The organism is Serratia sp. Tan611 (assembly GCF_905188235.1).
GTDB lineage: Bacteria > Pseudomonadota > Gammaproteobacteria > Enterobacterales > Enterobacteriaceae > Serratia_B > Serratia_B rhizosphaerae.
This window is the reverse complement of record NZ_LR994655.1, coordinates 1,260,508-1,318,178: the sequence shown is the minus strand read 5'-3', so window position 1 is coordinate 1,318,178 and position 57,671 is coordinate 1,260,508. Positions and strand designations below refer to the sequence as shown.

53 protein-coding genes (2 of these 53 only partly in view) are annotated in these 57,671 nt (G+C 58.4%); 15 read left to right on the top strand and 38 right to left on the bottom strand.

Features of this window, described 5'->3' with window-relative positions; translation table 11 throughout:
- From pal to sdhC, 18 genes are all read right to left on the bottom strand, one after another.
- Positions 1 to 120: the beginning of a peptidoglycan-associated lipoprotein Pal gene (gene pal, locus TAN611_RS06200; protein WP_105230165.1), read on the bottom strand. The gene continues 396 nt to the left of window position 1, outside the view; 120 of the gene's 516 nt are visible here — the first part of the coding sequence; it begins with the start codon at positions 118 to 120; its stop codon lies beyond the left edge, outside the window.
- Positions 121 to 164: 44 nt separating this feature from the next.
- Complete coding sequence (gene tolB, locus TAN611_RS06195) at positions 165 to 1,457, bottom strand: Tol-Pal system beta propeller repeat protein TolB (protein WP_015671368.1); 1,293 nt, start codon at positions 1,455 to 1,457, stop codon at positions 165 to 167.
- Between the two features lie 132 nt (positions 1,458 to 1,589).
- Positions 1,590 to 2,708: a cell envelope integrity protein TolA gene (gene tolA / locus TAN611_RS06190; RefSeq protein WP_105230164.1), complete on the bottom strand. Its 1,119-nt coding sequence runs from the start codon at positions 2,706 to 2,708 to the stop codon at positions 1,590 to 1,592.
- 78 nt (positions 2,709 to 2,786) lie between these two features.
- Complete coding sequence (gene tolR, locus TAN611_RS06185) at positions 2,787 to 3,215, bottom strand: colicin uptake protein TolR (protein ID WP_015671366.1); 429 nt, start codon at positions 3,213 to 3,215, stop codon at positions 2,787 to 2,789.
- A gap of 12 nt (positions 3,216 to 3,227) precedes the next feature.
- On the bottom strand, positions 3,228 to 3,911 hold the full coding sequence (gene tolQ / locus TAN611_RS06180) for a Tol-Pal system protein TolQ (protein ID WP_015671365.1): 684 nt from the start codon (positions 3,909 to 3,911) through the stop codon (positions 3,228 to 3,230).
- Entirely contained in the window at positions 3,908 to 4,312 is a 405-nt protein-coding gene (gene ybgC, locus TAN611_RS06175) for a tol-pal system-associated acyl-CoA thioesterase (protein WP_041412013.1), read from the bottom strand. The genes tolQ and ybgC overlap by 4 nt, the downstream gene beginning before the upstream one ends.
- Positions 4,313 to 4,442: 130 nt before the next feature.
- Positions 4,443 to 4,736 (bottom strand): cyd operon protein YbgE, encoded by a 294-nt coding sequence (gene ybgE / locus TAN611_RS06170; RefSeq protein ID WP_105230163.1) that lies wholly within the window; start codon positions 4,734 to 4,736, stop codon positions 4,443 to 4,445.
- Entirely contained in the window at positions 4,736 to 4,849 is a 114-nt protein-coding gene (gene cydX / locus TAN611_RS06165) for a cytochrome bd-I oxidase subunit CydX (protein ID WP_105230162.1), read from the bottom strand. The genes ybgE and cydX overlap by 1 nt, the downstream gene beginning before the upstream one ends.
- Positions 4,850 to 4,866: 17 nt before the next feature.
- Entirely contained in the window at positions 4,867 to 6,006 is a 1,140-nt protein-coding gene (gene cydB, locus TAN611_RS06160; RefSeq protein WP_111737572.1) for a cytochrome d ubiquinol oxidase subunit II, read from the bottom strand.
- 14 nt (positions 6,007 to 6,020) lie between these two features.
- Positions 6,021 to 7,589, bottom strand: coding sequence for a cytochrome ubiquinol oxidase subunit I (cydA, locus tag TAN611_RS06155; RefSeq protein ID WP_105230160.1), 1,569 nt, complete (start codon positions 7,587 to 7,589; stop codon positions 6,021 to 6,023).
- Between the two features lie 672 nt (positions 7,590 to 8,261).
- Positions 8,262 to 9,134 carry a succinate--CoA ligase subunit alpha gene (gene sucD, locus TAN611_RS06150; protein WP_105230159.1) on the bottom strand — a complete coding sequence of 291 codons (873 nt, stop codon included), beginning with the start codon at positions 9,132 to 9,134 and terminating at the stop codon, positions 8,262 to 8,264.
- On the bottom strand, positions 9,134 to 10,300 hold the full coding sequence (sucC, locus tag TAN611_RS06145; protein ID WP_105230158.1) for an ADP-forming succinate--CoA ligase subunit beta: 1,167 nt from the start codon (positions 10,298 to 10,300) through the stop codon (positions 9,134 to 9,136). Before sucC ends, sucD begins: the two co-directional genes overlap by 1 nt.
- Before the next feature lie 120 nt (positions 10,301 to 10,420).
- Positions 10,421 to 11,635: a 2-oxoglutarate dehydrogenase complex dihydrolipoyllysine-residue succinyltransferase gene (gene odhB / locus TAN611_RS06140; RefSeq protein ID WP_105230157.1), complete on the bottom strand. Its 1,215-nt coding sequence runs from the start codon at positions 11,633 to 11,635 to the stop codon at positions 10,421 to 10,423.
- Between the two features lie 18 nt (positions 11,636 to 11,653).
- A complete protein-coding gene (gene sucA, locus TAN611_RS06135) occupies positions 11,654 to 14,461 on the bottom strand; it encodes a 2-oxoglutarate dehydrogenase E1 component (RefSeq protein WP_203067395.1) in 2,808 nt (935 codons plus the stop codon).
- Positions 14,462 to 14,755: 294 nt separating this feature from the next.
- Positions 14,756 to 15,472, bottom strand: a complete 717-nt coding sequence (locus tag TAN611_RS06130) for a succinate dehydrogenase iron-sulfur subunit (RefSeq protein WP_105230155.1) — start codon at positions 15,470 to 15,472, stop codon at positions 14,756 to 14,758.
- A gap of 17 nt (positions 15,473 to 15,489) precedes the next feature.
- The gene (gene sdhA / locus TAN611_RS06125) at positions 15,490 to 17,256 is read right to left on the bottom strand and encodes a succinate dehydrogenase flavoprotein subunit (RefSeq protein ID WP_203067394.1); all 1,767 of its coding nucleotides are present in this window, start codon (positions 17,254 to 17,256) and stop codon (positions 15,490 to 15,492) included.
- Between the two features lie 3 nt (positions 17,257 to 17,259).
- Positions 17,260 to 17,607: a succinate dehydrogenase membrane anchor subunit gene (gene sdhD / locus TAN611_RS06120; protein WP_105230153.1), complete on the bottom strand. Its 348-nt coding sequence runs from the start codon at positions 17,605 to 17,607 to the stop codon at positions 17,260 to 17,262.
- Positions 17,601 to 17,990, bottom strand: a complete 390-nt coding sequence (gene sdhC / locus TAN611_RS06115) for a succinate dehydrogenase cytochrome b556 subunit (RefSeq protein ID WP_015671352.1) — start codon at positions 17,988 to 17,990, stop codon at positions 17,601 to 17,603. Before sdhC ends, sdhD begins: the two co-directional genes overlap by 7 nt.
- A gap of 693 nt (positions 17,991 to 18,683) precedes the next feature.
- On the opposite strand from sdhC, the gene TAN611_RS06110 reads away from it, so the two are divergent.
- Complete coding sequence (locus TAN611_RS06110) at positions 18,684 to 19,970, top strand: citrate synthase (protein ID WP_105230152.1); 1,287 nt, start codon at positions 18,684 to 18,686, stop codon at positions 19,968 to 19,970.
- A 67-nt stretch (positions 19,971 to 20,037) separates the two neighbouring features.
- On the opposite strand, the gene nei is transcribed toward TAN611_RS06110, so the two are convergent.
- From nei to TAN611_RS06055, 11 genes are all read right to left on the bottom strand, one after another.
- Positions 20,038 to 20,829 (bottom strand): endonuclease VIII, encoded by a 792-nt coding sequence (nei, locus tag TAN611_RS06105; protein ID WP_111737573.1) that lies wholly within the window; start codon positions 20,827 to 20,829, stop codon positions 20,038 to 20,040.
- Between the two features lie 62 nt (positions 20,830 to 20,891).
- Complete coding sequence (gene pcp, locus TAN611_RS06100) at positions 20,892 to 21,539, bottom strand: pyroglutamyl-peptidase I (protein WP_105230151.1); 648 nt, start codon at positions 21,537 to 21,539, stop codon at positions 20,892 to 20,894.
- 8 nt (positions 21,540 to 21,547) lie between these two features.
- Positions 21,548 to 22,555 carry a DUF979 domain-containing protein gene (locus TAN611_RS06095; RefSeq protein WP_105230150.1) on the bottom strand — a complete coding sequence of 336 codons (1,008 nt, stop codon included), beginning with the start codon at positions 22,553 to 22,555 and terminating at the stop codon, positions 21,548 to 21,550.
- On the bottom strand, positions 22,552 to 23,283 hold the full coding sequence (locus TAN611_RS06090) for a DUF969 domain-containing protein (protein WP_105230149.1): 732 nt from the start codon (positions 23,281 to 23,283) through the stop codon (positions 22,552 to 22,554). Before TAN611_RS06090 ends, TAN611_RS06095 begins: the two co-directional genes overlap by 4 nt.
- A gap of 91 nt (positions 23,284 to 23,374) precedes the next feature.
- Entirely contained in the window at positions 23,375 to 24,112 is a 738-nt protein-coding gene (gene pxpA / locus TAN611_RS06085; protein WP_203067393.1) for a 5-oxoprolinase subunit PxpA, read from the bottom strand.
- Positions 24,102 to 25,034, bottom strand: a complete 933-nt coding sequence (pxpC, locus tag TAN611_RS06080) for a 5-oxoprolinase subunit PxpC (RefSeq protein ID WP_187043508.1) — start codon at positions 25,032 to 25,034, stop codon at positions 24,102 to 24,104. The genes pxpA and pxpC overlap by 11 nt, the downstream gene beginning before the upstream one ends.
- Entirely contained in the window at positions 25,028 to 25,684 is a 657-nt protein-coding gene (gene pxpB, locus TAN611_RS06075) for a 5-oxoprolinase subunit PxpB (RefSeq protein ID WP_187044765.1), read from the bottom strand. Before pxpB ends, pxpC begins: the two co-directional genes overlap by 7 nt.
- Before the next feature lie 261 nt (positions 25,685 to 25,945).
- Positions 25,946 to 26,689 carry a type 2 GTP cyclohydrolase I gene (locus TAN611_RS06070; RefSeq protein ID WP_105233228.1) on the bottom strand — a complete coding sequence of 248 codons (744 nt, stop codon included), beginning with the start codon at positions 26,687 to 26,689 and terminating at the stop codon, positions 25,946 to 25,948.
- A gap of 66 nt (positions 26,690 to 26,755) precedes the next feature.
- Positions 26,756 to 27,736, bottom strand: a complete 981-nt coding sequence (locus TAN611_RS06065; RefSeq protein WP_111737576.1) for an MBL fold metallo-hydrolase — start codon at positions 27,734 to 27,736, stop codon at positions 26,756 to 26,758.
- A 23-nt stretch (positions 27,737 to 27,759) separates the two neighbouring features.
- On the bottom strand, positions 27,760 to 29,193 hold the full coding sequence (gene phrB / locus TAN611_RS06060) for a deoxyribodipyrimidine photo-lyase (RefSeq protein ID WP_203067392.1): 1,434 nt from the start codon (positions 29,191 to 29,193) through the stop codon (positions 27,760 to 27,762).
- A gap of 189 nt (positions 29,194 to 29,382) precedes the next feature.
- A complete protein-coding gene (locus TAN611_RS06055) occupies positions 29,383 to 29,589 on the bottom strand; it encodes a YbfA family protein (protein WP_054305327.1) in 207 nt (68 codons plus the stop codon).
- 401 nt (positions 29,590 to 29,990) lie between these two features.
- Between TAN611_RS06055 and TAN611_RS06050 the strand changes: the two genes are divergently transcribed.
- The 6 genes from TAN611_RS06050 (at position 29,991) to kdpE (ending at position 37,920) form a co-directional block, all read left to right on the top strand.
- Positions 29,991 to 30,080, top strand: a complete 90-nt coding sequence (locus TAN611_RS06050) for a K(+)-transporting ATPase subunit F (protein WP_105230143.1) — start codon at positions 29,991 to 29,993, stop codon at positions 30,078 to 30,080.
- Positions 30,080 to 31,768 carry a potassium-transporting ATPase subunit KdpA gene (gene kdpA / locus TAN611_RS06045; RefSeq protein ID WP_203067391.1) on the top strand — a complete coding sequence of 563 codons (1,689 nt, stop codon included), beginning with the start codon at positions 30,080 to 30,082 and terminating at the stop codon, positions 31,766 to 31,768. Before TAN611_RS06050 ends, kdpA begins: the two co-directional genes overlap by 1 nt.
- Before the next feature lie 23 nt (positions 31,769 to 31,791).
- Positions 31,792 to 33,861 (top strand): potassium-transporting ATPase subunit KdpB, encoded by a 2,070-nt coding sequence (gene kdpB / locus TAN611_RS06040; RefSeq protein WP_105230141.1) that lies wholly within the window; start codon positions 31,792 to 31,794, stop codon positions 33,859 to 33,861.
- A gap of 18 nt (positions 33,862 to 33,879) precedes the next feature.
- Entirely contained in the window at positions 33,880 to 34,446 is a 567-nt protein-coding gene (gene kdpC, locus TAN611_RS06035; protein WP_203067390.1) for a potassium-transporting ATPase subunit KdpC, read from the top strand.
- Positions 34,447 to 34,524: 78 nt separating this feature from the next.
- On the top strand, positions 34,525 to 37,218 hold the full coding sequence (kdpD, locus tag TAN611_RS06030; protein ID WP_203067389.1) for a two-component system sensor histidine kinase KdpD: 2,694 nt from the start codon (positions 34,525 to 34,527) through the stop codon (positions 37,216 to 37,218).
- A 12-nt stretch (positions 37,219 to 37,230) separates the two neighbouring features.
- Complete coding sequence (gene kdpE / locus TAN611_RS06025; RefSeq protein WP_105233227.1) at positions 37,231 to 37,920, top strand: two-component system response regulator KdpE; 690 nt, start codon at positions 37,231 to 37,233, stop codon at positions 37,918 to 37,920.
- 5 nt (positions 37,921 to 37,925) lie between these two features.
- On the opposite strand, the gene TAN611_RS06020 is transcribed toward kdpE, so the two are convergent.
- The 4 genes from TAN611_RS06020 to seqA form a co-directional block, all read right to left on the bottom strand.
- Positions 37,926 to 38,231, bottom strand: a complete 306-nt coding sequence (locus TAN611_RS06020; protein WP_105230138.1) for a DUF3861 domain-containing protein — start codon at positions 38,229 to 38,231, stop codon at positions 37,926 to 37,928.
- Positions 38,231 to 38,839 (bottom strand): PadR family transcriptional regulator, encoded by a 609-nt coding sequence (locus tag TAN611_RS06015; protein ID WP_111737583.1) that lies wholly within the window; start codon positions 38,837 to 38,839, stop codon positions 38,231 to 38,233. Before TAN611_RS06015 ends, TAN611_RS06020 begins: the two co-directional genes overlap by 1 nt.
- 168 nt (positions 38,840 to 39,007) lie before the next feature.
- On the bottom strand, positions 39,008 to 40,651 hold the full coding sequence (gene pgm, locus TAN611_RS06010; protein WP_203067388.1) for a phosphoglucomutase (alpha-D-glucose-1,6-bisphosphate-dependent): 1,644 nt from the start codon (positions 40,649 to 40,651) through the stop codon (positions 39,008 to 39,010).
- Between the two features lie 75 nt (positions 40,652 to 40,726).
- On the bottom strand, positions 40,727 to 41,260 hold the full coding sequence (gene seqA, locus TAN611_RS06005) for a replication initiation negative regulator SeqA (RefSeq protein ID WP_105230135.1): 534 nt from the start codon (positions 41,258 to 41,260) through the stop codon (positions 40,727 to 40,729).
- A gap of 270 nt (positions 41,261 to 41,530) precedes the next feature.
- On the opposite strand from seqA, the gene ybfF reads away from it, so the two are divergent.
- The 4 genes from ybfF (at position 41,531) to fur (ending at position 44,348) form a co-directional block, all read left to right on the top strand.
- On the top strand, positions 41,531 to 42,313 hold the full coding sequence (ybfF, locus tag TAN611_RS06000) for an esterase (protein ID WP_203067387.1): 783 nt from the start codon (positions 41,531 to 41,533) through the stop codon (positions 42,311 to 42,313).
- A gap of 250 nt (positions 42,314 to 42,563) precedes the next feature.
- Entirely contained in the window at positions 42,564 to 42,851 is a 288-nt protein-coding gene (ybfE, locus tag TAN611_RS05995; protein WP_105230133.1) for a LexA regulated protein, read from the top strand.
- Between the two features lie 206 nt (positions 42,852 to 43,057).
- Positions 43,058 to 43,597 carry a flavodoxin FldA gene (gene fldA / locus TAN611_RS05990; protein WP_105230132.1) on the top strand — a complete coding sequence of 180 codons (540 nt, stop codon included), beginning with the start codon at positions 43,058 to 43,060 and terminating at the stop codon, positions 43,595 to 43,597.
- Between the two features lie 304 nt (positions 43,598 to 43,901).
- Entirely contained in the window at positions 43,902 to 44,348 is a 447-nt protein-coding gene (gene fur, locus TAN611_RS05985) for a ferric iron uptake transcriptional regulator (protein ID WP_105230131.1), read from the top strand.
- 114 nt (positions 44,349 to 44,462) lie between these two features.
- On the opposite strand, the gene TAN611_RS05980 is transcribed toward fur, so the two are convergent.
- From TAN611_RS05980 to nagE, 5 genes are all read right to left on the bottom strand, one after another.
- Positions 44,463 to 47,126: a family 20 glycosylhydrolase gene (locus TAN611_RS05980; protein WP_203067386.1), complete on the bottom strand. Its 2,664-nt coding sequence runs from the start codon at positions 47,124 to 47,126 to the stop codon at positions 44,463 to 44,465.
- A 2-nt stretch (positions 47,127 to 47,128) separates the two neighbouring features.
- On the bottom strand, positions 47,129 to 47,470 hold the full coding sequence (gene chiQ / locus TAN611_RS05975; RefSeq protein WP_111737587.1) for a ChiQ/YbfN family lipoprotein: 342 nt from the start codon (positions 47,468 to 47,470) through the stop codon (positions 47,129 to 47,131).
- A gap of 48 nt (positions 47,471 to 47,518) precedes the next feature.
- Complete coding sequence (locus TAN611_RS05970) at positions 47,519 to 48,964, bottom strand: OprD family outer membrane porin (RefSeq protein ID WP_203067385.1); 1,446 nt, start codon at positions 48,962 to 48,964, stop codon at positions 47,519 to 47,521.
- Between the two features lie 587 nt (positions 48,965 to 49,551).
- Complete coding sequence (gene glnS / locus TAN611_RS05965; RefSeq protein WP_105230127.1) at positions 49,552 to 51,219, bottom strand: glutamine--tRNA ligase; 1,668 nt, start codon at positions 51,217 to 51,219, stop codon at positions 49,552 to 49,554.
- A gap of 251 nt (positions 51,220 to 51,470) precedes the next feature.
- Entirely contained in the window at positions 51,471 to 53,504 is a 2,034-nt protein-coding gene (nagE, locus tag TAN611_RS05960) for an N-acetylglucosamine-specific PTS transporter subunit IIBC (RefSeq protein WP_197951445.1), read from the bottom strand.
- Positions 53,505 to 53,837: 333 nt separating this feature from the next.
- On the opposite strand from nagE, the gene nagB reads away from it, so the two are divergent.
- The 4 genes in view from nagB to TAN611_RS05940 are tightly spaced (at most 58 nt apart) and all read left to right on the top strand, a layout consistent with a single transcriptional unit that may run on beyond the window.
- The gene (gene nagB, locus TAN611_RS05955; protein WP_105230125.1) at positions 53,838 to 54,638 is read left to right on the top strand and encodes a glucosamine-6-phosphate deaminase; all 801 of its coding nucleotides are present in this window, start codon (positions 53,838 to 53,840) and stop codon (positions 54,636 to 54,638) included.
- A gap of 22 nt (positions 54,639 to 54,660) precedes the next feature.
- Positions 54,661 to 55,800 (top strand): N-acetylglucosamine-6-phosphate deacetylase, encoded by a 1,140-nt coding sequence (gene nagA / locus TAN611_RS05950; protein WP_203067384.1) that lies wholly within the window; start codon positions 54,661 to 54,663, stop codon positions 55,798 to 55,800.
- Between the two features lie 23 nt (positions 55,801 to 55,823).
- A complete protein-coding gene (locus TAN611_RS05945; protein ID WP_105230123.1) occupies positions 55,824 to 57,047 on the top strand; it encodes an N-acetylglucosamine repressor in 1,224 nt (407 codons plus the stop codon).
- A 58-nt stretch (positions 57,048 to 57,105) separates the two neighbouring features.
- On the top strand, positions 57,106 to 57,671 hold the 5' portion of the coding sequence (locus tag TAN611_RS05940; protein WP_015671317.1) for an HAD-IIA family hydrolase. The gene runs 187 nt beyond the window's last position; only the first 566 of its 753 coding nucleotides appear in the window; it begins with the start codon at positions 57,106 to 57,108; its stop codon lies beyond the right edge, outside the window.

Sequence of the window (57,671 nt, the reverse complement as noted above, 5' to 3'; positions counted from 1 at the left end):
AGTGCCGTTCGCGCCCATACCAGACTGATCGTTATCGGCGCTTTTGTTAGAACTACAAGCTGCTACAGCCAGAACTGGCAGTGCCAGCAGAAGCCCTTTCAGCACTTTGTTCAGTTGCATTTCTTTGATCCTTTTATAGTTTGCCATACATATTTACACATGCATCACAGATACGGCGACCAGGCAGGCGATTTTACCTGTCCATCAGTGGCCGGAAGACGCGCTTTGAAACGCCCATCGGTCGATACCAGCTGCAATACAGAGCCCATACCTTGCGTGGAGCTATAGATCACCATAGTGCCGTTTGGCGCGATACTTGGCGTTTCATCCAGGAACGTGTCCGTCAATACTTGAACGGCTCCCGATCCAAGATCTTGTTTGGCGATGTGCTGCACACCGTTATTGGTGGTCACCATCACCAGGAATTTACCGTCTGCACTGACTTCAGAATCCTGATTCTGAGCGCCTTCCCACGTCAGACGCTGCGCGGCACCGCCGCTGGCGCTCATTTTATAGATCTGCGGACGACCGCCCTGATCGGAGGTAAACGCCAGCGACTGACCGTCCGGGAACCAGGCCGGTTCAGTATTGTTGCTGCGGCCGTTGGTCAGTTGGGTCATCTGCCCGGAATTCAGATCCATCACGTACAGATTCAGGCTGCCGCTTTTCGACAGGGCAAACGCCAGCTTGCTGCCATCCGGCGAGAAGGCCGGCGCGCCGTTGTGGCGTGGGTAAGAAGCAATCTGACGCACTGCGCCGTTAGACAGCGTCTGCACCACCAGTGCGGAACGACCGCTTTCAAAGGTGACATACGCCAGCTTGCTGCCGTCCGGCGACCAGCTTGGCGACATCAGCGGCTCTGGCGAACGGTGCACCACGAACTGGTTGTAGCCGTCATAGTCGGACACGCGCAGCTCATACGGGAATTTCCCACCGTTGGTCTGCACCACATAGGCGATGCGCGTACGGAAGGCGCCCTTGATGCCGGTCAGCTTCTCAAACACTTCGTCGCTGGCGGTATGCGCGGAATAACGCAGCCACTGTTTGGTCACTTTATACTGGTTCTGCGCCAATACGGTGCCTGGCGCGCCGGAGGTATCCACCAGCTGATAAGAAATCAGATAGCTGCCGTCCGCCCCTGGCTGAACCTGGCCCACCACCACGGCATCAATGCCCAGCGCAGTCCAGGCCGCCGGCGTCACTTCAGACGCGGTGGTCGGCTGCTGCGGCATACGCGCAGTGTCGATCGGATTGAATTTGCCGCTGTTGCGTAAATCCGCCGCAACAACCTTGCCAATATCTTCCGGCGGCGTGCCCGGACCTGCCCACTTAAACGGCACCACGCCAATAGGCCGCGCGGAGTCGACCCCTTGGGTGATTTCAATGCGAACTTCCGCGTGCAACACGGAGGCCCACAGAATCAAAAAACCTAGCGCTACTCGAAATGCCTGCTTCATCTCATCTCCCTTATCCAGGCGGAATGCCTGCGATAAATTAGCAGAATTTTAACAAACCAACGCAAACAAAACTACATGATCCCTGTTGGTTACCTTAGTACATCCTTGCAAGATTACGCACGTACTCCACCGTTATTGCGGCTTGAATTCAAGGGTCGAATTCTTAAAGTGCTGGTAAACGGCGTCGCTCGGCGGTTTAGGAATCCGTGCCTGACGTGCCGCCGCGACCGCCGCCTGACACAGCGCCGGGTCGCCGCCGGCCGACTCCACACTTCTCAGCAGACCATCGGGCGCCAGCTTGATACGCAGATCGCAGGTCTTGCCAACGTAGGAGCTGGCGTCATAGAACTTGCTCTGGATCGCCGCCTGAATCTGCCCCATATAACCGCTGATATCCGCGCCGCTGGCGCCGGCGGTTTTGGCGTTGCCTTTACCGGCAGCCTTGCCTTCACCCTGCTGTTTGCCGCTGCTCTTCGGCGCATTCTTGCCGTCCGCCAGGCCACCGAACAGGTCTTCAACCTCAGACGACTGCTTGGCGGCTTCCGCTGCGGCTTTCTTCTTGGCTTCCGCCGCTTTCTTGGCGGCGGCGGCTTTCTCGGCCGCAGCTTTTTTCTGTGCTTCGGCGGCAGCTTTCTTCTCGGCTTCCGCTGCGGCTTTCGCTTCTGCCGCTCGCTTGGCCTCTTCCGCTTTTTTCTTCGCCGCAGCATCGGCAGCAGCCTGCTTCTTGGCTTCCGCTTCGGCTTTCTGCTTCGCGTCCGCCTGCGCCTTGGCTATCTTGTCCGCTTCGGCCTTCGCCTTGGCGGCGGCCTGCTCCGCCACTTTCTGCTGCTCTCTGGCCTTCGCCGCCGCGCTTTCCGCCGCCTTTTTCTGCTCGGCCTGTGCGGCTTTTTCTGCCGCCGCTTTTTCCTGCGCCGTCAGACGTTCCTGTTCCAGCGCCTTCAGGCGCTGCTGCTCTTCAGCCTGCTTCTGCTGCAGCTCTTCGGCCTGTTGCTCCGCCTTTTTCTGCCGCTGCTTCTCCGCACGCTGGGCGTCGTTGCTCTGCTGTTGCTGCCGGTTGTACTGTTCCACCACCGCACCCGGATCAACCATCACGGCGCCGACCACGGCGCCATCGCCGCCGCCGCCGGCGCTCATTTCGGCGTTTTCGTGCAGCGATCCCCAAATCAACAGGGCAATCAATACAATGTGCAGAACGACCGAAACAATAACGGCGCGGTTCAGCTTATCGTTTTGCTCAGTTGCCTTTACCAAAATAGATTCCCAAAAACGGGCGTATGGATAAGACACCTGCCCCGCAGGACAGGAGCCGGATTATCCATCGCCCTATGCTCAAATTGGCTGGGTCATCAACCCAACGGAAGCGACGCCCGCCTGATGCAGAATATTCAGCGCTTTGATAATCTCATCGTACGGCACGTCCTTCGCCCCACCGATCAAAAAGACGGTTTTCGGGTTGGCGGCCAGCCGCGATTTAGCCTCTGCCGCCACCTGTTCCGGCGGCAACAGTTCCATGCGGTCATGATCGGCCACGATGGTGTATTGCCCGACGCCCGAGACTTCCAGGATCACCGGCGGGTTATCATCGCTGGACACCGTTTTGGAATCGGTGGCGTCCGGCAGATCGACCTCCACGCTCTGCGTGATGATCGGCGCCGTCGCCATAAAGATCAGCAACAGCACCAGCAACACGTCCAGCAGCGGAACGATATTGATTTCCGACTTCAGCTCCCGACGGTTACGGCCACGTACTCTCGCCATACAACCCCCTACTTATTTGCTGTCGCTGGAGAAGGCCTGACGATGCAGAATGGCGGTGAACTCTTCCATAAAGTTGTCGTAATTCTGCTCAAGCTTGTTCACGCGCTGGTTAAGGCGGTTGTACGCCATCACGGCCGGGATGGCGGCAAACAGACCGATGGCGGTGGCGATCAGCGCTTCGGCGATCCCCGGCGCAACCATCTGCAAGGTTGCCTGCTTCACCGCGCCCAGCGCGATAAAGGCGTGCATAATCCCCCACACGGTACCGAACAGGCCGATATACGGGCTGATGGAGCCGACGGTGCCGAGGAACGGGATATGGGTTTCCAGCGTTTCCAGTTCGCGGTTCATTGAAATGCGCATCGCACGCGACGCGCCGTCAATCACGGCTTCCGGCGCATGGTTGTTGGCACGGTGCAGACGGGCGAACTCTTTAAAACCGGAGTAGAAAATTTGCTCCGAACCGGCCAGGCTGTCGCGGCGCGCCTGGCTTTCCTGGTACAGGCGGGACAGCTCAATGCCCGACCAGAATTTGTCTTCGAAGGCTTCGGCGTCGCGCGTCGCCGCATTCAGGATGCGGGTGCGCTGGATGATGATTGCCCAAGAGGCCACTGAAAAGCATATCAGAATCAACATGATAAGCTTAACCAGCAGGCTCGCCTTCAAGAATAGATCAAGGATGTTCATGTCAGTCACTGCTTAAACTCCGCGACAATAGACTTAGGAAGCGCTCGTGGCTTCATTTGGTGTGGATCAATGCATGCAATCAACACATCGGCCTGACTCAGCAGCGCGCCGTCTGAATTGACTATGCGTTGGGCAAAGGTAAGAGAGGCCCCGCGCAGCTGGGTGATTTCACTCTGCACTTCCAGCTGCTCATCGAGCCGCGCCGGCAACAGGTAATCCACCGTCATACGCCGGACCACAAAAGCGACATGTTCGCTGAGCAGCTGCTGTTGATGAAAGTCATGTTGACGCAGCATTTCGGTGCGCGCTCTTTCAAAAAAAGCGACATAGCGGGCATGATAAACCACGCCACTGGCATCGGTATCTTCGTAGTAAACGCGTACCGGCCATCGAAATAACGTATTACTCACTCTACTTCCCAGCAAGGCAATTTAACGCTGTTACTATACGCAAGTGAGATCGGGTTGGGAATGGGTTGCAAGGAGGGAACGAAAATAATTATGGGCCGCAGGGGCCCATAATCAAAGGAATGACAGCAGTTTATAAAGAAACGTAAAGTAATCCTGCCGCCAGGATGACAAGCGCCGGCAGCGGCGCGAAAAACGCCCGCCAGCGCATGCGCTGAGGCCGGAAACCGACACCGTGAACCATGCCGGCGCAAACCGCCCAAATCAGCAGCAGCCCCTGCCAGATCTCCAGTGAACTGGTGCGCGCGGCGAAGCGCGTCGGATCCCAGAACACGCAGCCGGCCAGCGCCAGTGCAAAGACCAGGGAAAGGACCCGAACCGGGCCCTTGTCAGCGATGGCGTACAGTTTATCGGTTAACGAACTCATTACTCACCGTCTTGCTGTGCTTTCGTTTTTTCGCTCTGTTCAAGCGCCAGCGCCGTAATAATGCCAAAAGCGCAGGCAAGAAGCGTGCCGAGAATCCAGGCAAAATACCACATGATTTAGCTCCTTATCCTTAGTACAGCGAATGCTTGTTGTTTTCGATAAAGTTCTTATCGAGGCGACCAAACATTTTGTAGTACGACCAGCTGGTGTACGCCAGAACGATAGGCACGAAGATAATCGCCACTACGGTCATCACCTTCAGCGTCAGCAGGCTGGACGTTGCATCCCACATGGTCAGACTCATGCTCGGGTTAGTGCTGGAAGGCATCACAAACGGGAACATGGTCACGCCGGCGGTCAGAATCACACAGGCAATGGTCAGCGATGAGGCGACAAACGCCAGCGCGCCCTTTTCCATCCGCGAGAACAGGATGGTAAACAGCGGCAGAATCACGCCCAGCGCCGGCAGCGCCCACAGCAGCGGATGGTTGTTGAAGTTAATCAACCATGCACCAGCCTGATGCGCCACTTCTTTACGCAGCGGGTTGGACTCCGCAGCGGTATTCAGCGCCGAGGTAATCACGTAACCGTCGATGCCTTTCACCAGCCAGATACCCGCCAGCAGGAAGCATACCGCCATCACCAGCGCCGAGATCTGTGCCGCCGTGCGGGAGCGCAGATGGATTTCGCCGGTGGTGCGCATCTGCAGGTAAGTGGCGCCCTGAGCAATCAGCATTGTCAGACTGACCACGCCCGCCAACAGACCGAACGGATTCAGCAGTTGGAAGAAGTTGCCGGTGTAGAACAGACGCAGATACTCATCGATGTGGAACGGCACGCCCTGCAGCAGGTTGCCGAATGCCACGCCGAACACCAGCGCAGGCACAAAGGAACCCACAAAAATGCCCCAGTCCCACATGTTGCGCCAGCGCGTACTTTCCAGCTTGGAGCGGTAGTCGAAACCGACCGGGCGGAAGAACAACGCCGCCAGCACCAGGATCATCGCCACGTAGAAACCGGAGAACGCTGCGGCATACACCATCGGCCAGGCGGCAAACAGCGCGCCGCCGGCAGTGATCAGCCACACCTGGTTACCATCCCAGTGCGGAGCGATAGAGTTAATCATCACGCGGCGTTCGGTATCGGTTTTCCCGATCAGCCGCACCAGGATGCCGACGCCCATATCGAAGCCATCGGTGACGGCGAAACCGATCAGCAGTACGCCAACCAGCACCCACCAGATAAATCGCAGTACTTCATACTCAAACATACGTGGACTCCTGTTTAGCGCGCCTGCTGCACGGAGGCAGTCGGTTGTTCAAAGTGGTAGCGGCCGGTTTTCAGGCTGCTTGGCCCCAGACGTGCAAACTTGAACATCAGGTACATTTCAGCCACCAGGAACAGGGTGTACAAGCCGCAAATCAGCCCCATGGAGAACAACAGATCGCCGACGGTCAGGGAAGAGTTCGCCACTGCAGTCGGCAGCACCTCACCGATGGCCCACGGCTGACGACCGTATTCCGCCACAAACCAGCCCGCTTCTACCGCAATCCATGGCAGAGGAATACCGTACAGCGCCGCACGCAGCAGCCATTTTTTCTGGCCGATACGGCCGCGCACCACGCTCAGGAAAGATAGGCCGATAATAGCCAGCATCAGCACGCCGCAAGCCACCATAATGCGGAAAGCGAAGTACAGCGGCGCAACGCGTGGAATGGAGTCTTTGGTTGCCTGCGCGATCTGCGCTTCCGTCGCGTCGGAGACGTTCGGGGTATAGCGCTTCAGCAGCAGACCGTAGCCCAGATCCTGCTTGGTCTTGTCAAATTCGGCGCGGATGTTAGGGTCGGTATTGCCGGCGCGCAGCTCTTCCAGCAGCTGATAGGCTTTCATCCCATTGCGGATACGCACTTCATGCTGCGCCATCAGATCTTTCAGGCCGGTGACCTGGGTATCGACGGAGCGCGTTGCAATCAGGCCCAACGCATACGGGATCTGAATGGAGAAGGCGTTTTCCTGCTTGTCCTGATTGGGGATGCCGAACAGCGTAAAGGCCGCCGGCGCAGGCTGCGTTTCCCACTCCGCTTCGATAGCGGCCAGCTTGGTTTTCTGCACGTCGCCCATTTCATAACCGGATTCATCACCCAGCACAATAACGGACAATACCGCAGCCATGCCGAAACTGGCGGCAATGGCGAAGGAGCGTTTGGCGAACGCCACATCGCGGCCTTTCAACAGATAGTAAGCGCTGATGCCCAGCACGAACATGGCGCCGGTGGTGTAACCGGCGGCGACGGTGTGAACAAACTTCACCTGCGCGACCGGGTTCAGCACCAGCTCCGAGAAGCTGACCATCTCCATACGCATGGTTTCGAAGTTGAAGTCCGAAGCGATAGGGTTCTGCATCCAGCCGTTGGCGACCAGGATCCACAGCGCGGACAGGTTGGAGCCCAGGGCGACGAACCAGGTGACCGCCATGTGCTGCACCTTGCCCAGCCGATCCCAGCCGAAGAAGAACAGGCCGACCAGCGTCGATTCAAGGAAGAACGCCATCAGACCCTCGATGGCCAGAGGGGCCCCGAAGATATCGCCGACGTAGTGAGAGAAATATGACCAGTTGGTCCCGAACTGGAACTCCATGGTCAAACCGGTGGCCACACCCAGGGCAAAGTTTATTGCAAATAACTTGCCCCAGAATTTGGTCATATCTTTATAGATTTGTTTGCCAGACAGCACATATACCGTTTCCATAATTGCCAACAGAAACGCCATGCCAAGCGTTAATGGGACAAATAGGAAGTGGTACATCGCCGTTAAAGCAAACTGTAAGCGCGACAGTTCGACAATATCAAACATCTTGACTCCTTGCTCCTCGCAGGAAGACTCCGAATTGCGGTTATTGCTCTTACGCCCGATGACGCAGTAAACAATAACGCCCCGCAGTGAATGCCATAAAAAACAACAAGTTCGAACCCATGACTCTGCTTTCAACCGTATGTTGAAAACCGACGATGGGCAACAAATACAACAAGATCAACGGTTCATAGTGACAGTATGATGATACTCGCCTAAACCCACACAATAAATAGTATTTTACGTGACGCGGGTTGGACTTTTGGTTACAGGTCAAAAGCTAACCAAAAGGAGTACACACCTTTAATTTGATCTGGGACAATTTAAGCCTATCTGAACTTTATTTCCAGATTCATCACACGATTTCGCATATTTTTCTTGGGGGTATGTTACGCAATGGTTTAATTGTTTTTTATTGATATTTTTGTGTTAAACAAATGTAGCCCGTAAAGGGGCTTATTGTATTTTTTGGCTATTATATTGCGATTTATATTAACCTTTTATTTCCATTAAAAGTGTAGCAGTGAGTTTCGTTATCCATTGTGCTTTCGTTAATTAATCATAGACTAAATTGAGACATTGATCGCAGATTCTACGGTTTTAACCTGTCTAACAATAAAAAAGGCCGCCATAAAGGCGGCCAAACATGTCGAGATATTATAATTCGGTGGCAGATTAGCGCTTCAGAACCGCTTTTACTGCATCGCCGATGTCCGCCAGGCTACGCACGGTCTTCACACCGGCAGCTTCCAGCGCGGCAAATTTCTCATCCGCGGTGCCTTTACCACCGGCGATGATCGCACCGGCATGGCCCATGCGCTTGCCTTTCGGCGCGGTAACGCCGGCAATGTAGCCCACAACAGGCTTGGTCACATGATCCTTGATATACGCGGCCGCTTCTTCTTCCGCGCTGCCGCCGATCTCGCCGATCATCACAATCGCTTCAGTCTGCGGATCTTCCTGGAACATTTTCAGGATGTCGATAAAGTTGGAGCCCGGAATCGGGTCGCCGCCGATACCCACACAGGTAGACTGGCCCAGACCGGCATCGGTAGTCTGTTTTACCGCTTCATAGGTCAGGGTGCCGGAGCGGGAAACGATGCCCACTTTGCCTGGCAGGTGGATATGGCCCGGCATGATGCCGATTTTGCATTCGCCTGGGGTGATCACGCCCGGGCAGTTCGGCCCGATCATGCGCACGCCGGCTTCGTCCAGCTTCACTTTCACCGTCAGCATATCCAGCGTCGGGATACCTTCGGTGATGGTGATGATCAGCTTGATGCCTGCATCAATGGCTTCCAGGATAGAATCTTTACAGAACGGCGCCGGCACGTAGATAACGGACGCGGTCGCACCGGTGGCTTCTACCGCTTCACGCACGGTGTTGAAGACCGGCAGGCCCAGATGCTGAGTACCACCCTTGCCCGGGGTTACGCCGCCGACCATTTTGGTACCGTAAGCGATAGCCTGCTCGGAGTGGAAGGTCCCCTGGCTACCGGTGAAGCCCTGGCAGATTACTTTGGTGTTTTTATCGATTAAAATGGACATTATTTACCCTCCACTGCCGCAACAACTTGCTGAGCCGCATCAGTCAGGCTGGTCGCAGCAATGATATTCAGACCGCTGTCCGCCAGTTTCTTGGCGCCCAGTTCGGCATTGTTACCTTCCAGACGCACCACCACCGGGACATTAACGCCCACTTCGGCCACTGCGCCAATGATACCGTCGGCGATCAGGTCGCAACGCACGATACCACCGAAAATGTTCACCAGAACCGCTTTCACCTTGTCGTCGGACAGGATGATTTTAAACGCTTCGGTCACGCGCTCTTTGGTTGCGCCGCCGCCCACGTCCAGGAAGTTGGCCGGTTCGCCGCCGTGCAGTTTCACGATGTCCATGGTGCCCATCGCCAGGCCTGCGCCGTTAACCATGCAGCCGATGTTGCCATCCAGCGCCACGTAGTTCAGTTCCCACTGCGCCGCACGTGATTCACGCTCATCTTCCTGAGACAGGTCGCGCATTTCACGCAGTTCCGGCTGACGGAACAGTGCGTTGCCGTCCGCGCCCAGTTTGCCGTCCAGGCACACCAGATCGCCCTGCTTGGTGATCACCAGCGGGTTGATCTCAACCATTGCCAGGTCACGCTCCAGGAACAGGGTCGCCAGACCCATGAAGATTTTGGCGAACTGGCTGACCTGTTTGCCGGTCAGGCCCAGTTTGAACGCCAGCTCACGACCCTGGTAAGGCTGCGGGCCCGCCAGCGGATCGATAGTGGTTTTGTGGATCAGTTCCGGGGTCTCTTCCGCCACTTTCTCGATTTCCACGCCGCCTTCGGTAGACGCCATGAACACGATGCGACGGGTGCCGCGGTCAACTACCGCGCCCAGATACAGCTCTTTGTCGATATCGGTAGCGGCTTCAACCAGGATCTGGTGAACCGGCTGGCCCAGCGCGTCAGTCTGGTAGGTCACCAGACGCTTGCCCAGCCAGGCTTCAGCGAAAGCACGGATATCTTCTTTGCTGTTTACCACTTTAACGCCGCCGGCTTTGCCGCGGCCGCCAGCATGAACCTGACATTTAACTACCCACGGACCGGCGCCGATTTTGGATGCGGCTTCTTCTGCTTCACGCGGTGTAGTACAGGCATAACCGGTTGGTGCCGGCATACCATACCGAGCAAACAACTGTTTTGCCTGATATTCGTGTAAATTCATGATGTTCTATCCATTCAAGTCTGAAGTTTTAGCCGGGTCACGGACGCAAAGGCGAGCATGACGGAACGGCCACATAGCACAGAGTGTGGGCGCGGCATGCCGCGCCCAGGCAAGGGTTTACTACACGTCCAGCAGCAGACGAGCCGGATCTTCCAGCATTTCTTTCACCGTCACCAGGTAACCCACGGACTCTTTGCCGTCGATCAGGCGGTGGTCATAAGAAAGCGCCAGATACATCATTGGCTGAATCACAACCTGGCCATTGACCGCCATCGGACGATCCTTGATGGCGTGCATGCCCAGGATGGCGCTCTGCGGTGGGTTGATGATCGGCGTAGACATCAGAGAACCGAAGACGCCGCCGTTGGTGATGGTGAAGTTACCGCCGGTCAGTTCTTCCACTTTCAATTTGCCGTCACGGCCTTTGACCGCCAGCTCTTTGATTTTCTTCTCGATCTCAGCCATCGACATGGTGTCTACGTCGCGCAGAACCGGGGTCACCAGGCCGCGAGGCGTGGATACCGCGATGCTGACGTCGAAGTAGTTGTGGTAAACCACATCATCGCCGTCGATAGACGCGTTCACTTCCGGGTAACGCTTCAGCGCTTCTACCACTGCCTTGATGTAGAAGGACATGAAGCCCAGACGCACGCCGTGACGTTTTTCGAACGCTTCGCCGTACTGCTTACGCAGATCCATAATCGGCTGCATGTTGATTTCGTTGAAGGTCGTCAACATGGCGGTGCTGTTTTTCGCTTCCAGCAGACGCTCGGCCACGCGCTTGCGCAGGCGGGTCATCGGCACACGTTTCTCAGAACGGGCGCTCAGCGCCGGCTGAGGCGCGGCTTCTGCGGCCGGGGCCGCTTTCTTGCCGCCGTTCGCCAGGTGAGCTTCCACGTCTTCACGCGTGATACGGCCACCGACACCGCTGCCTTTGATGGCGCTGGCGTCCAGGTCGTGCTCGGCAATCAGACGGCGAATCGCCGGGCTGAGAGCATCATTGCTTTCTTCTGCCGCAGCGGCTGGAGCAGCCTGCGCTGCCGGAGCGGCTTCCGCCGCTTTAGCCGGTTCTGCTGCCGGTTTGTCGCCGCTGGCGCCTGGACGGATACGGCCCAGGATCTGGCGAGAAAGCACTGTGGCGCCTTCTTCTTCCACGATGGCGTCAAGCACGCCCGCTTCACTGGCCGGCACTTCCAGCACCACCTTATCGGTTTCGATTTCCACCAGAACTTCGTCACGCTCGACGCTGTCGCCCGGTTTTTTATGCCAGGTCGCTACCGTCGCATCAGCAACCGATTCAGGAAGGTCAGGAACCAGAATATCTACGCTACTCATTAGCTTTCCCTTAAATTTTTAATCAATATTCAGCGCATCATTAACCAGAGCCTGCTGCTGCTTCTGGTGTACGGACATATAACCCACTGCCGGAGAAGCAGAGGCCGGACGTCCGGCGTAACGTAAAGAGGCTCCGAACGGAATCACTTCACGGAAATTGTGTTGGCTGCAGTACCAGGCGCCCTGGTTCAGCGGCTCTTCCTGACACCAGACGAAGTCATGGACGTGCGAATACTGCTCCAGTACCGCCTGCACCGCCTGGTGCGGGAACGGATACAGCTGTTCGATACGGACAATGGCGACGTCTTTCTGGCCATTTTTGCGACGCTGTTCCAGCAGGTCGTAGTACACCTTGCCGGAGCACAGCACGACGCGTTTCACCGCCTTCGGATCCAGCTCGTCGATTTCACCAATCGCCGGCAGGAAGGTGCCGTTCGCCAGTTCATCCAGCGAAGAGATCGCCAACGGGTGACGCAGCAGAGACTTCGGCGACATCACCACCAGCGGACGGCGCATACCGCGCAGCGCCTGACGACGCAGCATATGGTAAACCTGAGCCGGCGTGGACGGGATGCAGACCTGCATATTCTGTTCTGCGCACAGCTGCAGATAACGCTCCAGACGCGCGGAGGAGTGCTCCGGCCCCTGGCCTTCATAGCCGTGCGGCAACAGCATCACCAGGCCGCACATACGGCCCCATTTCTGCTCGCCGGAGCTGATGAACTGGTCAATCACTACCTGAGCGCCGTTGGCGAAGTCGCCGAACTGCGCTTCCCAGATGGTCAGAGTGCGTGGTTCTGCCGTGGCGTAGCCGTATTCGAACGCCAGCACCGCCTCTTCAGACAGTACGGAGTCCCAGACTTTGAACTCGCCCTGGCCGGCGTGCACGTTAGACAGCGGCACATAAGAAGAGCCGTCTTTCTGGTTGTGCACCACCGCGTGACGGTGGAAGAAGGTGCCGCGGCCGGCATCTTCGCCCGACAGACGAATTGGGATGCCTTCATCGACCATCGTCGCGTAGGCCAGCGTTTCCGCCGCGCCCCAGTCAAACGGCTTGTTGCCCACCGCCATTTCGGCGCGATCGGCGTAGATTTTCGCCACGCGCGACTGCATCTCTACCGACTCCGGCGCGCTGCTGATGCGTTTTGCCAGATCCTGCAGACGCTTGGTTTCAACCTTGCTCGGGTATTCTTCATCCCACTCGTGGTTCAGATACGGCGACCAGGTGAAGGAGTGCAGATTCATCGGACGCCACTCTTCCACCACGCACTCGCCGCGGTCCAGCGCATCGCGATACAGATTGACCATTTCCGTGGCATCTTCCAGCGTCGCGACTTTCTGTTCGGTCAGCACGTCGGCATAGATTTTACGCGGCGTCGGGTGTTTCTTGATCTTCTGATACATCAGCGGCTGGGTTGCACTCGGCTCATCGGCCTCGTTGTGCCCATGACGACGATAGCAAACCAGATCGATCATGACGTCGCGTTTAAAGGTGTTACGGAAATCCAACGCCAGACGGGTAACAAACGCCACCGCTTCCGGATCGTCAGCATTAACGTGGAAAATCGGCGACTGCACCATCTTGGCGATATCGGTACAGTACTGGGTGGAGCGCGCATCCTGCGGATTGGAGGTGGTGAAACCAATCTGGTTGTTGATGACGATACGCACCGTACCGCCCACTTCATAGCCGCGCGCCTGAGACATGTTCAGGGTTTCCTGCACCACGCCCTGGCCGGTAATCGCGGCGTCGCCGTGAATGGTGATCGGCAGCACCATGTTGCTGCGCGCTTCATCCAGACGATCGCGACGGGCGCGTACTGACCCCATGACCACCGGGCTGACGATCTCCAGGTGCGACGGGTTAAACGCCAGCGCCAGGTGAACCATGCCGCCTTCGGTTTCCACGTCGGACGAGAAGCCCTGGTGGTATTTCACGTCACCGGTGCCGAGGTGTTCTTTATGCTTACCGGCGAACTCGTCGAACAGGTCGGCCGGTTTTTTACCCAGCACGTTGATCAGCACGTTCAGACGGCCGCGGTGAGCCATGCCCAGCACCACTTCGCGCGTGCCGTTCTTGCCGGCGTGACGCACCATCTCTTTCAGCATCGGCACCAGCGCGTCCCCGCCTTCGAGGGAGAAGCGCTTCGCCCCCGGGAACTTAGCGCCCAGGTAACGTTCCAGGCCTTCCGCAGCGGTCAGCTCGTTCAGGAAACGGCGTTTCTCATCGCTGCTGAAATTGGCATGGCCAACCACCGATTCGATACGCTGCTGGATCCAGCGTTTTTCTTCGGTATTGGTGATATGCATGTATTCCGCGCCGATAGAGCCGCAGTAAGTCTGCTTCAGCGCTTCATACAGATCCGCCAGCTTCATGGTGTCTTTGCCAATGGCGAAAGAACCCACGTTGAAGGTTTCCTGGAAGTCGGCTTCGGTCAGGTTGTGGTAAGCAGGATCGAGGTCAGGGACTGCGTCCTGTTTCCACAGGCCAAGCGGGTCAAGGTTGGCATGCTGATGTCCGCGGAAGCGGAAGGCGTTGATCAGCTGCAGGACCTTCACCTGTTTGGCATCGGTGTCCGGATCGTTGATGCTGCCGTTGTAACGCGCAGAATCTTTCGCCAGACGGCGGAAGTATTCACGAGTTTGGGAGTGAAGTTGATCGGGTTTGACACCCGCGGTTGGGAGCTGTTGGAAAATGGAACGCCAGCTATCTTCGACAGAGCCCGGATCGGTTAGGTAGTCTTCATAGAGCTGCTCTATGTAAGACTGGTTCGCGCCCGCCAGATAGGAGGAATCCAGCCAGGCCTTCATTGCGCCGTTCTGCATTATGATCCCTTAAGCTTTAAAGCTTCAGTTTTCGCCGTGGTTAACATAATTACCGTGATTAAAACGGTTTGCCGTAAAACGGTTCACTCGACGTATCTTCCCTCGTTACGGCGCAAGCGCCGGCACTCGGGGATTGTTTACGTTCTGTTTGGACCTTGCGGTCCCTTACAAGGAACCTCTAAAAACCGGCGGGAGGAACCTGACTGCATGTTGCCGCAGTCACGGGTCAGTTTTTAGAGGCTTCCTGCCAATATTGCGCCGGGCCAACGGCTCCGGCGCGATATCACTTGCCTGTTATGCGCTGCGTTGCAGCAGCATCGACTTGATATGCCCGATAGCGCGGGTCGGGTTCAAGCCTTTAGGACATACACTGACACAATTCATGATGCTATGGCAGCGGAAAACACTGAAAGCGTCGTCCAGATCGTCTAAACGTTCTGCCGTTTCGGTGTCACGGCTGTCGATCAGGAAACGATATGCCGCCAGCAGGCCGGCCGGGCCGATGAATTTGTCCGGGTTCCACCAGAACGACGGGCAAGAGGTCGAACAGCAGGCGCACAGAATGCACTCATACAGGCCGTCCAGTTTGGCGCGCTCGTCCGGCGACTGCAGGTGCTCGCGCGCCGGCGGATTTTTGCCGTCGTTGAGCAGGTAAGGCCGGATTTTTTCATACTGGGTATAGAACTGCCCCATATCCACCACCAGGTCGCGCACCACCGGCAGACCCGGCAATGGACGAATGACGATTTTGCCGCTGCCCTTGCGCAGCGACGAAATCGGGGTGATGCAGGCCAGGCCGTTTTTGCCGTTCATGTTCAGGCCGTCGGAACCGCACACGCCCTCACGGCATGAGCGGCGGAACGACAGCGTCGGATCCTTCTCTTTCAGTTGGATCAACGCATCCAGCAACATCATATCGCGACCTTCTTCCGCCTCAAGCGTGTAGTCCTGCATGTGCGGAGCGTCGTCGACATCCGGGTTATAGCGATATATTGAGAATTCGAGTTTCATCCATCGATCTCCGCGAATTAGTAAGAACGCACTTTTGGCGGGAATGCCGGGCGCAGTTTCGGTTGCATGTTCACTTCACGACGCGCCATGCTTTCCGATTGCGGCAGATACAGCGAATGGCACAGCCAGTTGGCGTCATCACGTTCCGGGTAGTCGAAGCGGCTGTGTGCGCCACGGCTCTCGGTACGGAAGTTGGCCGACACGGCGGTGGAATACGCGGTCTCCATCAGGTTGTCCAATTCCAGGCATTCGATGCGCTGGGTGTTGAACTCGCGGGAGGTATCGTCCAGGCGTGCGTTCTTCAGACGTTCACGAATGACTTTCAGTTCTTCCAGACCCTTCGCCATCGCATCACCTTCACGGAACACCGAGAAGTTGTGTTGCATACAGGCCTGCAGCGCCTTGCGGATCTCTACCGGATCTTCGCCGGAACGGGTGTTGTTCCAGCGGTTCAGGCGATTCAGCGACGCTTCCACGTCGGATTCGCTGGCGTCGCGGCTTGCGCCCTGCTCTTCCAGAGACTCCTGCAGATGCATGCCGGCGGAACGGCCGAACACCACCAGGTCAAGCAGCGAGTTGCCGCCCAGACGGTTGGCGCCGTGCACCGATACGCAGGCGATTTCGCCAACGGCAAACAGGCCGGGAATGACGACGTCTTCGCCTTTCTCGTTGACGGTCAGCGCCTGGCCGCTCACTTTGGTCGGGATGCCGCCCATCATGTAGTGGCAGGTCGGGATAACCGGAATAGGCTCTTTCACCGGGTCGACGTGCGCAAAGGTGCGCGACAGCTCCAGGATGCCCGGCAGGCGGGATTCCAGCACGTCTTTGCCCAGGTGGTCCAGCTTCAGCTTGGCATGCGGGCCCCACGGACCGTCGCAGCCGCGGCCTTCGCGGATTTCAATCATGATCGAGCGCGCAACCACGTCGCGGCCCGCCAGATCTTTAGCGTTCGGCGCATAACGCTCCATAAAGCGCTCGCCGTGTTTATTCAGCAGGTAACCGCCTTCGCCGCGGCAGCCTTCGGTCACCAGAACCCCGGCGCCGGCGATGCCGGTCGGGTGGAACTGCCACATTTCCATATCCTGCACCGGTACGCCGGCGCGGATCGCCATGCCGACGCCGTCACCGGTATTAATGTGAGCGTTGGTGGTGGACTGGTAAATACGGCCTGCGCCGCCGGTGGCCAGAATGGTCGCCTTGGCTTTGAAGTACACCACTTCACCGGTTTCGATGCAGATGGCGGTGGTGCCGACCACGGCGCCGTCCTGGTTTTTCACCAGATCCAGCGCGTACCACTCGGAGAAGATAGTGGTATGGTTTCTCAGGTTCTGCTGATACAGGGTGTGCAGCAGGGCGTGGCCGGTACGGTCAGCCGCCGCCGCGGTGCGCGCCGCCTGCTCGCCGCCGAACTCTTTCGACTGGCCGCCGAACGGGCGCTGATAAATACGGCCGTCGTCCAGACGGGAGAACGGCAGGCCCATGTGTTCCAACTCCAGAATCGCTTCCGGGCCGGTTTTACACATGTATTCGATAGCGTCCTGGTCGCCGATATAGTCGGAACCCTTGACGGTATCGTACATATGCCATTCCCAGTTATCTTCGTGGCTGTTGCCCAGCGCGACGGTGATGCCGCCCTGTGCGGACACGGTATGGGAACGGGTCGGGAAAACTTTGGACAGCAGGGCACAGGTTGAGCCCGACTGGGAAATTTGCAGCGCCGCGCGCATACCTGCGCCACCAGCACCGATAACAACTGCATCAAACTCTCTGACTGGCAGTTTCATTTTTTACGCACCCCACACTACGATTGTTCCGTACAGTAAATAGACCAGCAACACGACGACCACCGCCAGTTGCAGCACCAGGCGTAACGCCAACGGCTTGATATAATCCGTCAGCACCTGCCACAGACCGATCCAGGCATGCGCCAGAATCGACAGCAAGGTCAACACGGTGAAGACTTTCGTAATAGAGGTGGCGAAGAAACCACGCCAGATTTCATAGGTGATGTCCGGAGCCGTGACGACAAAGCCCAGGATATAGAGGACATACAGGGTGATGACGATAGCGGAAGCACGCAGTAACAACCAGTCGTGTACGCCGCTGCGCCCTAATGCGGAAGCATTGTTTACCATACGAGGACTCCAGCCAGAATTGACAGCACAACGGTCAGAACGAATGCCACCTGGGCAGAACGCTGACCAGCCGCTAAACTCTCTTCGATATAGCCAAAATCCATTAACAAGTGACGAACGCCACCGCAAATGTGATAGGCCAGCGCAGTGAGGATTCCCCAAAATATGAACTTGACGAAGAAGCTATTCATGATGGCGGCAGCCTGCAGGAATCCCTCTTGGGAAGAGAGAGACGTGCCCAGCAGCCAGAGGAGAATACCCACGGCAACGAAGGTAATTACGCCAGAGACTCGGTGTAAGATGGACGCTATCGCAGTTACGGGAAACCGGATCGTTTGCAGATCCAGGTTGACAGGTCTTTGTTTTTTCACGGTTTTGCCCACACAGCTCTTATTATTTTCCTTCCTCCGGGCCTGGGTGGGGATCAGACAGCGTTAAGAGCCAAAACCCTTACACGTCACGCGCTCAAACATCGACATCCTCTGTGCTTAAACGGCGCATTGTTATAACGCTGGGTGCTCCTACTTCAGGGTAATCCGGAGACCTGGCGGCAGTATAGGAGGATCACATTCTGATTACAATTCCCATACAATCCCTTTGGGGACATTTCCCCCGAACAGTGATTTAGATCACAAACTTCACATTTAGTACAAAATTAATTATCTGATTTGACAAGAGATCAACATTTCCATTACATATAGGGGCACAAAAGGCCCTATGATGCGCTATAGGTCGCCGGATACACTTCCCCCCACGTAGAAGTTATGCAACAGTGTATTCGGTTAAAAAACCCCGAACACGTCGTAGGTAATGATCAACAGAAAATAACGAATTCAATAAATCGTTAACAACCGACCACCCGTCTCGTTCGCCTGGTCAACCCAGTGATTTCCGTTTCGCCGCCTATTATGCCGCAAAATGGACGCGCCGGGGTCAGCGCTCTGTACCCTAACCGCATTATTGCGTAGTTGCTCACAGAGTTTGTGCCCGCATACCATTTTTGCGGGCAACGTGCGGAGAATTAAGGTATTTCGGTTGTTAGTGATTATTAAAATAAGGCGCTAAGGAGACAGTAAATGACTGATAAGAAAGCGACGCTAACCGTACCAAACGGTGACGCTCCCATTGAGCTCGGCGTACTAAGCCCAACCCTGGGCCCTGATGTCCTTGATGTTCGCACCCTCGGTTCCAAAGGTTATTTCACATTCGATCCCGGCTTCACCTCCACGGCTTCCTGCGAATCCAAAATCACGTTTATCGATGGCGACAAAGGCGTGTTGCTGCACCGCGGCTTCCCTATCGAGCAGCTGGCGAAAGAATCCTCTTATCTGGAAGTGTGTTACATCCTGCTGTACGGCGAAACGCCGACGCCGGAAGAGTTTGAAACCTTCAAAACCACCGTTACCCGCCACACCATGATCCACGACCAGATCACCCATCTGTTCCGTGGCTTCCGTCGCGACTCACACCCGATGGCGGTGCTGTGCGGCGTGACCGGCGCGCTGGCGGCCTTCTACCACGATGCGCTGGACGTCAACAACGAGCGTCACCGTGAAATCACCGCCTACCGTCTGCTGTCCAAAATGCCGACCGTGGCGGCAATGTGTTACAAATACTCCCTGGGTCAGCCGTTCGTTTACCCACGCAACGACCTGTCCTATGCCGGCAACTTCCTGCATATGATGTTTGCCACACCGTGTGAAGAGTACGTGGTGAACCCGGTACTGGAACGCGCAATGGATCGCATCCTGATCCTGCACGCCGACCACGAGCAGAACGCCTCCACCTCTACCGTGCGTACCGCCGGCTCCTCCGGCGCTAACCCGTTCGCCTGCATCGCGGCCGGTATCGCCTCCCTGTGGGGGCCTGCGCACGGCGGCGCCAACGAAGCCGCGCTGAAAATGCTGGAAGAGATCAGCACCGTTGAGCACATTCCGGAATTCATCAAACGCGCCAAGGACAAAAACGACTCCTTCCGCCTGATGGGCTTCGGCCACCGCGTGTACAAGAACTACGATCCGCGCGCCACCGTAATGCGTGAAACCTGCCACGAAGTACTGAAAGAGCTGAACAAGAAAGACGATAACCTGCTGCAGGTAGCGATGGAGCTGGAACACATCGCGTTGAACGACCCGTACTTCATCGAGAAGAAACTCTACCCGAACGTCGATTTCTACTCCGGCATCATCCTGAAGGCAATGGGCATTCCGTCTTCCATGTTCACCGTTATCTTCGCCATCGCGCGTACTATCGGCTGGATCGCACACTGGAACGAAATGCACGACGAGGGCATCAAAATCGCCCGTCCGCGCCAGCTGTACACCGGCTACGCCGAGCGTGATTTCAAATCCCAGCTGAAATAATGCCGCTTTACCCTACATAAAGCAGCACGGCGCCGCCCTTTCGGGCGGCGCTTTTTTTTGCGCTGCGCTAACGCTGGCAGACCGGACAGAAATAAAACGGCCGCGATGACAGCATCGTTTTTTCAATCATCGCGCCGCAGCGCGGGCACGGCTCGCCGCTGCGGTGGAACACCTTAAAACTGAACAACGCGCCGTGGTGACGATCGTCATTCACCTGTCCGCGCGTGTGGTAAGAGAGACGCGGAACCGCCAGCAGCGCCTGTGCCAACCGCTGCAGCGCCTCAGGCGTCAAATCCTGCGGCCGGTGCTGCGGCGCCAGCTGCGCCTGCCAGAGAATTTCCGCCCGCAGATAGTTGCCCAGCCCGGCCAGAAAGGCCTGATCCAGCAGCATGCCCCCCAGCTGACGCCGGCGGAACGGCGGCGACAGCAACCGTTCCGCCACCTGCTGCGCCGTCAGTCGTTCATCCAGCACGTCAGGCCCGATACGCTGTAAAAAGGGATGCTGCTCAATCTCGCCGCGCGGCCCCAGGGTGATGTCCGAGGCGCTGTACAGCAAAATCGCCTGCTGCGCCGTCTCCAACCGCACGCGTAAATCACGTTTGGTGGCCGGCGTTTCCCCCGCCGCCGCCACTTTCCACACGCCGTACAGCTGGTTATGGCTGTACATCGTCAGTCCGTTGGAAAAATGGGTCAGCAACGCCTTGCCGCGCGTCTCAATAGCGGTCACCCGCTCGCCGATCAGCTCGGCCTGATAGTGCTGCAACTGGGGGAAGGCGAACCAGACATCACGCAACGGCTGATTGAGAATCGCCGCCGCCAGCGTGTCCGCCGCCCGACGTATTTCCGGTCCTTCTGGCATACACTGCTCCTTGGTTTACGGTAACGGGCGCCGCTGAGGACGCCCTGATGCTATCACTGCACTTAGTGCGTGGCGCCGCCCGACACTTTCAGATCGTGCTCCACCTGCAGGGCGACGGAGATCGCCAGCTCCAGCGCAAACAGCACGGTGCCGGCCGCCATGCTCGGCTGGCCCGGATGCGCCGCCGCCTGTTCCGGCAGGTAGGGAATATGAATAAACCCGCCCTTGATCGCCGGCTGGCCGCGCAGCCGGTGCAGCAGGCCGTACATCACATGGTTGCACACATAGGTGCCGGCGGTTTGCGACACCGAGGCCGGAATGCCGGCCTCGCGCATGCTGTCGACCACCGCCTTGATCGGCAGCGTACTGAAATAGGCCGCCGGCCCGTCGGCGACGATCGGTTCATCGATCGGCTGCTGCCCCTGATTATCCGGGATGCGCGCATCATTGATATTGATCGCCACCCGCTCCAGCGAAATATCGCAGCGTCCGCCGGCCTGGCCGACCGCCAACACCATCTGCGGCGCCAGTTCATCAATCGCCGCATTCAGCACGTCCAACGCTTCGCCGAATACGCACGGCAGCTGGCGCGCCACCACGCGCACGCCGCCCAGCTCCATATCATTAAGCTGCTTCACCACTTCCCAGGAAGGATTGACATGCTCACCGTCAAACGGCTCGAAACCGGTAATCAATACTGTATGTTGCATGCGTTCTCCTACAGGAACATCAGGAAATAGAGCAGAAATACGTTCACCGTCAGCAACAGGACGCCGGTCGGCACCTGCACCTTAATCACCGCATTTCTGTCCGGCAGCTCCAGCAGCGCCGCCGGTACGATATTAAAGTTGGCCGCCATCGGTGTCATCAGCGTGCCGCAGTAGCCGGAAAACATCCCGATGGCCGCCATCACCGCCGGATTGCCGCCGTGCTGCAGCACCAGAATCGGAATGCCGACGCCGGCGGTGATAATCGGGAACGCCGCGAACGCGTTGCCCATCACCATGGTCAGCAGCGCCATACCGACCGCGTAAACCGCCACGGCGATAAAACGGTTATCCACCGCCAGGTATTCCTGCGTCAGGTGCGCCACCGCCGTACCTACCCCGGCGCTGGTAAACAGCAGCCCCAGCATGGCGAGGATCTGCGGCAAAATAAACGCACAGCCGATGGAATCCAGCAGCCGGCGCGCTTCCTGCAGCGGCTGCGCCACGCGTTCATGGGTCATTTTCACCGCAATAACGCCGCCGAGGATCACCCCCACCGCCATCGAGAACAGCGTAATCAGTGTTGAGTGGTTGCCGGGACCAAACACCGCGCTTTGCAGCGCCGGAATATTGTTGAACAGCAGCACCCCGATCACCGTCACTACCGGGATCGCCAGCGCCGGTACAAACAGCCGGTTGCCGAGGCGTTTGGCGCTCTCTTCGCGCTGCTGCTGCGTGCGCTGATGGTAACTGCCCAGACGCACCCCGCCGAGGCCGGCAATCAGCGCCATCAGCACCACCAGCGCGCCGATGACGATATGCAGCAGTCGCCGGGCTTCTTCGCCGGCGCCGAACAAATCATAGGTCCAGTCGCCGACCATAAACACCAGGCCATACAGTCCCCAGAATAAGCCGGTGGTAAAACGACGCGGGTTGGCGCGGTCGCGCAGCGACATCACGGCGACAATCAGCAGGATAATCCCGGCCAGCCAGTAGAGATATTGCAGTTGGAAGTTCATTGCGCCTCTCCTTTGGCCTGCAGCGCCGCCTGATTAAGCTGCGCCAGTTCGGCACTGAGCCGCTTGTCCATGCGATACAGACGGAAGGCATGGATCAGGAAGGCGAAAATCGCCGTCGGTATGCCCCACAGCGCGATATGCAGCGGTTCGGTCTGAATGCCGCCGGACTCCAGCATAAAGTTATGCATAAAAATAATCGCGCCAAAGGCGACGAAAATATCCTCGCCGAAAAACAGCCCGACGTTATCGGTCGCCGCCGACATGGCGCGCAGGCGGTAGCGCACGCGCTCCGGCAGTTCACCATAGCGGTTTTCCGTCGCCCCTTCGGCCATCGGTGCCAGCAGCGGACGCACCATCTGCGGGTGGCCTCCCAGGCTGGTCAGCCCCATCGCCGCGGTAATTTCACGCACAAACAGGTAGACGATCAGCAGACGGCCGGCGGTGGCGCTTTTGATCCTGGCGATCCAGGCCTGCGCCCGTTCTTTCAGCCCGTGGCGCTCCAGCGTGCCGATCACCGCCAGCGGCAACAGCAGGATCAGCGACAGGTTACGGGTGTTGAGAAACCCTTCGCCCATCCTTTCCAGTATTTCCGTCAGCGGCATCATCGCCGCCAACCCGGTAGCCAGGCCGGCAACGATCACCACCAGCACCGGATTAAAACGCAGAATAAAACCGACCACGATCACGGCAATGCCGATCAGCGGCCAGTAATTAACAACCTGATCCATTGTGTATTCCCTCTTGCCCAGCACTCCGCCCGCAGCCAAAAGGCTGCGGGTCGAAGGCCTGTGTTTGTTGTGTTGTGTTAGTTTTTTATTGTTATTCTGCGCTGACGCTGATGCCCTGTTCGGCAAAGCTGGCGCGCAGTTTGCGGGCATACTCCAGCGCATGCTCGCCGTCGCCGTGCAGACAGACGGTTTCCGCCTGCACCGCGGCCCATTTGCCGTCAATGCTGCGCACCCGATGATGGCGCACCATTTCCAGCGTTTGTTGCAGCGCCTGCTGTTCGTCTTCAATCAGCGCCCCGCTTTGCCCGCGCGGCACCAGCGTGCCGTCGGCCAGATAGCCGCGATCGGCAAACACTTCCTGCCGGGTCGTCAGCCCCAGGCGCTCCCCGGCGCGGATCAGCTCACTGCCCGCCAGCCCTACCAGCCGCAGTGCCGGATCGACATCCTTGACCGCCCGGGCGATCGCGTCCGCCAATGCCGGCTCCACCGCCGCCTGGTTGTACAGCATGCCGTGCGGCTTCACATGCACCATCGCCCCGCCTTCCGTCCGGGCGATCGCGGCCAGCGCCCCCAGCTGATACACCACCTGCGCATAGACGGTTTCCGCCGGCAGTTGCATACGCGTGCGGCCAAAGTTTTCCCGGTCGGGAAAGCTGGGATGCGCGCCAATCGCCACGCCATACTGCAACGCCCAGCGCACCGACTGGCGCATGGTCTGCGCGTCGCCGGCGTGGAAACCGCAGGCGATATTGGCCGAGCTGACCAGCTGCAGCAGCGCCTGGTCGTTAACGCAGCCTTCCCCCAGATCGGCATTTAAATCAACGGTCATGTAGCCCCCAGGCAATTTGTTGGATAAACAGATCCTGCTCTTTTTTGGCGCGCTGCGCGTCTTCCAGAGAACAGGGAATAAAGTGCACCGGCTCCCCCAGACGGATCTGCGCCAAATGATAGAGATCGGCTTCGATCACACAGGCAATGCGCGGGTAGCCGCCGGTGGTCTGCGCATCCGCCATCAGGACGATCGGCTGGCCGTTATGCGGCACCTGCACCACGCCCGGCTGCAGGCCGTGCGACAGCATTTCCCGCGCGGTGGCGCGCGTTAACTCCGCGCTGCCCTGCAGGCGGTAGCCCATGCGGTTGCTCTGCGGGCTCAGCTGCCACGCCGTACGCCAGAACGCCTCCCGTGCTGCTGCGCTGAACTCCTGATACTCCGGCCCCGGCAGCGCACGGATGCGGTTATTAAACAACAGCTGCTTGACGCCGAACGGCTTGCTCGGCAGGTTCTCGCTCTCCCCCAGCGGCAATTGGTCGCCGTCCTGCAGTTTTCGTCCTGCCAGACCGCCAAAACCGGTTCTCAGATCGGTGCTGCGCGAACCCAGCACCTCCGGCACCGCAATGCCGCCGGCGATCGCCAGATAGCTGCGCATGCCGTGTCTGGGCTTATGCAGCACCAGCTGCTGGCCCTTTTTCACCGGATAACGCCAGCCGGTCCACAGCGGTTTGCCGTCCAGCAGCGCGTCGCAGCCGGCGCCGGTCAGCGCGATCCAGCCAGGCTGCGTAAATTCAGCGCTGAACTGCCCCAGCGTAATCTCCAGCCCGGCGCTGTCCGCACGGTTGCCCACCAGCAGGTTGGCGATTTTCAGCGCCGGCGCATCCAGCGCCCCGCCCTGGCTGACGCCCAGGCTGCGGAAGCCGTTTCGCCCCAGATCCTGTACCGTGGTATAGATGCCGGCACGCAATACTTTTAACATACGCCCTCCCGCTGCGGCACAAAACGCACGCTGTCTCCCGGACGCAGCAGCGTCGGCGGCGTGTCCTGCGGATTAAACAGCGCCAGCGGCGTACGGCCGATCAGCTGCCAGCCGCCCGGCGCAGCCTGCGGGTAGATGCCCGTCTGGCTGCCGCCGATGCCGACCGAACCGGCGGGCACGCTCAGGCGCGGTTCCGCCCGGCGCGGCGCCGTCAGCTGCTCCGGCATACCGCCGAGATAAGGAAAACCCGGCTGAAAACCGAGGAAATACACCACATACGCCGCTGCGGCGTGGCACTCCACCACCTGCTGCGGCGTCATGCCGGTATGGCGCGCCACCTCATCCAGATCCGGCCCCATCTCCCCGCCGTAAATCACCGGAATATCCACTTCCCGCGCCTGTGGCACCAGCGTTTCACTGCTCTCCCAACCCTGCCGCAGCAACTCCAGCAGCGCGGCGATATCCGCCTGTGGCGTCTGTAGCAACAGCGTCAGGTTATTCATACCCGGCACCACTTCCTGTACATGTGGGTGATGGGCAAATTTTTCTGCCAACGCCCAGATCCGCTGCTGACTGGGCAGCGTCACCGGCGGTGCCAATTCAAGCACGATCGCCCTTTCACCCAATAGGTAATATTGTGCTCGTTGCACCATTACTCTCCTTATTATTGTTTGCAAAACGTATCAGTTATGCGCGAGCGCAGGCCGGCTGTCAACACAACAACCCCTGTAAAAATAAGGATATATAGCTGTCATACATCAAATTGCAGGTGCGTTGGCGGCGCTCAGTCACCCGAATCACTGACCTGAGTCAGCTCATCGGGTTTCCTTCCCTTGCCGTCTTCCTGCAACTCGAATTATTTAAGGTATAAAAAACGAAAAGGGTTCAGCATGCTGAACCCTGGGGGAAAATCAGGCGGGATTCGGGATATCGATAAAGGTCACATCAAGGCCATGATGTTCGGCCAGCCACTCGCCCAGCGCCTTGACGCCGCCGCGCTCGGTGGCGTGATGCCCGGCAGCGAAAAAGTGAATGCCCATTTCACGCGCGCTATGAATGGTCTGTTCGGAGACTTCACCGCTGATAAAGGCGTCGACGCCAAAACGCGCGGCGCTGTCGATAAAGCCCTGACCGCCGCCGGTGCACCAGGCAACGCGACGGATTTCCGCCGGCGCATTGTCGCCGCAGTGCAGAACCGGACGTCCCAGACGCGCTTCAAGACGCTGCTGCAGCTCTGCGCCGCTGAGCGGCTGTTCAAATTCGCCATGCGGCACCAACGGCTCAACCTCACCGAGCACGCGGATATCCAACAGCTGCGCCAGTTGGGCGTTATTGCCCAGCAGCGGATGCGCATCCAGCGGCAGATGGTAGCCGTACAGATTGATATCATTGCCCAGCAGCGTCTTCAGCCGGTTACGCTTCATACCGCGCACCACCGGCGCCTCGTTCTTCCAGAAATAGCCGTGATGCACCAAAATGGCGTCGGCCTGGTGTTCCACGGCCGCATCCAGCAATGCCTGGCAGGCGGTCACGCCGGTGACGACGCGCTGTACGTTTTCCCGTCCTTCGACCTGCAGGCCATTTGGCGCATAGTCCTGAAACGCGGCGCTGTTAAGTACATTGTTTATCAAGCTTTCCAGATCGAGGTTATGCATACTCATCTCTCTTCAACATAGTGCGTGGGTCCCAACGCCGGCAGTCCCGGACAATGGGGAGCGACGTTAAAACTGTTGGCGATCGCCCTGCGCCATAAAAATAAATTTAACACCCAGATCGTTGGCCTGCTCCAGCTGTTGCTGAATCATCGCACGCCGGTCTTCGCCCTGCTGCAGGCTCGGTTTAATGTGGCTGATAACGATCGGCAGTCCCGCCAGCGAACCGTCGCCACCGCTGTATTTTTGCAGATTTTTCAGCTCTTTCAGCAGCCAGGCCGGGGTGAGATGGCCATAGAGTTTGCTGTCTGACACCTCATTCGGGTAAGAGGTTTCAATAATCATGCCTTTCAGCTTTTTATTGGCGACCAGCGGCCCCAGCGCCCGCCAGACGCTGTCCAGCTGGCGCGACTGTTCCAGCGCGTCCGGCCCGGTATCGCCAAAGTAGGCGAAAGCGCCCGTGCGATCGGCAAGCAGCACCATCGAAGAGTGATAACCCGCATGGCTGAGCGGATACATCACCCCGCTCAGCCCGGTGGTGCCGAAGGTGAAGCGCTGCTGTTCACGCACCGGCTGCAGCCGGTAGGTGCCAAGGCGCTGGCCGTTGCCGGAGTCGCTGAAGTTCGGCCAGCTCTTCCAGTTGAAATAGTGGTTGCGCAGCGTCAGTACCGTGTCATTCGAGGCATACACCGTTTTTTTACCATCTTCCGGCGACGCGATAATCAGCCCGGCCAGATGGTCCAGATGCGCATGGCTGATAAAATAGGCGCCAATCAGCCGCCGGAAAATATGGCCCTGCGGCGTATATGGCGCCGCCGCTTCCGGCGTCACCTGCGGAAAACTGCCTTTTTCCAACCCCTTGCCGATGCCGGGCAGCAGCGAGCCGGCGTCCAATGCCACGTACTGCGTCTGACTGTCGCTGCGGATAAGATAAGAGGTCAGGTTGCCATCGCTGACGCCGCCGTCGACGCCCAACGCCACCACATCAAACCCGGCCAGCGCCAGCGCCGAATAGCCGCTCAGACAGACGGCCAGTATTTTCTTCAACATAAGCTTGCTCCTTGCGGTGACCGTTAATCCCCTCCGCGTTTCGCCGCCTCAAACGCCGCCAGCGTCGTCAGCCGCGCCTCGCGGTGATCGACAATCGGCAGCGGATACGCCAGCGCAATACCCTGCTTTTCCGCCCAACGGTGGGGATGATGAAGTTCATTGTCCGGTACATCCGCCAGTTCGGGCAACCATTTACGGATAAAAGCGCCTTGCGGATCAAAACGTTCGCCCTGCGTCGTCGGATTAAAGATGCGAAAATAAGGCGCCGCGTCGGTACCGGTCGACGCCGCCCACTGCCAGCCGCCGTTATTGGCGGCGAAATCACCATCCAGCAGCTGGCGCATAAAATAGCGCTCGCCGGCTCGCCAGTCGATCAGTAGATCCTTCACCAGAAAACTGGCCACGATCATCCGTAAACGGTTATGCATCCATCCGGTGTTATTCAGTTGCCGCATGGCCGCATCGACAATCGGGTAGCCGGTGCGCCCCTGCTGCCAGGCCTGTAGCGCCCCGGCGTCCGGATTCCAGCGAACGGCGTCCGTCCAGCCGATAAAGGGGCGATGGCGGCACAGGGCCGGATAAGCCACCAGCAGATGGCGGTAAAATTCACGCCAGATTAACTCATTCAGCCAGGTAAACGCGCCACCGTCCGGCTGCTCCAGCAGGTCAGGACAGGTCAGCCGCAGGCGATTGACGCACTGACGCGGCGATAACACGCCTATCGCCAGATACGGCGACAGGCCGCTGGTGGCGTCCAGCGCCGGAAAGTCGCGCTGCTGTCGGTAGTCCTGCACCTGCTCGCGGCAAAAAGTGCGCAGCCGGCGCAAGGCGTGTTCCTCACCCGGCGGGAATGCCGCCGCATCCCATGCGGCATCAGGATCAACAAACGGAACCGGCGCCGCCGGCGGCGCAATCGCACCGCTCGCACGCACCGCTGGCGCCGGCAGGGAGCGTACATCGGCGCTGTACAGACGTTGCAAAAACGCCTTACGAAACGGCGTATAGACCTGATACATCTCACCGTTGCCGGTCTGCACGCTGCCCGGCGGCAGCAACAGCGCGTCATCAAACGCGTGACAGGTCAGCGTATCCGCCAGCTCGGTTTCAACCTGCCGGTCACGCCGCCGCTCATTCAGTTCATACTGCCGGTTGTAAAACAACGCCTCGACGCCGGTGGTGCGGCAATAGTCCGTAAGCCAGCGCACCGAGTCGGCAAAATCATCGCACTGATGCACCACCAGCGGAATACCGCGCTGCGCCAGCTGCGACTGTAGCGGCAGCAGGTTGGCGTAAATAAAAGCCGCCTGCCGCGGCGCCATCTCGTGCTGCCGCCACTGTTGCGGCGTGGCGATAAACAGCGCCACCACCTGCGCCTGCGGATCGCTGCAGGCGGCGTGCAATGCCTTGTTGTCCGTGATGCGCAAATCATTGCGCAGCCAGACCAAATGGGTGGTCATAACCATCCTTCTATCGATGCCATCAATTACGCGCGACGCCGGACGGCACAACAACCGAACGAGCGGTTACCGCTGCGTTAAACAATACTAAAAGTATAGAAGAATTCGGCGGTTAAGACGATGACGCCTGCCGGCTGCGGACATAAAAAAACCCTCGCCAAGGCGAGGGTTGCAGGGGAAAAGCGCGGCTTAGTAAAAATCGCCGGACGCCAGCTCCGCCTGTTGCAGCCAGACCGGCTTATCGCTGGTTTTTGACCAGACGCGGTGCAGATAGCTGTAAAAACGCGCGCGATCGGAGCGGAACAGCATCACCGGCAGAGCCAGCACGCCAGCCAGGATCACTGCGCCGCGGCGCAGGAGAATCCGATGCAATGGATAAGCTTGATAAGTAGACATGCGAACCTCCTTAAAACACGCCGGCTGCATAGCGTCAGGCACAGCGACGACGTAAAAACAGATAAACGGATGATTTGGTAACTGTGCAAAATTTTAGCGCACCTGATGAAAATTTACTACTCATCCGACCACTAAATTACACGAAAAAAGCGCATATTGCTCTTTATACTGAAAGTTTGTTACAGGATGGTTAATTATTAACTAAACATTGGTTACCTTATGGTTATCTGACACAACAATGATGCCTCGCTCTCCTCCTGACCCGCCCTATGCCGCAAAAGCGCCGATTATTCAGACGTTTTTATACTTTTTTTACAGCCTGCAACGCGATTTTTTCATCTTCTTTCTATCCGCCTTCCTACACTGCCGCTATCAAAAATCGTCACCTGTGGAGGTGTCCCGTGAGTATCAGCGTTATCGCCGGCACGCTGTTGGTTCTGCTGCTGTTGGGCTATCTGGTTTACGCCCTGTTCAACGCGGAGGAGTTCTGATGGCTGCGTCAGCCTTTCTGTTTATCGCCAGCTTCCTGCTGGTTCTGCTGCTTCTGTCACGCCCGCTGGGCTATTTTCTGGCACGCCTGATTGAAGGCGAGCCGCTGCCCGTGCTGCGTCACAGCGAACAGTTTATCCGCGGCTGCAGCGGTAGCCGCGGGGAGGAGATGAACTGGCGCCAGTATGCGCTGGCGATTCTGCTCTTCAACCTGCTCGGCATCATCCTGCTGATGACGCTGCTGATGGGGCAAGGCGCGCTGCCGCTCAACCCGCAGGGCTTCCCGGGGATGTCCTGGCATCTGGCGCTGAACACCGCCGTCAGCTTCGTCACCAATACCAACTGGCAGGCCTACAGCGGTGAAAACACCCTGAGCTATCTCAGCCAGATGGCTGGCCTGACGGTACAGAACTTTCTGTCCGCCGCCAGCGGCATCGCCGTCGCGTTTGCGCTGATCCGCGCGTTCAGCCGCCGTTCCAGCGCCACCATCGGCAACGCCTGGCTGGATATCTGGCGTATTACGCTGTACGTGCTGCTGCCGCTTTCGCTGCTCATCGCGCTGTTTTTTGTCAGCCAGGGCGTGCTGCAGAACCTGTCGCCCTATCTGCATCTGACCACGCTGGAAGGCGGTCAGCAGGTGTTGCCGATGGGGCCGGTGGCGTCTCAGGAAGCAATCAAAATGCTCGGCACCAACGGCGGCGGTTTCTTTGGCGCCAACTCGGCGCACCCGTTCGAAAACCCCACCGCGCTGAGCAATATGGTGCAGATGCTGGCGATCTTCCTGATCCCCAGCGCGCTGTGCTTCGCCTTCGGCCAGGCCGTCGGTGAAAACCGTCAGGGCCATACGCTGCTATGGGCGATGTCGCTGATTTTCGTCGTTGCGGTGGTGGTGGTGATGTACGCCGAACTGGCAGGCAATCCGCACCTGAGCTCCGCCGGCGCCGACAGCATTATCAATATGGAAGGCAAAGAGTCGCGCTTTGGCATCCTCGCCAGCAGCCTGTTCTCGGTAGTCACCACCGCCGCCTCCTGCGGTGCGGTCAACGCCATGCATGATTCCTTTACCGCGCTGGGCGGCATGGTGCCGATGTGGCTGATGCAAATCGGTGAAGTGGTGTTCGGCGGCGTGGGCTCCGGGCTGTACGGCATGCTGCTGTTCGTCCTGCTGACGGTGTTTATCGCCGGCCTGATGATCGGTCGCACGCCGGAGTACCTGGGGAAAAAGATCGACGTCTATGAGATGAAAATGACCGCGCTGGCGATTCTGGTGACGCCGACGCTGGTGCTGTTGGGCAGCGCACTGGCGCTGGCGACCGCTGCCGGGCGCAGCGGCATTCTCAACCCCGGCGCCCACGGGCTGAGCGAAGTGCTGTACGCCTTCTCCTCTGCGGCCAATAACAACGGCAGCGCCTTCGCCGGGCTGAGCGTCAACACCCCGTTCTATAACCTGCTGCTGGCCTTCGCCATGCTGGTCGGCCGCTTCGGCGTGATTCTGCCGGTGCTGGCGATAGCCGGTTCACTGTGCGCCAAAAAACGTCAGCCGGCGGGGAACGGCACTCTGCCAACCTACGGGCCGCTGTTTGTCGGCTTGCTGATCGGCACCGTGCTGCTGGTCGGCGCCCTGACCTTTATCCCTGCGCTGGCGCTGGGCCCGGTGGCCGAGCATTTACACATTTGGCTGGCCCATTAACGGCTTCTTAGAGAGAAATAGTTATGACTCGCAAACAACGCGCGCTATTTGAACCGGCGCTGGTGCGTAACGCGCTGCTGGACGCCGTGAAAAAGCTGAACCCGCGCACCCAATGGCGTAACCCGGTGATGTTCGTGGTATACCTCGGCAGCCTGCTCACCACCCTGATCTGGCTGGGCATGCTGGCCGGCTATAGCAGCGGCGATGCCGCCTTTACCGGCAGCGTGGCGCTGTGGCTGTGGTTTACCGTGCTGTTCGCCAACTTCGCCGAAGCGCTGGCGGAAGGCCGCAGCAAAGCTCAGGCGGAAAGCCTGAAAGGCAGCAAAAAAACCAGCTGGGCCAAGAAACTGGCGCAGCCGCAGCGCGAGGCGGCCCAGGAAAAAGTTGCGGCGCAGAGCCTGCGTAAAGGCGATGTGGTGCTGGTGGAGGCCGGCGACACCATCCCCTGCGACGGCGAAGTGCTGGAAGGCGGCGCATCGGTGGATGAAAGCGCCATCACCGGCGAATCCGCGCCGGTGATCCGCGAATCCGGCGGCGACTTCTCCTCGGTCACCGGCGGCACCCGCGTGCTGTCCGACTGGCTGATCGTCCAGTGCAGCGTCAACCCGGGGGAAACCTTCCTCGACCGGATGATCGCCATGGTCGAAGGCGCCAAACGACGTAAAACGCCGAATGAGGTGGCGCTGACCATTTTGCTGGTAGCGCTGACCATCGTCTTCGTGCTGGCAACCGCTACCCTGCTGCCGTTCTCACACTACAGCGTCACCGCCGCCGGCAGCGGCGCGGTGGTCACCATCACCGTGCTGGTGGCGCTGCTGGTCTGCCTGATCCCCACCACCATCGGCGGTTTGCTGTCGGCGATTGGCGTGGCGGGCATGAGCCGCATGCTCGGCGCCAATGTGATCGCCACCAGCGGCCGGGCGGTGGAGGCCGCCGGCGACGTGGACGTGCTGCTGCTGGACAAAACCGGCACCATCACCCTCGGCAACCGTCAGGCCTCCGAGTTTCTGCCCGCTCCCGGCATCGAAGAGCAACAACTGGCGGACGCCGCGCAGCTGTCATCGCTGGCGGATGAAACGCCGGAAGGCCGCAGCATCGTGGTGCTGGCAAAACAGCGCTTCAACCTGCGCGAACGTGATTTACAGACGCTCAATGCCACCTTTGTGCCCTTCTCGGCGCAGACCCGCATGAGCGGCGTCAATGTACAGCAGCGGGTTATCCGCAAAGGCGCGGTAGACGCCATCCGCCGCCACGTGGAATCCAACAACGGCCATTTCCCGCCGGAGATCGACGCGCTGGTGGAAGGCGTGGCGCACACCGGCGGCACGCCGCTGGTGGTGGCGGAAGACGCGCGGGTGCTGGGCGTGGTGGCGCTGAAGGACATCGTCAAAGGCGGCATCAAAGAACGCTTTGCCGAACTGCGTCGCATGGGGATCAAAACGGTGATGATCACCGGCGACAACCGGCTGACCGCCGCCGCCATCGCCGCCGAGGCTGGGGTGGACGATTTCCTGGCCGAAGCAACGCCGGAAGCCAAACTGGCGCTGATCCGCCAGTATCAGGCGGAAGGCAGGCTGGTGGCGATGACCGGCGACGGCACCAACGATGCGCCAGCGCTGGCGCAGGCCGACGTGGCGGTGGCGATGAACTCCGGCACTCAGGCGGCGAAAGAGGCCGGTAATATGGTCGATCTGGACTCCAACCCGACCAAGCTGATTGAGGTGGTGCATATCGGCAAACAGATGCTGATGACGCGCGGCTCTCTGACCACCTTCAGCATCGCCAACGACGTGGCGAAATATTTCGCCATTATTCCGGCCGCCTTTGCCGCCACTTACCCGCAGTTGAACGCGCTGAATATTATGCATCTGCATTCGCCATCGTCGGCCATTATGTCGGCGGTGATTTTCAACGCGCTGGTGATTGTGTTCCTGATCCCGCTGGCGCTTAAAGGCGTCAGCTACAAAGCCATGAGCGCGGCGGCGCTGCTGCGCCGCAACCTGTGGCTGTACGGGCTGGGCGGCCTGCTGGTGCCGTTCGTCGGCATTAAGCTGATTGACCTGCTGCTGACGCTGCTGCATATCGCCGGTTAACCGTTAAGGAGAAACACCATGTCTTATTTACGTCCTGCGCTGGTGATGCTGATTTTGCTGACGCTGCTCACCGGTATCGCCTATCCGCTGCTGACCACCGGCCTGGCGCAGCTGCTATTTTCCCAGCAGGCCAACGGCTCGCTGCTGTACCATGGCGACAAACTGGCCGGTTCGGCGCTGATCGGCCAGAATTTTACCCAGCCGCGCTATTTCTGGGGCCGCCCTTCCGCCACCGCCGATTCGGCCTATAATGCCGAAGCGTCAGGCGGCAGCAATCTGGCGGCGTCAAACCCGGCGCTGGATAACGCCTTCGCCGAGCGGGCCGCCCTGCTGCGTCAGGCCAACCCGACCATGCGCGGCCCGATCCCGGTCGACCTGCTGACCGCCTCCGGCAGCGGCCTCGACCCGCAGATCTCCGTCGCCGCCGCGCAGTACCAGCTGGCCCGCATCGCCGCCGCCCGCCATCTGCCGCCGGCCCGGGTGGCGCGGTTAATCGCCGAACACAGCGAACGACCCACGCCGGGCTTTCTCGGCACGACCACGGTCAACGTGCTGCAGTTGAATATGGCGCTGGACGCGCTGTAATAAACGCGACAGGCATGTCCCTTTCTGTACGGGTTCGCCGCGGCGAACCCATTTTGCGTTGCCAGACAAGGAGTTTTCATGGTTGATGATGAACAGCAGCGCCCCGATCCGGACAGCCTGCTGGCGGTCGCCAACGAAAAACCTCGCGGCCGTCTGAAAGTATTTTTCGGCGCCTGCGCCGGCGTCGGTAAAACCTACGCCATGCTGCAAGAAGCCCAGAGGCAACGCGCTCTGGGCCTTGACGTTCTGATCGGGGTGGTGGAGACCCACGGCCGCAATGAGACCGCCGCGCTGCTGGACGGGCTGAGCGTGCTGCCGCAAAAACGGATTCAGCACCGCGGCCGCGTGGTGCGTGAGTTCGATCTGGATGCCGCGCTGGCGCGCCATCCGGCGCTGATCCTGATGGATGAACTGGCCCACAGCAACGCCCACGGCTCGCGTCACCCCAAACGCTGGCAGGATGTGGAGGAGCTGCTGGATGCCGGCATCGACGTACTAACCACCGTCAACGTACAGCACCTGGAAAGCCTGAACGACGTAGTCGGCGGCATTACCGGCGTGCGGGTGCGCGAAACCGTGCCCGACCACGTCTTCGATCAGGCCACCGAAGTGGTGCTGGTCGACCTGCCGCCGGACGACCTGCAGCGACGGCTGAATGAGGGCAAGGTCTACCTGCCCGGCCACGCCGAGCGCGCCATTGAGCACTTCTTCCGCAAAGGCAACCTGATCGCCCTGCGCGAGCTGGCGCTGCGCCGCACCGCCGACCGGGTGGACGACCAGATGCGCGCCTTCCGCGATACCCAGGGGCAGGAGAAGGTCTGGCACACCCGCGACAGCATTTTGCTGTGCGTCGGCCACAACAGCGGCAGCGAAAAACTGGTGCGCATTGCCGCCCGTCTGGCGGCGCGGCTCGGCTGCCACTGGCACGCGGTCTATGTGGAAACCCCCAAGCTGCACCGGCTGCCGGAAAGCCGTCGGCGCGCCATTCTGCGCGCGCTGCGTCTGGCGCAGGAACTGGGCGCACAGACCGCCACGCTGGCCGCACCGTCGGAAGAGCGCGCGGTGCTGCGTTACGCCCGTGAACATAATCTGGGTAAAATTATTATCGGCCGGCGCGGTGAACAGCGCTGGAAGTTCCGCAGCAGTTTCGCCGACCGTCTCGGCCAGTTAGGGCCAGACCTCGATCTGGTGATCGTGGCGCTGGAGGATGAGCGCCCGCCGAGCGTGCTGAAAGAACCCGATAACCGCAGCTTCAGCGATAAGTGGCGCATGCAGCTACGCGGCTGCGCGGTGGCGTTCGCGCTGTGCGCGCTGATCACCCTGCTCTCCCAATGGCTGCTGCCGGGATTCGATCAGGCCAACCTGGTGATGGTGTATCTGCTCGGCGTGGTGATTGTCGCGCTGTTTTTCGGCCGCTGGCCGTCGGTGCTGGCGGCGGTGATTAACGTCGCCAGTTTCGATCTGTTCTTTGTCCAGCCGCACTGGTCATTTGCCGTCAGCGATGTGCAGTATCTGCTGACCTTCGCGGTGATGCTGACCGTCGGTATCACCATCGGTAACCTCACCGCCGGCGTGCGTTATCAGGCGCGCGTGGCGCGCTACCGCGAACAGCGGGCGCGACACCTGTATGAAATGTCGCACGGCCTGAGCCAGGCGCTGACCGCCGAAGACGTCGCCAGCACCAGCCGTCACTTCCTTTCCAGCAGTTTTCACGCCAAAACCGTGCTGATACTGCCGCAGGAAGACGGCCAGCTGCGGCAAATGGTCGGCCAGGACGGCGGTCTGCTGTCGGTGGATGAGGCCATCGCCCGCTGGAGCTATGACAAAGGGCAGCCCGCCGGCGCGGGCACCGATACGCTGCCCGGCGTGCCTTACCAACTGCTGCCGCTGAAAACCTCGCAGCACACCTTCGGCCTGCTGGCGATCGAGCCGAACAACCTGCGCCAGCTGATGGTGCCGGAACAGCAGCGGCTGCTGCAAACCTTCAGCGTGCTGATCGCCAGCGCGCTGGAGCGTCAGCAACTGGCGCGCAGCGCCGCTCAGGCGCGGCTGGATACCGAACGCGAGCAGCTGCGCAACTCGCTGCTGGCAGCGCTGTCGCACGATCTGCGCACGCCGCTGACGGTGCTGTTCGGCCAGGCGGAAATTCTTACGCTGGATCTGGCGGCGGAAGGATCCCGGCACGCCCCGCAGGCCAGCCAGATCCGCCAGCAGGTGTTGAGCACCACCCGGCTGGTGAATAATCTGCTGGATATGGCGCGCATTCAGTCCGGCGGTTTTATCCTGCGCAAAGAGTGGCAGTCGCTGGAGGAGATCGTCGGCGCGTCGCTGCATATGCTGGAGCCGATCTTCAACCAGCATGAGGTCAAGGTGGAGCTGCCCGATGAAATGGTGCTGATCAACTGCGATGGTAGTTTATTGGAGCGTGTATTCACCAACCTGTTGGAAAATGCCGATAAATATGCCGGACAGGATGCTATTATCGGTATTCGCGCCCGCACTTTGCCGGAGTGGCTGGAGGTGGAAATCTGGGATAACGGCCCCGGTATTCCCGCCGAGCAAAGGCAGCATATCTTCGACAAATTCTCTCGCGGCGATAAAGAATCCGCCATTCCCGGCGTCGGTCTAGGGCTGGCGATCTGCCGCGCCATTATCGAGCTGCACGGCGGGCGTATTTGGGCGGATAACGGCAGCCACGGCGGCGCCAGCTTCAAGTTTCTGCTGCCGCTGGAAAGCATGCCGGAAATGGACGGCGCAGACTTCGATTTATAACCGAGGACAATGTTGAGCATGACCCCGATTAACATTCTGATCGTGGAAGATGAGAAAGAGATCCGGCGCTTTGTCCGCAGCGCGCTGGAGACGGAAGGACTGCGGGTGTTTGAAAGCGATACGCTGCAGCGGGGTCTGATTGAAGCCGGCACGCGCAAGCCGGACCTGATTATTCTCGATCTGGGGCTGCCCGACGGCGACGGGCTGAGTTTTATCCGCGATCTGCGCCAGTGGAGCAGCATCCCGATCATCGTGCTGTCCGCCCGCCTGGCGGAAGAGGACAAAATCTCCGCGCTGGACGCCGGCGCCGACGACTATCTCAGCAAACCCTTCGGGATCGGTGAGCTGCTGGCGCGGGTGCGGGTGGCGCTGCGCCGCCATGCCGGCAGCCAGCAGGAAAGCCCGCAGGTCAGCTTTGCCGACGTCAGCGTCGATCTGCTTAACCGCCAGGTCACGCGCGGCGGCGAAGAGCTGCATCTGACGCCGATTGAGTTCCGTCTGCTGGCCGAACTGCTGGCCAACGCCGGCAAGGTGCTGACCCAGCGCCAGTTGCTCAGCCACGTCTGGGGGCCGAACTACGTCGAACACAGCCATTACCTGCGCATTTATATGGGGCATCTGCGGCAGAAGCTGGAGGCCGATCCGGCGCGCCCCAAGCATCTGCTAACCGAAACCGGCGTCGGCTACCGCTTTATGCCCTGAGCCGGCTATTCCCCCGCCTGCGGCCCTTTTTTTAGACCGACCATAAACGCTTTGAATGCGTCGCGCAGCGGCGCAAACACCGCATGTTTACGGTTTTCGATCATCACCTCGGAAAACAGTTTCAACCCGACGGCAAAGGCGGCGCTTTTTTCCTTGCCGAAGGCCAAATCCTCCCGCCCCTGGATGCGTTCGACAATCTCCAGAATGTCGTCATGATTTTCCACTTCAAACACCAGCGGCGTCTTTTCTACCGGCGCGCCTTTACGGTCGCTCAGCGCCTCAACGGTAATACGAAAACGGTGTCCCGGCATCAGGCTTGCTCCTCTGCATTGTCATGTGTGGCCACTTCGGCCTCAATACGGCCGAGCGCTTCAAGCAGCGCCTGGTTAATACGCTCAACCTGCTCCTGGGTCAGATCGGCGCGCATCATATTGCCGCGCAGCACGCACCTCAGACGATGCATGGTGTCGGCAATGCCTTCCGCCAGATTCCCTTCGCGGCGAAGGCCGGCACCGGCCAGGCGGGCGAAAATCACGTCTACCGTGGTCTGATGCTGCGCCAGTTCCGCTCTGCCGGCATCCGTGATCCGGTAGTTCTTGCGCCCTTTGCCTGAGGTTTCCGCTTCCAGGAAATCCTGTTCTTCCAGCAGCGTCAGCGTCGGATAGATCACGCCGGGGCTTGGCACATACAGGCCGGAGGAGGCCTCTTCAATCGCCTTGATTAATTCATAGCCGTGGCTCGGTTTGCGCTCAACCAGCGCCAGCAGCACCATACGCAGTTCGCCGTGTTCAAACAGGCGGTGCAGTTTACTGCCGTGGCCGCCCATCGCATGACGCCCGGCGCGATGATGGTGGAAGTGGCGTTCATGCATTTCACCATGACGATCGCAGAAGCGATCCGAACGGAGTCGATGAAACATAATGCTTACCTCTCAGGTTTTTTTAGATATATCGAATCAAGTCCGATATATCTAATCTAGATCGATATATCTAAATCGGCAAGGAAAATATCGTGGTTAGATATATCTAAATTACGGGCATAAAAAAAGCGCTGTAAAAACAGCGCTTTTTTCTATTACTGCGGGGGATTATTTTGCGGAGGACAGCACTTCGCTGACGATCTCCACCGCTTCCTGCTCGATTTTCTGGCGGTGTTCCGCCCCGAGGAAGCTCTCGCAATAGATTTTGTAGGCCTCTTCCGTACCGGATGGACGCGCCGCAAACCAGCCGTTGTCGGTCATCACCTTCAGGCCGCCGATCGACGCGCCGTTGCCCGGTGCTGCGGTCAGACGTGCGGTGATGACATCGCCGCCCAGCGTGTCGGCCTGCACCATCTCTGGAGACAGCTTGGACAGCGCCGCTTTCTGCGCGTGGCTCGCCGGCGCCTGCAGACGGTTGTAGCTTGGCGCGCCGAAGCGGGCCGCCAGCAGGTCATAATGACGCTGCGGGTTCTCACCGCTCACCGCGGTAATTTCCGCCGCCAGCAGGCACATAATGATGCCGTCTTTGTCGGTAGACCACGGCTTGCCGTCGAAACGCAGGAAGGACGCGCCAGCGCTCTCTTCGCCGCCGAAGCCGAAGCTGCCGTCGTACAGACCGTCAACGAACCATTTGAAGCCGACCGGCACTTCCACCAGTTTGCGGCCCAAATCGGCCACCACGCGGTCAATCATCGCGCTGGACACCAGCGTTTTACCGACGGCAACGTCGGCGCCCCACTGCGGACGGTGCTGGAACAGGTAGTTGATCGCCACCGCCAGATAGTGATTCGGGTTCATCAAGCCAGCCGGCGTCACGATGCCGTGGCGGTCGTAGTCCGGGTCATTGGCAAACGCCAGATCGAACTTGTCGCGCAGCGCCAGCAGACCCGCCATTGCCGATTCGGAGGAGCAGTCCATGCGAATCACGCCGTCGTGGTCCAGGCTCATAAAGCGGAAGGTCTGATCGACGGCGTCGTTCACCAGCGTCAGGTCCAGCTTGTAATGCTCGGCGATACGCTGCCAGTAAGCGATGCCGGAGCCGCCGAGCGGATCGACGCCCAGCTTCAGGCCGGCATTCTGAATGGCCGGCATATCAACGACGTCCACCAGCCCTTCAACATACGGCTGCACCAGATCCTGCGCGTGCAGATGACCGCCGTTCCAGGCCTTCTCCAGCGACTGACGCTGTACGCCCTGCAGTTTGGCGCTCAGCAGTTCGTTGGCGCGTTTTTCAATCACCGAGGTCAGATTGGTGTCGGCCGGGCCGCCGTTAGGCGGGTTGTATTTGATGCCGCCATCTTCCGGTGGGTTGTGGGAAGGCGTGATAACGATGCCGTCCGCCTGCGCGCCGCCTTTGCTGTTGTAGCTCAGGATGGCGTTGGAAATCGCCGGCGTTGGCGTGTAGCCGTTGTTCTCCTGGACGATAACATCCACGCCGTTGGCGGTCAGCACTTCCAGCACCGAGATAAATGCCGGTTCAGACAGGGCGTGCGTATCCTTACCCACGTAGCACGGGCCGGTGATGCCCTGCTGGCGACGCACTTCGGCAATCGCCTGAGCGATCGCCAGAATGTGCGCTTCATTAAAACTGTGGCGCTGGGCGCTGCCACGGTGACCGGATGTGCCGAATTTCACCGCATGGGCGGCATTGCCGGCTTCCGGCTGCAGCACATAATACTGCGACGTCAGCTGCGCCACGTTAATCAGATCGCTTTGCTGAGCCGGTTGCCCGGCACGTGGATGGTTCGCCATCAACATCTCTCCCTTTCTCTTCTCGGGAGCCAGGCGCAATGACGCCGCGGCCGCCGAGACGAGCAGTTCGCTAAATCAAATAGTCCCGCAAACCTTTTCTGTCAGCTCCGTCGGGAACTGCATAGCCAGCATGATGTGCTCGATCATGCTGCGTTTACGGCCGGTATTGGTATTGGTGATCACCCAGTAAGGCGTACCCGGAACGTGTTTCGGTTTGGTGTGCGTTCCATTTGCCAGCAGCGTTTGCTGATCGCCGGCAAAATAGGTGCGGGTACGGCCATGCAACGCGTCGGTCGCCATGGCGAAACCGGCCGCATCCAGGGTGTACAGCGTAGAAAGTACCAGCATAAAGCGATTTACGGCTTTGTTCTGCTCGGCGTATTCATCCGACAGCAGCAGTTCGCGCATGGCGCGTACGCGATCGCGCGGGCGTGGCGCCGCCGCTTTTTCCGGCTCCTGACCCTGGGCCACTACGCTTGCGCTACGCACAGGTTGCCCTGCGGAAAACTTCAACATACGCCGTAAAATATCGGACGCACTTTCCCCGATATGTTGCGTGTGGCTGGCAATATAACGGTAAAGTTCTTCGTCGACTTCAATAGTTTTCATCTTTATCCAGTACTGTGTTTTCTACTTAAAGCCCGAAGCCAGGTTCTGTCTTCAAGCCGAGGGATTATAAAGTTAAAAGCGTGGGGGCAGACACAACAAAGTGCCGTTCTCAGGCAAAAGCAGACTATTACCTATATCCCCGTCATTTTTTATCCTGCCCTCGCCGGCCGGCGCGCGGGAAATACGGTGGATAACGGGATGCGTCAGCACTGCCAATCCATCACCTTTGCAGATAATGAGTATGATACCCTATCAGAACCTCTCAAGATCATGAACTTCGCGATGAAATTACATTATCAATTGCTGGCCGCACAGTCGGAGAACGCCGATACCCTTCCTATCCTGCTGATCCACGGCCTGTTCGGCAATCTCGACAACCTCGGGGTGCTGGCGCGCGACTTAAATCAGCAACACAGCGTCATCAAAGTGGATCTGCGCAACCACGGCCTGTCGCCGCACTCTGACGAGATGAGCTACGCGGCGATGGCGCAGGATCTGCTGACGCTGCTGGACGACCTCCGGATTGAGCGCACCATCGTTATCGGCCATTCCATGGGCGGCAAGGCCGCCATGGCGCTGACCGCGCTGGCGCCGGAGCGCATCGAACGCCTGGTGGCGATCGACATTGCGCCGGTGGACTACCAAACCCGCCGCCATGACGAAATCTTCGCCGCCCTGACAGCGGTCAGCGACGCCGGCATCACCCAGCGCCAACAGGCGGCGCAGCTGATGCGCGACTATCTGGATGAAGAAGGCGTGATTCAGTTCCTGCTGAAATCCTTTCATCAGGGAGAGTGGCGCTTCAACCTGCCGGTGCTGATTGCCAACTACGCGGCGATCATCGGCTGGCACGACGTGCCCGCCTGGCCTCATCCGATTCTGTTTATCCGCGGCGGGCTATCGCCATATGTGCAAAACAGCTACCGTGACGCTATTGCGCGCCAGTTCCCACAGGCGCGCGCCTATGAGGTGGCCGGCAGCGGACACTGGGTGCACGCGGAAAAACCGCAGGCCGTACTGCGCGCGATTCACCGCTTTTTAGCCGAACCATAACGCAGGTGGTGAAAAAACGCGCTAAAGATAACGGCTTAGCGCGTTTGCGCCTCAGTTAGGCATTGTCGTTGCGACGCCAGCTGGGGTAAGATGGCGCGCTATAATTTTTGCCGCCATCCTCAGCGTGCTGTCCGGCGCCAGATTGGTGGCAAAGTTGGCTTAGGTTGTAATGACCTGAACGGTATTAACCACAGCGTCCGGAAGCATATCATCGCTTTTTGATGCTAATTCCCTTGCAGTACCGCTACCTATGGCAAAAGAACAAACGGATCGCACGACGCTGGATCTGTTCGCAGATGAACGCCGTCCGGGGCGCCCGAAAACCAACCCGTTATCCCGTGATGAACAGCTTAGAATCAATAAGCGTAATCAGTTACGGCGCGATAAAGTACGCGGGTTACGGCGTGTGGAACTGAAAATCAACGCGGATGCGGTGGAAGCGCTGAACAAGCTGGCCGAACAACGCAACATCAGCCGCAGCGAACTGATCGAGCAAATGCTGCTGGCGCAGCTGGCGGACGAACAGCCGTCGTCGTGAACGCGGCGCGGGGATAGCGCCTGCTTAACGCCGCCTTACTTTCCGGCATCGCATGAACGCGATAAAACCCCGGAACAAATTTCTGGCATGATAGGCATTTACCGGTGGGACCCTGGTCTCTACCATGACGCCACTTTACAACGATACCGATGCGATCAGCAGGCGAAACGTATTGTAATTTATTGAATTGAAAGGTTATACGCAATATGGCTAACGTAGGCATTTTCTTTGGCAGCGACACGGGCAATACTGAAAACATTGCCAAGATGATTCAAAAGCTCCTTCGCAAAGATTTCGGCGATGATGTTGCTGAGATTCACGACATCGCCAAAAGCAGCAAAGAAGATCTGGACGCATTCGACATTTTGCTGCTGGGCATCCCGACCTGGTACTACGGTGAAGCACAATGTGACTGGGACGACTTTTTCCCGACGCTGGAAGAAATAGACTTCAACGGGAAACTGGTTGCGCTGTTCGGCTGCGGCGATCAGGAAGACTACGCCGAGTACTTCTGCGACGCGATGGGCACCATCCGCGATATTATCGAACCACGCGGCGCCGCCATCGTCGGCCACTGGCCGACCAAAGGCTACCATTTCGAAGCCTCCAAGGGCCTGGCGGACGACGACAACTTTATCGGCTTGGCCATTGATGAAGACCGCCAGCCGGAGCTGACCAACGAACGCGTGGAAGCCTGGGTCAAACAGATCGTCGAAGAGCTGAGCCTGGCCGATATCATCGGCTGATGCCATTTCGCGATGCAAGGCCCTGCAGACCGACAGGGCCGTTATCGGCATCACGGATTGAAGCAATAGAAGCTACATATTAGTAACTTCCCTCCCCGTCACGGTAGACTTTGGCTCCGTTTATCCCATTCATCAAGATGTTGCACGCGCAACATGTAACGGCGCAGTAGGCTTTTGTTAACAACCGGCGGTTTCCATTTAGGGCAACCGGTTCTATAATGAGACGCTATTAACGCTTTGTGCCGACCGATGCCACAGGCAACAATGCCTCAACTGATTAGCATAGTAACAGGACTGAATCCGCATGACTGACAACAACACCGCATTGAAGAAGGCCGGCTTAAAAGTCACGCTTCCGCGACTCAAAATCCTGGAAGTGCTGCAAGATCCGGCTTGCCATCATGTCAGTGCGGAAGATTTGTATAAGAAACTGATCGACATGGGCGAAGAAATTGGTCTGGCGACGGTTTACCGCGTACTGAACCAGTTCGACGACGCCGGTATCGTCACGCGCCATAACTTCGAAGGCGGCAAGTCAGTATTCGAACTGACCCAACAGCATCACCACGATCACCTGATCTGCCTGGACTGCGGAAAAGTGATCGAGTTCAGCGATGAGTCTATCGAACAACGTCAGCGCGATATCGCCAAACAGCACGGCATCAAACTCACCAACCACAGCCTGTACCTGTACGGCCACTGTGCCAGCGGTGACTGCCGTGAAAACGATACGCTGCATAACAAAAAATAAGTCTGGCCTGCCAGCGTAAACAGGAACCGCCGCACGGCGGTTTTTTTATGCCTGCCGTTCGTGGGTGAGCTGCGGCGCCCACCGTTATACCGCTCGGGCGCCGCAGACGTTGACTTAAGCCGCTACCGGCTCCGCGCGGCTAAAGCGCTTGCCATCCGGGCTTGCCGAACGAATCTGCACTTCGCCCTGCACCGCCGGCCTGGCGGCATCATCATAACGCTGCCAACGCTGACCGCCGTCGGTCGAATATTCGATCGTCAAGCCCGGCAGCGCAATATTGGCCTCCAGCCTGCCGCCGACAATACGGGCGCCCGGCACCGGCAGACGGTAACTGATTCCGCCCGCATCCAGCTTGGCCAGTTCGCGCTGCCCCAGAATATTGGCAAAAATCAGCCACTCCTGCGCCAGCTTTTTGGTATCGACAAACTGCGTTTCACCGCCCTTATATTCGCGGCCCGCCTGATAGTCCAGTTCCCACTCGGCACGGTGCCAGGCGCGTTCGGCCACCGACAGCGCACGCGGGAAGATCATATACTCCATCTGCGGATCGGTGCGCACCACCTCGCTCCACAGCTGGGCGGACAGGCCATACGCTCCCGGCCATGGCTTATCGCTCTTGGCGGTAAAGGCATTGCCGTCGCGGTCAACCGAGGTTTCGGCGTTTTGCGGCATATTGTCCGGTGCGAAGCTGAAGATTTTACGCTCATCGCTGAAGCGGGTGCCCCAGTAATAGCCGCTGTCGTTTGGGTTCACTTCATACGGGAAGTCCAGGTAGACATAGTCCGGGTTGGAAACCACCACTTCATAGCCCTTGTTGGCCCAGTCGTTCACCGAGTCAAAACCGCCCCAGTACAGGGTATCCCAGAAGTTGACGCCCACGCGCGAGGTGGCGAACGCTTTGGCGTCCTTGGCATCTTTCAGGCCATCCTGCCAGGCCTGCATCCGATCGATGCCGTGCGCCTTCACCAGCTTGCTGACTTCCTGACCGAAGTAGCTCGGCAGATGTGCCATATCCGCCACTTTGCCGCTGTCGATAAGCCGTTGGCAGGCCTGTGACTTCGCCCATGGCTTGTCTTCTTTGCTCAGGTCAAGCATGCCCTTGCCCGCTTCCGGCTTCTTCACATCGGTATAGCCGGCGCCCAGCCGGATGTTTTTCGCCTCGTCGCCGCCAAAGTGCCAGGTGCCGATCGGCTGTCCCGCCTCCTGATGCATCTTGGCTATTTCACCCATCACCTTGTCAACAAAGCGGGTGGAAGAGTCCAGACATGGATTCAGGTAGCTCTGGCGGTTGAAGAACTGCACCGAGGTGGTGTTCGAGGTATCGGTCGGATCCACCAGCCGGTACTCCTGCGCTTCTTGCTGTTTGCCCTGCGCATGCAGTTTCTTGTAACGCGCCTCCATGGCGATCACCGCCGCGCGGGCATGCGCCGGCATGTCGATTTCCGGAATCACCTCAATATGGCGCGCCTGCGCATAGTTGAGAATGTCGATGTAATCCTGACGCGAGAAGAAACCGCCGTACACATCCGGCCCCTGACCGTACTGCGGCAGCAGACAGGTGGTTTCGCTCAGGTCATGGCAGCGCTGTCCGCCAACCTCCGTCAGCTCCGGCAGGCCGGGGATTTCAATACGCCAGCCCTCATCGTCGGTCAGGTGGAAATGGAATTTATTCAGCTTATAGGCCGCCATTTGATCCAGCAGGCGCAGCACCGCATCTTTATGGTGGAAGTTACGCGCCACGTCGAGGAACAGGCCGCGATAGGCAAAGCGCGGCGCGTCGCGCGCCTCCAGCGTGGCAATCTTTTTATCGCCGTGCAGCGGGATCAACGACAGAATTGACTGCAGGCCGTAGAACACCCCGCTCTGATCAAAACCGGTAACCCGCGCTTCTTTCTCGCCCAGCGTCAGCGTATAGGCGCCGGATTGCGTCATTTCTCCGCTGAACGACGCCGGATTTACCTCAGTCTTTATCGGGTAGCCCGCCGCCGCGCTCGCCACGCCAAGCTGTGCAAAACGATCGCGCACCACGTTCGCCGTCGCCTGATCCAAGGCGCCAAGCGCCAGCGCCACGCCGTTGCCAAGATCGATATCCTGCGCATGGACCTGCACCGACACCGGCGTCGGGATGATCTGGCCACGCAGCGAGGCGGCCGGCAACGTCTGCAGGTCCGCGTTACGCGTAAAGCGCGAGGCCGGCGTCATCAGCACGTTTTTATCCTCTTTGGTGCGCTTCCATTGATCGCCAGTAAACGGCGCCACGAACCGATCCAGATCCTCGGTATCGGTGTTGGTCAGCACTTTCGGCTTGGCATCGCCGGAAGTCGCATACCAGCGCGGCAGGAAATCCGTCTTAAACAGCTGCCAGTATTCGGCCACGATGGGAATTTCCACCGCCTGGTTGGCCGGGAAGCCCCGGAACGCGTCGGTCGGCTCCAGCCTGTACAGATCGCCGGTCAGGTGAGTGATGCGGAACTGTTGGTTGCCCACCTCCAGCGTCTGCCGCGGGCTGTGGAAATAGATCGCCCAATCTTTGGCGGTAATCGCCTGGCCGTCGTTGGCCAACGTGATCATCACCTTGTTGCAGGCCGCCCAGTCGGCGCCCAGCCTGGCGCAATCCACGCCGCTGTCGGCCGCGCGGTTGTCCAGCATTTTGATATTCAGCTTCAGCTGGCTGAGGCGATCCACCAGCGGTTGATCCGCCATGGCGTTGCCGATCGCGCCGAACATGCCGGCGGTCGCCGCCAGTACGGCCAGGGCACTCAGTTTAAATCTGTTCATCTTCAGACTCCTTGGTCATCGTGATTATTCGCCCGAATTTCTTGCCACAGCTTGCCGCAGCGCTCGTGATACGCCTGGCCGTCGCCGCTGTGCAGCGCCTGAATGCATTTTTGGTAATCCATCACGCGTACCGTTTCCTGTTCAGCAAACGGCTGGTGCCGTTGCTCTTGCCGCAAGACATCCAGCACCGCCTGGCAGGACTGCAATTTTTCCGGCGAGCCTTCTGCGGTATTGATGCAGGCGGCGTATGCCTGCCGTAAGCGGCCGTCTTCCGGCGCCGCCTGCGGCTGTACGCAGCCCGCCAACCCTACCGTCACGGTTACCGCCAACATGCGTTTTTTCATGAAACTGTCCCCTGTCATCCCGCCCCGGCCGCAAAGCCAAGGCAGCGATTAAAAAATGGTGAACGGTGCGATAACCATAAATTTGACGTCACGCTCATCCTGGAAGATGTTGCCGTAGCCGCCGCCCCAGCTCGGAATATCGGAGTGGTTGTCATACTGCGTGAAGTGCAGCTTGAATAACGAGCCTTTGGCGCGCCCTTCCTGCACGGTGTACATCGCATCCAGACTGTAGGCGCTCTCTTTCAGACGCTGGTTCTGATCGTAAATCGGGTTAGTGCTCGGTTTGGCGTCCCAGGCGTAGACGTAAGAGCCGCCGACCGCCCAGCCCGGCAGGTTCCATTTGCTCAGGTCGTACATCACTCCGGCGTAGAGCGCTTTCTCGCCGTTGGCGTTAAAGTCGGAACGGTTGTCCCACCACACATCCAGGCGGCCGTTCGAGGAGGCATAGGTCGGCGTCATACGCTGCAGGAAGTAGCCCTGGTTACCTTCGGCCTTGACCATGGTGCCTTCCAGACGCCAGGTAAACTGGCCGGTGGTATAGCCGAAGGTCAGCGCCTGCAGCCAGGCCAGCCCGTCGTAAATGCTGTTAGGATCCTGTTTGTCGCTGATGCGGTCTTCAGCGCCATAGAATTGATAGCTGGTGGTGAGCGGGTTGCCGAACAGTTCAAATTGATAGGCAGCCTTGGCGAAATATTGGTTCACATAGCCTTGCGCCTGACCAAAGGCCGCTTCCAGCACCAGATCGTTTTTGAAATCATATTTGGCGCCAATAGAGTGCAGATAGGAAACCGACGTTTTCCTGTCATTCTGGCGGAAGTCATCCATCTCAATATGCCATGGCGCCTTATATTTATCGGTCCACATATAAGAGAAGCTGAGGGCGCCGGCATCACCGTAGTCGAAATTGGCGCCGGCCTCCGCGCCGCGATAGGTGCCCGGTAAAAAGCTCCAGTGCGGTGCCAGCAGCGTTTGGCCGCTGGGTTGGATATAACCGGCGCGCGCCCAGAGCGGACCATATTTGAGTTTGGCGGCGGCTTTGTACAGGCTCACCCCGCCCTTATCACCCTGATACGTTTCGTCATAGGTGCGGTTGCTGCTGGAGAACGCGATTTCGTTCGGGTGGCCGCTGTCTTTGCTTTCCGCAATTTCAATCGCGCTGAAGGCGGCAATATCCAGACCCAGCATGTCCCAGGCATAGCCGGAACTGAAATCCAGACTCAGGTTGGCGGTTGCATGCGACAGATTGGTGGTATAGCTGTTGTAATCGGGGTTATTGACCGTGACGCTGCTGCCGTCCGGCCTGGTCATCTCTTTGGTTTTATTTAAATCTTTACGATCGCGTTCGCGCTGCCAGTAATACACGCCGCCGCTTAGCGTGGAATCCTCGATAAACCCTGCTGCCTGCGCTGCCGGGGGCATCGCCAGCCCTGTCCCCAACAGCGCGCCCGCGACAGCAAGCGTCAGCGTATTACGCCGAACACCGTGCGTAGCCATAATGAAATTCCTCTTTGACATAAAAAGCGCGGCCGCCGCTGCCCATCACTGCCTCGAACGACCGCTAATAAAAAACCCGAAATGGGTAAAAAGTTTTTGCCGTCGGAAAACCCCACAGCATTTATTGCTAATCACAGACTATTTTTCGCGACGCGAATTATCAAATGGAAAATACAATAAGTTTGTCAAAGTATGACAAGGAGCACATATTGATGAGGATTTGTTACTCAGTGAAAAAATAGCGAGGGATGATACAAAAACACAATAAAATCAAAAATAAAAATAGATATTCGACAAACAGTCGGCTAGTTGAATGGTTTCAGCGTTGGCAAGATCACAAAACAACCAAGATCAGAGAGCGCTCTCTTATTTTTATTATTTTTCATCACGAATATATAAATTTATTTTACATCTAACAAAGAAAATGCGACGAATAAAAAATAGCAGGCGCTGTTTGCGCCTGAGGGGTACTGTAAAAAATAAAACGACGCGCAATTACTGTAATAATATTAATGTATCGGCGGAAAAAGCAAAAAAAAGCGCAACCGAAGTTGCGCTTTAATCAGCGAGATGGCCGTAATAGCGGTTTACGCGCCCGCTTTCGCCCAGGTGTCGCGCAGGCCCACGGTGCGGTTAAACACCAGATGCTCAGCCGAAGAGTCGCGGCTGTCGGCACAGAAATAGCCTTCGCGTTCAAACTGGTAAGCGTGCTCAGGCTGCGCCTGCGCCAGGCTTGGCTCCACAAAGCCCTGCTTGACCACCAGCGACTCAGGGTTAACGGTAGCCAGGAAATCTTCCGCCGCCCCCGGGTTTGCCACGCTGAATAGGCGGTCATACAGGCGGATTTCCGCCGGCACGGCATGCGCCGCCGACACCCAGTGAATGACGCCCTTCACCTTACGGCCGTCGGCCGGATCCTTGCTCAGCGTCTCTGCATCGTAGCTGCAGAAGATGGTGGTGATGTCGCCGGCATCGTTTTTCTCAACGCGCTCTGCCTTGATGACATAGGCATTACGCAGGCGTACTTCCTTGCCCAATACCAGACGCTTGTACTGCTTGTTGGCTTCTTCACGGAAGTCAGCGCGGTCTATATACACTTCGCGGCTGAACGGCACTTCGCGGCTGCCCATTTCCGGCTTGTTCGGATGGTTAGGCATGGTCACCGTTTCCACCTGATCCGCCGGCAGGTTCTCGATCACCACTTTAACCGGATCCAGCACCGCCATGGCGCGCGGCGCATTCTCGTTCAGATCGTCGCGGATGCATGACTCCAACGCCATCATTTCAACGTTGTTGTCCTGCTTGGTCACGCCGATACGCTGACAGAATTCGCGGATAGAGGCGGCGGTATAGCCGCGGCGGCGCAGACCGGACACGGTCGGCATGCGCGGATCGTCCCAGCCTTCCACGATCTTCTCGGTCACCAGCTGGTTCAGCTTGCGCTTCGACATGATGGCGTACTCAAGGTTGAGACGCGAGAACTCGTACTGACGCGGGTGGCAAGGAATGGTGATGTTATCCAGCACCCAGTCATACAGACGGCGGTTATCCTGGAACTCCAGCGTACACAGCGAGTGAGTAATGCCTTCCAGCGCATCGGAAATGCAGTGGGTGAAGTCGTACATCGGATAGATGCACCACTTGTTGCCGGTCTGGTGGTGTTCGGCAAACTTGATCCGATACAGCACCGGGTCGCGCATCACGATAAACGGCGAGGCCATATCAATTTTGGCGCGCAGGCAGGCGGTGCCCTCGGCAAACTCGCCGTTACGCATTTTTTCGAACAGCGCCAGGTTCTCTTCCACCGTACGATCGCGGTACGGGCTGTTTTTGCCCGGCGCGGTCAGGGTGCCGCGATATTCGCGGATTTGCTCCGGCGTCAGTTCATCAACGTAGGCCAGGCCTTTGCCGATCAATTCAACGGCATACTGGTGCAGCTGGTCGAAATAGTCAGAGGAGTAACGAACGTTGCCGCTCCATTGGAAACCCAGCCACTCTACGTCATGCTTGATGGAGTCAACAAACTCGAGATCTTCCTTCACCGGGTTGGTATCGTCAAAACGCAGGTTGCACTGCCCCTGGTAATCCTTGGCGATGCCAAAGTTCAGGCAGATGGATTTCGCATGGCCGATATGCAGATAGCCATTAGGTTCAGGCGGGAAGCGGGTATGAACCGTCGAGTGCTTCCCTGACGCCAGATCTTCATCGATGATCTGACGGATAAAATTGGTTGGGCGGGCTTCAGCCTCACTCATTTCACTATTCCTCAAATGCAAAGTGCTTCACATAACCGCCTATGATCCAACAAGCCACGCTTGGAAACAACCGTTAGTTTCAGCAAAAAAGATGATAACTGCCCCATCATGCGCCATTGCACCGGGAAAGTGCAACTGGTCCCCCGCCGCCCAATAAAAAAGCGGGAAGAGATTGCTCTCTTCCCGCCAAACGTCGGGTGCGTCCCGTCATGACTCGTTGACACCCAATCAGGTACTGCTCAGGTAAACCGTTATTTTTTGATCACGTACAGCCGAGTCTGGCCGGCAACCACGTTACCGCTTGCCAGTTCATCCAGGCCGGCGTAATCGTCCACGTTGCTGACTACTACCGGGCTGATCATCGAGCGTGCATTGGCATTCAGGAACTCAAGATCCATCTCCAGCACCGGCTCGCCGGCTTTCACCTCGGCGCCTTCTTCCACCAGGCGCTTAAAGCCCTGGCCGTTCAGCGCTACGGTATCAATGCCCATATGCACCACCAGCTCAACGCCCTTGTCGGTTTCCAGGCAGAAGGCATGGTTGGTGTTGAAGATTTTCACTACCGTGCCGTCTGCCGGCGCCACTACGGTGCTGTCGGTTGGTCGGATTGCCACGCCGTCGCCTACTGCTTTGCTGGCAAAGGCCTCGTCCGGCACCTGATCCAGCGCCACAACCTCGCCGCTGACCGGCGCAACCATCGCTTCCAGCACCACGGCCTGCGGCGCGTTAGGTACCGCCTGCGGCTTCGCGTCAGCCTGCGGCGGCGTCGTCGGCACGCTGGCGGCGGCTACCGGGCCGGCAGCCACCACGCCGCGCATCGCGCTGGCAATCAGCTCGGCCTGCGTCCCCACAATCACCTGGACGCTCTGTTTGTTCAGGCGAATCACGCCGGAGGCGCCCAGGCGTTTCGCCAGCGCATCGTTCACCAGCGCAGAATCTTTCACATTCAGACGCAGGCGGGTGATGCAGGCGTCAATCCCGGTCAGGTTATCGGAACCGCCAATCGCGCTCACATAACGGCGGGCCAGCGTGGTGGTGGCGTTTTCATCTTTCCCGGCGGCGGCATCAACATCGTAACCGTCGGTTTCATCACCGGCGACCGCCAGCTCGCGGCCCGGGGTCATCAGGTTGAACTTGGTGATAGTGAAACGGAACACCGCATAGTAGATAACGAAGAACACCAGCCCCTGCGGGATCAGCATATACCAGTGGGTGGCCAGCGGATTGCGGGAAGCAAGCGCCATATCCACCAAGCCGGCGCTGAAGCCGAAGCCGGCAATCCAGTGCATGCTGGCGGCGATAAAGACGGAAATACCGGTCAGAATCGCGTGGATCACGTACAGCACCGGCGCCACAAACATAAAGGAGAACTCCAGCGGCTCGGTGATGCCTGTGAAGAAGGCGGCAAACGCCGCGGCCATCATGATGCCCGCCACTTTAGCCTTGTTCTCTGGACGCGCGCAGTGGTAAATCGCCAGCGCCGCACCCGGCAGGCCGAACATCATGATAGGGAAGAAGCCCGCCTGATAACGGCCGGTAATGCCCACTACCGCCTTGCCGGCTTCAATAGACTGCTGGCCGCCGAGGAAGTTAGGAATATCGTTGATGCCGGCCACGTCAAACCAGAACACCGAGTTCAGCGCATGGTGCAGGCCGACCGGAATCAGCAAGCGGTTGAAGAAGGCATACAGACCGGCGCCGACCGACCCCATTTTCTGAATATATTCACCGAAGTTCACCAGACCGTTAAAGATAAGCGGCCAGACGTACATCAGGATAAAGGCGACCAGAATCATCAGGAAGGAGATCAGGATCGGCACCAGACGGCGGCCGCTGAAGAACGACAGCGCCTTCGGCAGCTCGACGCTGCTGAAGCGGTTGTAGATTTCGGCGGAGATAATCCCCACCAGAATCCCCACGAACTGGTTTTCAATTTTACCAAACGCGGCTGGCACCTGATCCAGCGGGATTTTCTGAATCATTGATACCGCAGCCGGCGAACAGAGGGTAGTCAACACCAGGAAGCCGACAAAGCCGGTCAGCGCAGCGGCGCCGTCCTTATCCTTCGACATCCCGTAAGCGACGCCAATGGCGAACAGCACCGACATATTGTCGATAATGGCTGAACCAGACTTAATAAAGAAAGCGGCGACCGCGTTGTCGCCGCCCCAGCCTACCGGGTCAATCCAGTAGCCGACGCCCATTAATATCGCGGCGGCCGGCAGCGTGGCGACCGGCACCATCAAGGCGCGCCCCACCTTTTGTAAATAACTAAGAATGTTCACCTTTTCCCCCTATTCATCCGCGAGCGGACCCTATTGGCAGTTTATTGAGAAGCCTCACTGCCTTTTTTAAAAATACGCATGGCACACATTACTATGCGGAGTGTAAAAAAATTAATTCGTATCGCAAATTAAAACCTCCTCTTTTGTGATTTGAATCACCAAAAAGGTCAGATTAACGGCGGCATTGCTAGCCATTGCACAAAACTTATTTTATCATTAAAAAAATCGATACTGAGGCTCCCTAACGCAGAAACAACAAAGCTGAATTAGGCTTAAGCCTTCTGACAGGGCTCGTTCAGTATAGCCATAGTTTACTTACCCAAGAGGTGTATGATGAGACTTATCCCACTGAAAGATACCGCACAAGTAGGCAAATGGGCCGCCCGCCATATCGTACAACGCATCAATGCCTTCAACCCTACGGCGGAGCGTCCGTTCGTGCTGGGCCTGCCGACCGGCGGCACCCCGCTGGAAGCCTACAAACATCTGATTGCGATGCACAAAGCAGGTGAAGTAAGCTTTAAGCACGTTGTGACGTTCAATATGGATGAATATGTTGGCCTGCCGCAGGAGCACCCGGAAAGCTATCATACCTTCATGTACCGTAATTTCTTTGATCACGTTGATATCCCGAGTGAAAACATCAACCTGTTGAACGGTAACGCACCGGATGTCGATGCCGAATGCCGCCGCTATGAAGAGAAAATCAAAGCCTACGGCAAAATTCACCTGTTTATGGGCGGCGTGGGAATTGACGGCCACATCGCCTTTAATGAACCGGCCTCTTCGCTGGCGTCCCGCACCCGCATCAAAACGTTGACCGAAGATACCCGCATCGCCAACTCGCGCTTCTTCGGCGGCGACGTCAGCCAGGTGCCGAAATACGCCCTGACCGTCGGCGTCGGTACCCTGCTGGATGCGGAAGAAGTGATGATTCTGGTGACCGGCCACGCCAAGGCGCAGGCGCTGGAGGCGGCGGTAGAAGGCAACGTCAACCATATGTGGACCATCAGCTGCCTGCAGCTGCACGCCAAAGCCATCGTGGTGTGCGACGAACCGTCCACCATGGAACTGAAGGTTAAAACCGTTAAGTACTTCCGTGAACTGGAAGCGGAAAGCGTGAAGAATCTTTAATTTTTTGTTTGTAGGGGGCTACATGTTCGCTTTAACCCACGGCCGTATTTACACCGGCCACGACGTACTTGATGACCATGCGGTAGTGATTGCCGACGGCCTGATTGAACGAGTCTGCCCGCTGGCCGAACTGCCGGCCGGCATCGAAACGCGCGACCTGGGTGGCGCCCTGTTAGCCCCCGGTTTTATCGATGTTCAGCTGAACGGCTGCGGCGGCGTACAGTTTAACGACGCGCTGGAGGCCATCTCTGAAGAGACGCTGGAGATCATGCAGCACGCCAATGAAAAATCGGGCTGCACCAGCTACCTGCCGACGCTGATCACCAGCAGCGACGAATTTATGAAGCACAGCATCGAAGTGATGCGCGCTTATCTGAAAAAACAGCACAATCAGGCGCTCGGCCTGCACCTGGAAGGGCCTTACCTGAGCCCGCAGAAAAAAGGCACCCACAACCCGGCCTTTATCCGCCGCGCGGACAAAGAGATGGTGGACTATATGTGCGCCAACGCCGATGTCATCACCAAGGTGACGCTGGCGCCGGAAATGGTGGAGCCGCACTTTATCACCCAGCTGCGCGACGCGGGCATCATCGTCTCCGCCGGCCACTCCAACGCCACCTATGAGCAGGCGCGCACCGGCTTTGCCGCCGGCATCAGCTTCGCCACCCACCTGTATAACGCCATGCCGTATATTACCGGCCGCGAGCCGGGGCTGATGGGCGCGATTTTCGATACGCCGGAAGTGTATACCGGGATCATCGCCGACGGCCATCACGTCGCCTGGGCGAGTATCCGTAACGCCAAGCGCATGAAAGGTGATAAGTTGGTGCTGGTTACCGACGCCACCGCGCCAGCGGGCGCCGATATTGATCAATTTATTTTCGCCGGTAAAACCATATACTATCGTGACGGGCTGTGCGTGGATGAGAACGGCACCCTGAGTGGTTCTGCGCTGACGATGATCGACGCGGTGAAAAACAGCGTGGAGCATGTCGGCATCGCCCTGGATGAGGCCCTGCGTATGGCCACGCTCTATCCGGCGCGCGCCATCGGCGTAGACCAGCGTTTGGGCAGTATCGAAGCCGGTAAAGTGGCGAACCTGACCGCCTTTACCCGCGATTTCACCATTACTAAAACGCTCGTTAACGGTAACGAGGTTTAATCAGACAGCGAGTAACTTTATTAATGAGCACTGGCGGACAGGCACAGATAGGCAACGTAGATTTAGTTAAACAGCTTAACGGCGCAGCAGTATATCGCCTGATTGACCAGCAAGGGCCAATCTCGCGCATTCAGATCGCCGAACTTAGCCAACTTGCCCCCGCCAGTGTGACTAAAATTACCCGCCAGCTGCTGGAGCGCGGGCTGATCAAAGAGGTCGATCAGCAAGCCTCCACCGGCGGCCGCCGCGCTATCTCCATCGTCAGCGAAACCCGCCAGTTTCACACCGTCGCCGTGCGTCTCGGCCGGCACGATGCCACCATCACCCTGTATGATATGAGCGGTAAATCGCTCGGTGAAGAGCACTACCCGCTGCCGGAACGCACGCAGGAGACGCTGGAAAACGCCCTGTTCAACGCCATCGAGCAGTTTATCGCCAGCTATCAACGCAAACTGCGCGAGCTGATCGCCATTTCGGTGATCCTGCCGGGGCTGGTCGATCCGTCGCTCGGCGTGGTGCGCTATATGCCACACATCGGCGTCGATAACTGGCCGCTGGTCGATAACCTGCAGCAGCGCTTCAACGTCACCAGCTTCGTCGGCCACGATATCCGCAGCCTGGCGCTGGCCGAACACTACTTCGGCGCCACGCGCGACTGTGAAGACTCCATTCTGGTGCGGCTGCACCGCGGCACCGGCGCCGGCATTATCGTTAACGGCCAGATCTTCCTCGGCAATAACGGCAACGTCGGCGAAATCGGCCATATTCAAATCGACCCGCTCGGTGAACGCTGCCACTGTGGCAACTTCGGCTGTCTGGAAACCGTCGCCGCCAATGCCGCCATTGAACAGCGGGTGCGTCAGCTGCTGGCGCAGGGCTATCCCAGCAAGTTGCTGTCGCCGGACGACTGCGGCATCAACGCCATTTGCAAGGCCGCCAACCGCGGCGACCTGCTGGCCGGCGAAGTTATCGACCACGTCGGCCGCTACCTGGGCAAAGCGGTGGCGATCGCCATCAACCTGTTTAACCCGCAAAAAGTGGTGATCGCCGGCGAAATTACCGAAGCGCACAAAGTCCTGTTGCCGGCGATACAAAGCTGCATCAATAATCAGGTACTGAAAGATTTCCGTAAAAACCTGCCGGTAGTGACCTCGGAACTTGACCACCGTTCGGCGATCGGCGCCTTCGCCCTGGCCAAGCGCGCCATGCTCAACGGCGTGCTGCTGCAGCGCTTACTGGAAAGCTGACCCTATTTTCAGGCGGATGGCATCACGCCCTCCGCCCTCTTGATGAGATCCCCCCACCATGACGATTAAAAACGTAATCTGTGATATCGACGGCGTACTGATGCATGACAACACCGCCGTTCCCGGCGCCGACCGCTTTCTGGCGCGCATTCAGGAGCAGGGCATGCCGCTGGTAGTGCTGACCAACTACCCGTCGCAGACCGCGCAGGATCTGGCCAACCGCTTTGCCGCCGCCGGCCTGGACGTGCCGGAAAGCGCGTTCTATACCTCGGCGATGGCCACTGCCGACTTCCTGCGCCGTCAGGAAGGTAAAAAAGCCTATGTGGTCGGTGAAGGCGCGTTAATTCACGAGTTGTACAAAGCCGGCTTCACCATCACCGATATCAACCCCGACTTTGTGATTGTCGGCGAGACCCGCTCCTACAATTGGGAGATGATCCACAAGGCCGCCTATTTCGTCAGTAACGGCGCGCGCTTTATCGCCACCAACCCGGATACCCACGGCCACGGCTTTGTCCCGGCCTGCGGCGCGCTGTGCGCCCCGATCGAAAAGATCACCGGCCGCAAACCGTTTTACGTCGGTAAACCCAGCCCATGGATTATTCGCGCCGCGCTGAACAAGAT

What these genes read in the sequence shown, in the direction of transcription:
- TAN611_RS06095 (WP_105230150.1), bottom strand. Translation starts at nt 22,555, where the DNA reads ATGAACTTCCAACTGCAATATCTCTACTGGCTGGCCGGGATTATCCTG.
- cydB (WP_111737572.1), bottom strand. Translation starts at nt 6,006, where the DNA reads ATGTTTGAGTATGAAGTACTGCGATTTATCTGGTGGGTGCTGGTTGGC.
- ybfE (WP_105230133.1), top strand. Translation starts at nt 42,564, where the DNA reads ATGGCAAAAGAACAAACGGATCGCACGACGCTGGATCTGTTCGCAGAT.
- TAN611_RS06070 (WP_105233228.1), bottom strand. Translation starts at nt 26,689, where the DNA reads ATGCATAACCTCGATCTGGAAAGCTTGATAAACAATGTACTTAACAGC.
- kdpA (WP_203067391.1), top strand. Translation starts at nt 30,080, where the DNA reads ATGGCTGCGTCAGCCTTTCTGTTTATCGCCAGCTTCCTGCTGGTTCTG.
- ybfF (WP_203067387.1), top strand. Translation starts at nt 41,531, where the DNA reads ATGAACTTCGCGATGAAATTACATTATCAATTGCTGGCCGCACAGTCG.
- sucD (WP_105230159.1), bottom strand. Translation starts at nt 9,134, where the DNA reads ATGTCCATTTTAATCGATAAAAACACCAAAGTAATCTGCCAGGGCTTC.
- pgm (WP_203067388.1), bottom strand. Translation starts at nt 40,651, where the DNA reads ATGGCGAACCATCCACGTGCCGGGCAACCGGCTCAGCAAAGCGATCTG.
- TAN611_RS05945 (WP_105230123.1), top strand. Translation starts at nt 55,824, where the DNA reads ATGAGCACTGGCGGACAGGCACAGATAGGCAACGTAGATTTAGTTAAA.
- kdpD (WP_203067389.1), top strand. Translation starts at nt 34,525, where the DNA reads ATGGTTGATGATGAACAGCAGCGCCCCGATCCGGACAGCCTGCTGGCG.
- nei (WP_111737573.1), bottom strand. Translation starts at nt 20,829, where the DNA reads ATGCCAGAAGGACCGGAAATACGTCGGGCGGCGGACACGCTGGCGGCG.
- pcp (WP_105230151.1), bottom strand. Translation starts at nt 21,539, where the DNA reads ATGCAACATACAGTATTGATTACCGGTTTCGAGCCGTTTGACGGTGAG.
- cydX (WP_105230162.1), bottom strand. Translation starts at nt 4,849, where the DNA reads ATGTGGTATTTTGCCTGGATTCTCGGCACGCTTCTTGCCTGCGCTTTT.
- seqA (WP_105230135.1), bottom strand. Translation starts at nt 41,260, where the DNA reads ATGAAAACTATTGAAGTCGACGAAGAACTTTACCGTTATATTGCCAGC.
- sucC (WP_105230158.1), bottom strand. Translation starts at nt 10,300, where the DNA reads ATGAATTTACACGAATATCAGGCAAAACAGTTGTTTGCTCGGTATGGT.
- cydA (WP_105230160.1), bottom strand. Translation starts at nt 7,589, where the DNA reads ATGTTTGATATTGTCGAACTGTCGCGCTTACAGTTTGCTTTAACGGCG.
- TAN611_RS05980 (WP_203067386.1), bottom strand. Translation starts at nt 47,126, where the DNA reads ATGAACAGATTTAAACTGAGTGCCCTGGCCGTACTGGCGGCGACCGCC.
- tolR (WP_015671366.1), bottom strand. Translation starts at nt 3,215, where the DNA reads ATGGCGAGAGTACGTGGCCGTAACCGTCGGGAGCTGAAGTCGGAAATC.
- pxpC (WP_187043508.1), bottom strand. Translation starts at nt 25,034, where the DNA reads ATGTTAAAAGTATTGCGTGCCGGCATCTATACCACGGTACAGGATCTG.
- TAN611_RS06020 (WP_105230138.1), bottom strand. Translation starts at nt 38,231, where the DNA reads ATGCCGGGACACCGTTTTCGTATTACCGTTGAGGCGCTGAGCGACCGT.
- sucA (WP_203067395.1), bottom strand. Translation starts at nt 14,461, where the DNA reads ATGCAGAACGGCGCAATGAAGGCCTGGCTGGATTCCTCCTATCTGGCG.
- nagB (WP_105230125.1), top strand. Translation starts at nt 53,838, where the DNA reads ATGAGACTTATCCCACTGAAAGATACCGCACAAGTAGGCAAATGGGCC.
- TAN611_RS06055 (WP_054305327.1), bottom strand. Translation starts at nt 29,589, where the DNA reads ATGTCTACTTATCAAGCTTATCCATTGCATCGGATTCTCCTGCGCCGC.
- sdhD (WP_105230153.1), bottom strand. Translation starts at nt 17,607, where the DNA reads ATGGTAAACAATGCTTCCGCATTAGGGCGCAGCGGCGTACACGACTGG.
- kdpB (WP_105230141.1), top strand. Translation starts at nt 31,792, where the DNA reads ATGACTCGCAAACAACGCGCGCTATTTGAACCGGCGCTGGTGCGTAAC.
- kdpC (WP_203067390.1), top strand. Translation starts at nt 33,880, where the DNA reads ATGTCTTATTTACGTCCTGCGCTGGTGATGCTGATTTTGCTGACGCTG.
- chiQ (WP_111737587.1), bottom strand. Translation starts at nt 47,470, where the DNA reads ATGAAAAAACGCATGTTGGCGGTAACCGTGACGGTAGGGTTGGCGGGC.
- TAN611_RS06090 (WP_105230149.1), bottom strand. Translation starts at nt 23,283, where the DNA reads ATGGATCAGGTTGTTAATTACTGGCCGCTGATCGGCATTGCCGTGATC.
- odhB (WP_105230157.1), bottom strand. Translation starts at nt 11,635, where the DNA reads ATGAGTAGCGTAGATATTCTGGTTCCTGACCTTCCTGAATCGGTTGCT.
- TAN611_RS06065 (WP_111737576.1), bottom strand. Translation starts at nt 27,736, where the DNA reads ATGTTGAAGAAAATACTGGCCGTCTGTCTGAGCGGCTATTCGGCGCTG.
- fldA (WP_105230132.1), top strand. Translation starts at nt 43,058, where the DNA reads ATGGCTAACGTAGGCATTTTCTTTGGCAGCGACACGGGCAATACTGAA.
- sdhA (WP_203067394.1), bottom strand. Translation starts at nt 17,256, where the DNA reads ATGAAACTGCCAGTCAGAGAGTTTGATGCAGTTGTTATCGGTGCTGGT.
- nagA (WP_203067384.1), top strand. Translation starts at nt 54,661, where the DNA reads ATGTTCGCTTTAACCCACGGCCGTATTTACACCGGCCACGACGTACTT.
- TAN611_RS06015 (WP_111737583.1), bottom strand. Translation starts at nt 38,839, where the DNA reads ATGTTTCATCGACTCCGTTCGGATCGCTTCTGCGATCGTCATGGTGAA.
- pxpA (WP_203067393.1), bottom strand. Translation starts at nt 24,112, where the DNA reads ATGACCGTTGATTTAAATGCCGATCTGGGGGAAGGCTGCGTTAACGAC.
- fur (WP_105230131.1), top strand. Translation starts at nt 43,902, where the DNA reads ATGACTGACAACAACACCGCATTGAAGAAGGCCGGCTTAAAAGTCACG.
- phrB (WP_203067392.1), bottom strand. Translation starts at nt 29,193, where the DNA reads ATGACCACCCATTTGGTCTGGCTGCGCAATGATTTGCGCATCACGGAC.
- tolB (WP_015671368.1), bottom strand. Translation starts at nt 1,457, where the DNA reads ATGAAGCAGGCATTTCGAGTAGCGCTAGGTTTTTTGATTCTGTGGGCC.
- TAN611_RS06130 (WP_105230155.1), bottom strand. Translation starts at nt 15,472, where the DNA reads ATGAAACTCGAATTCTCAATATATCGCTATAACCCGGATGTCGACGAC.
- TAN611_RS05970 (WP_203067385.1), bottom strand. Translation starts at nt 48,964, where the DNA reads ATGGCTACGCACGGTGTTCGGCGTAATACGCTGACGCTTGCTGTCGCG.
- TAN611_RS06110 (WP_105230152.1), top strand. Translation starts at nt 18,684, where the DNA reads ATGACTGATAAGAAAGCGACGCTAACCGTACCAAACGGTGACGCTCCC.
- glnS (WP_105230127.1), bottom strand. Translation starts at nt 51,219, where the DNA reads ATGAGTGAGGCTGAAGCCCGCCCAACCAATTTTATCCGTCAGATCATC.
- ybgE (WP_105230163.1), bottom strand. Translation starts at nt 4,736, where the DNA reads ATGAGTTCGTTAACCGATAAACTGTACGCCATCGCTGACAAGGGCCCG.